The following is a 56,441-nucleotide window of genomic DNA, read 5'->3' as shown; positions in this document are numbered from 1 at the left end:
TATGGGCTCTTTGTTTCAAGTTCTCGGCCAACACCTTTTTTGCAGAAGGGGTAGCCAAACTAGCCAAACCTTTAGGGATAAGGTAATTTCTTCCATAACCGTTCTTCACTGTTACGATATCGTCCTTAAAACCCAAATCCTGTATATCTTCTTTTAGAATAAGTTCCATTCTTCAGTATTTTTTATTTCAACATATCGCCAACATACGGCATTAACGCTAGGTGACGTGCACGCTTTACAGCTTGAGCCACTTTTCTCTGATACTTTAATGAAGTTCCGGTAAGTCTTCTTGGAAGTAATTTACCTTGCTCGTTTACCAACTTCATCAAAAAATCTGGGTCTTTGTAATCAATATATTTGATTCCAGATTTTTTAAATCTGCAGTATTTCTTTTGCTTGTTGGTCTCAATGTTCAACGGGGTCAAATATCTGATTTCCCCATCTTTTTTTGATTTCGCTTGTTGTTCTATTGATGACATAACCCTATGCGTTTGCTTTTAATTTTGTTCTTCTCTTTTCTGCCCAAGCAATAGCATGCTTGTCCAACTTAACGGTCAAAAAACGCATAATACGTTCATCTCTTCTGAATTCTACCTCATAAGGTTCAATAACCTCACCTGGAACGGTAAATTCAAACAAGTGGTAAAATCCACTTTTTTTGTGCTGAATGGGATAGGCCAATTTTTTAAGTCCCCAATTCTCTTTGGAGACCATTTTGCCACCATTCTTAATCAAGAAATCTTCAAATTTCTTGACTGTTTCCTCTATCTGGGTTTCAGACAGAACGGGATTCAAAATGAAAACAGTTTCGTAATGGTTCATATATTGTTTATTTTTAAAGGAGCGCAAAATTAGCAATAAATATGAACCCTCGCAAGAAAAGGTAAAAATCTTCGTTTAAAGCTAAGAGTTATTAACAATAATGAACCTTTTAAACCTACGTATCGTATATGGTAATATACACAACAAAATAGACCATGTTTACATCTTTTGTTGTAGTTAAACGTCATTTTTGTGTAATTTGCCGATGATTTAAAACCCTACAAATCACCCCATTCTATGAAATTAAAAAGTATAATTGTAGACGACTCCTCAATGCAGCGCATGGCCGTTGCAAAATTAGTCAACAATCACCCTCATCTTGCCTTGGTAGCCGAGTACAGTAATGCTATTGAAGCCAAAAATGGACTTAAGAACCATGAAATCGATTTGATTTTCTTGGATGTTGAAATGCCAATCATTAGCGGCTTTGACCTTTTAGAGGCTCTTGACAACCCTCCACAAGTAATTTTGATTACCGGAAAGCCTGATTACGCGCTCAAGGCTTTTGATTATGATGTAACCGATTACTTGCACAAGCCTATTACTTTGGCCCGTTTTGAGGCCTCTGTAAAAAGAGCGGTTGCAAAATATGAGCAGATGAACAGGGTTGATGAAGATGAGGAGCACATTTTTGTAAAAAGTAACCTTAAAAAGCGTAAGGTTATCTTAAACGACATTAAATGGATTGAAGCTTTGGGAGATTACATCAAATTGGTGACCGACGAAGCTAATATTGTGATTCTTTCCACCATGAAAGCTTTTGAAAAGCAACTTCCAGCAGAGAAGTTTCTTAGAATCCATAAATCCTACATTGTGAATCTTGAGAAAATCGAAAAGTTCAACAGTAAAAATGTTGAGGTAAGCGGTAGACAAATTCCTTTGAGTAGAAATAAAAAGACTGAACTAGCAGAAGCGCTTGCCAATGTTTAACCATTATATGTGGTCTACATTATAGAGCAGTCTCACACTTTTATACTTGGAAATAGCATTAAAAGATTTTTCAATTCTTTTAATGCTATTTTTTATTTGGGCCATCGATTGCGTCCTCGGAACTTTGACCACAATATTCTTCAAGTACTCACGACGAATTCTCGCTACGGGCGGATATTCGGGTCCTAAGACTTGATGCTTCAAAACATTTCTGAGAGAACTTGCGAACCACTCCGCCGCTTCGTTGAGTTTGTTAAAATCCCTATCCTTTAGTGTAAGTTTAATAATTTTATTAATCGGTGGATATTTAAACTGCTCCCGCTCATACAGCTGTTCCCTGAACATTTTATTATAATCGTTCGTGGTTACTTGCTGTAAAATTTGATGGTAGGGATTATACGTCTGAATCAACACCTTGCCCCTTTTCTGGGTTCGACCAGCCCTTCCGGCGACTTGAGTGAGCATTTGAAAACTACGTTCATGGGCTCTATAATCCGGGAAATTTAACAATGAATCCGCATTCATAATACCCACAAGGCTCACATTTCTAAAATCCAATCCTTTGGTTACCATCTGCGTTCCCACCAAAATATCCATTTCTTGTTGCTCAAAGGCCGTTATTATTTTTTCATAGGCATATTTTCCACGTGTAGTATCCAAATCCATTCGTCCTACCCTTGCATCTGGGAACAACTCTTTCAGTTCTTCCTGAATTTGCTCCGTTCCAAATCCTTTTTTATCCAAAGTAAAGCTTCCACAAGCCGTACAACTGTTCTGTAAAGCCATATGATATCCGCAGTAATGACACCTTAGTTGGTTTCGATGTTGATGATAAGTGAGGCTTACATCGCAGTTAGGACATTGGGTAACGTTTCCACAGGTCGTACACTCAACAATAGGTGAAAATCCCCTTCGGTTTTGAAACAGAATAACCTGCTCCCCTTCTTCCAAGGTTTCCGTTATGGCATTGAAGAGTGTTTCTGAAAAATGACCCTTCATTCGTTTTTTCCGAGTGGCCTCTTTAATGTCCACAAGGTTGATGTCAGGAAGCAGTACGTTTCCATATCGAATTTTAATACTGGCATAACCGTATTTCCCTTTTCGGACATTATCCATACTTTCTATACTAGGGGTGGCCGAGCCCAAAAGGCAATCCGCTCCATGGTACGAAGCTAACACGACCGAAGCATCACGGGCATGGTATCTTGGAGCTGGGTCAAATTGTTTAAAAGAGCTTTCGTGCTCCTCATCCACAACCACCAATCCTAAATTGGAAAAAGGTAAAAACAAAGATGACCTGGCTCCAATAACGATTTGGGCTTTTTCAGCATTGTTCAGGACATTTTTCCAGGCTTCTACGCGTTCGTTTAAACTGTACTTTGAATGATAAACCGCTACTTTGTCACCGAAATATTGTCGAAGTCTATTAATGAGTTGGGAGGTAAGCGCTATTTCCGGCAATAGATAAAGTGCTTGCTTTCCCCTATTGAGGCATTCCTCTATCAATTTGATATACACTTCGGTTTTTCCAGAAGAGGTTACACCATGCAAAAGTGCTGTTCTTTTGTTTGCAAAACTTTGTTTTATAGCTTCAAATGCCTCCTTTTGATGCGAATTCAGCACAATCTTCTTTTCTTCTTGCGCAGCATCATATTGAACCCTATCCGTTTGGATAAAATATTCTTCCAAAACGGATTTATCTATCAATGCTTTGATGACCGCCCTAGAACTGCCACTTTCCTTTTCCAAATCAGCTATCAGAATTGGTTTTTTTGAGGTCGCCTGAATCTGAAACAACGACAACACCACTTGACTTTGCTTTGGCGCTCGGGAAAGACTGTTCAACAAATCCTCCAATCTGGATTCGTCATCAAACTCGGCAGAAAGTTTTACATACCGGACCAACTTGGGCTTGTATTGTTCGTAGAGCTCTTCTTTTTGGCAGACAACTCCTTTTTGAACAAGTCTATTGAGCAGCGGAAGTACATTTTTCTTATCCACGATATCGCTAACTTCCCCCACTTTTAACATGGATTGATGCTGTAACGCTTCATACACTAAAAACTCATCGTCTTTGAGTTCCAAGTCATTGATTTCTGTCTCTTTATTAGGCAAAATCAAGGTTTCACTTTCCAACAAAAAAGAACTGGGCAATGCACTGCGCACAACTTCGCCTAAAGTGCACATATAATATTGTGCTATCCATTCCCAATGTTGAAACTGAAATTGGTTTACAAGAGGGGTTTCGTCCAGAATCTGGTAAATCTCTTTTGCTTCATATGCTTCCGGCGCATTTTGATGGACGCCATATGCCAATGCCGTGTAGATTTTGGATTTCCCAAAGGGAATGGCCACCCGCATACCTTTTTGAATAAATCCGGCTTCTTTTTGTGAAATCTTATAGGTAAAGCGTCTTTCCAATGGAATAGGAAGCACCACATCTAAAAAGTACCCCATATCATCAATCCTCTTTTACCCTGTGCCAGGTTTGCGTCCGGTAGAAAAACGCTAGATATCCCCTTACTTTAAGTTTGCTTTTATCATCGGAATCCAACCAAAGCTTTCCGCGATAAACTGAACCATTTTCTGGGTCCAACAGGTAACTACCTTTGTACTCTCCTTTATCATTGGATTTAAAATTGCGCATTATCTGCATTCCCTTAACCGGCTTATCTTTTAGTTCTCCCTTACATTTTATACAGACTGCATCTTCCCTACCTTTTTCAAGGATCTTTATGATTTTAGCTTGAAGGTGACCATTTTCTTGATATACTTCCACTATCCCCTTTTCCATTCCGGTTTGATCATCAATCGTACGCCATTTGCCAAAAACGGACTGTGCCAAACACATATTTGTGCAACTAAAAACCAGTATAAATCCTAAATAGTTAAGCTTCCATCTTTCTTTCATGCTTCTTTTTTAAAGAATTCAAGGTAGCATTCAATTCAAATCCAAGCAAAAGGATATTCGAATTCAACCAAATAAACACCATTAAGATAAGTAATCCCCCCAAAGCTCCGTAGAATTCATTGTATCGAGCAAATTTTTCCACATAAACCCCAAAAAGATACGACGTCAACAAGAACAACAGTGTGGTCATTAACGCTCCAGCTGAAAAGAATCTTGCTTTTCTTCCTTCGGCCGTCCCAAAATAATAAAGGATTGCCGTAGTGAGATAGGATAATACGGTAAAGAAAAGTATTTTGGTTACTTGAATACCTATGGTATCTCCTTTTTCAATGTCATATCCCAGTGTTTTTCCAAAATATTCACTGGTATATTCCACCACATAGAATTCAAAATAGACAAAAGCTACGGCTCCAAGAATCAACAAAACCGACAAAATCAGCCCTACCATAAAGGCATAGGCATATTGTCGGAAAAAATTCCGTGTCAATTCAACATGGTAAGAGTTTTCAAAGCCACTGAAAATGGCATTTACCCCATTAGCTACCAAAAAAATGGAAACCAAAAAGGCGGACGACAATAGACCTCCTCTTTTTTGGTCTTTGATCTGTGTATAAATTACTTCAAAATAATCGCTGGTCGCCGTTGGTAAAAATGATTCTAGAAAAATCAGAAACTGTTTATCGAAATCCCCACCTTCCAAACTTATATAAGGAATCACGAAGGGCAAAAGTGTGACCAAAAAGATAATCAACGGGAAAAGCGCCATAAAAAGGCTGAAAGCAATAGAACTGGCCCTAGTGGAAAGCGTTCCTTTTACTATTCCAAGGACATACATCTCCAATAGATCATAAAAAGAAAAACCCTCAAAAGCTTTTAGTTGGATATTCTTGAGCAATCGGACAAGCCAGTTAACCACTGGTATTTTTTCCAATTGTTCTTCTATCGCAACAGACATTAAACCGCTTTTAAACTTAAATCCATATTATGGACAGAATGGGTCAAAGCGCCGGAGGAAATATAATCAACACCGCACTCCGCGTATTGGCGAATGGTATCTTCATTGATTCCACCCGAGGATTCGGTAAGGCATTTGTTCCCTATTATTTTTACAGCCTTTTTAGTATCAGCGTAGTCAAAGTTATCTAGCAGAATTCTGTAAACACCATCGGTTTTTAAAATTTCTTCTACCTCTTGCAAATTCCTGGCTTCTACAATAATTTTTAAATCACGATTTGTCTCTGTAAGGTATTGCTGTGTTTTTTGAATGGCTTTTGTAATTCCTCCCGCAAAATCGATATGGTTGTCCTTGAGCATGATCATATCATAAAGTGCAAACCTATGGTTTTCTCCTCCCCCAATCTTAACTGCCCATTTTTCCAAGGCGCGGATACCTGGGGTGGTCTTTCGGGTATCCAAAATGTTAGTCCCTGTTCCCTCTAATAATGTTACAAAATATTTCGTCTTTGTTGCTATGGCACTCATGCGCTGCATGGCATTCAACACCAAACGTTCGGCTTTCAATATGCTTTGGGAGCTCCCTTCAACATAAAATGCAATGTCGCCATATTTGACTTTTGAACCATCTGGAATGAGGACTTCAACCTCCATTCTGTCATCGACATAGGCAAATACTTGTTTCGCAAGTTCAATCCCTGCTAATATTCCCTCATCCTTGACCAAAAGTTTGGCCTTTCCCTTGGCCGAATCAGGAATACAGGCCAATGAACTATGGTCGCCGTCGCCTACATCCTCCCGAATAGCGTTGGCAATAATCAAATCGATTTCGTTTTGGAATTGATCTTCGGTAATCATCAAATTGGGGTTTTGACGAAAATACTAAAAACATTGTTCTCAAAATATGTTCAATTTCCATAGTTTCTTCCAAAAAATTATTTTTGGGCATGCAGATTACCCTAATCGCCATTGGCAAAACAGATAGTGTCGAACTTGCTAAGCTTATCTCCGTATATGAGAAGCGTCTTGCACATTATGTCAAATTTAGGTTTGACATAATTCCCGACATTAAAAACAGCAAAAACCTTTCGGAAAAGCAGCAAAAGGAAAAAGAAGGTGAATTGATTCTTAACCAAGTACAACCATCGGATATACTGTTACTCATGGACGAAAACGGCAAACAGTTTTCATCTATGGAATTCTCACAGTTTCTTCAGAAAAAAATGAATAGTGGCATTAAAAATCTTGTGCTCACAATTGGAGGTCCATATGGTTTTAGTGATGCCGTGTACCAAAGAAGTAACGGAAAAATTAGTTTATCCAAAATGACTTTTTCGCATCAAATGGTGCGTTTATTCTTGGTGGAACAGCTATATCGTGGCTTTACAATTTTACGGAATGAACCTTATCACCATAACTAATGACACTTCTTCGCATCATCAAACGATTTGATCAATTCTATTATTTCAAAAGCATGCAACTCCCTGTTGAAATTCTTATAAGTTTTTATCAAACTGGGGCAAAATGAGAAAAAATCGATAAATCTTTTCGTTCTGGGTAAGGGCTGCAACTCCTTATCAGAACCTTCACAAAAAAAATAATGTCCAAAACTCGTAAGTCCTTTATTAGTTCTCAAATGCGGCGAATAGAAGCGATAAATCCCTGAAACAGGCCCTCCGGGGTTAAGTCTTTTAAATTTTTCATAAACAACGATGTTCCCCACTTTGATTTCTTTGACAAGTTGGGGGAATTTTTCGCCAATGGATTTATAGACAAATTTATCCCGTGTTTTTATTGCTTTTTTAATCCGTTTGCCATTAATCTTGGTTTTGAAAAAATATTCTGTGTCGAAAATGATGGAATCCACGGCTATTTCATCATATCTAACAATATCTTTCCCATTTTTAAACCGTATCTTTTCTTTAAAATTAGGAGTGAATGTTTTCCCTTCTAGCGGAATTTTTGCCTGTCCCTCAATTATTTTTCCGTTTTTAAGGTAAATTTTCGCAGATTCGAAGTTGTCAAATTGAGCTCTGCCAGCTATGAAAACAAATAGAAAAATAACATTAAGGCTAACACTACTTTGCTTCGATAACTTTATCGGAATCACTCTTAATACTTTTATAGGAAACTAAGTTATACTTTTCCAGAAAATCTTCTACTTTCTTTATGACAATGTGATGGGGTCTCGGGTTTTCGGCCGTCTTTTCCAATGATTTTTCCATATCGTTGGAAACTTTTTTAAGATGGTCCAGTTCCTCCATTATAAACCCATAAATCTCACGCTGCCTCTCAGGGCTCTTTTCAACCTTTAAAACATATTGCAGATCGGAAATATTCTTTATGTGCGAACTAAATACCTGAGATTGATGCCAAGCAATTTCAGTAAGTTTCTTTTTTTGGTCTATAATTCTTGCAATGATTGGGTTGACTATAAAAAAGATTTCGAACAGTATGATGACAATTGAAAATATAGCCAGTTCTAATTCTATGATCATCATGGTCTTAATGTCCTTTTCAGCTTTTTTCTGAAATTGCATCACAATACCATCCATGATTTCTAAAAAACGATCTGTTCTATATCTGACATCGGTAAAAGATATGTTGGCATAGCTCTGATAATCTTTCAATTCGCTATACAACCATTCTACATGCGGTTCCAATCGATTAAATTCCTTTAAAATTTCGTCATCTGTTAGAGGCTCTATTTTTAGGCTCTCGTTACCACGCTGTAAAAATCCATTCATTTGGTACAACTTGGTCAACGCTAGTTTTAGCTCGGCATAATCACAATTATGATACCTACAGGAATATAATTCGCTTAAAACACGTTGGCTCAGCATACGCTGTTTCCCCGCTAAATTTACCATCATAGCAGCGTTTCGCTGTTTTCTCAGTGAATATTGGGTCATGGACTGGATAGTAATCGTAAGAGCAACGATTGAGATGACCAACAAATAATAAGCCCTGAATCCTTTTTGAAATGGTTTGAACTTTATAATCTTCATTGTATGCTACAGAAATAGTAAGAATTAGCTTACAATTTAGTTTAAAAAGCCGCTAGAAGAAGTATAAATGTTGTGAAACAAGTTTTTAAAAAGGTGAAAACGCTATTTAAATCAAAACGAGGGTGAGACCTTAATACAGTACCCTAAACTTGATGGTATTTTCTACGTTCTTTAGTGCCTTAACCACCTCTTTGTTGTACTCTTTGTCCAAATCCGTAATCACATAACCGACCTCACTATCTGTTGAAAGATATTGCCCCGTTATGTTCATCTCGTACTTGGCCAAAACTTCGTTGATTTTGGCCATAATGCCTGGAACATTTTTATGGATATGCAAAAATCTATGGGCATTGTTCTGTTTTGGCAAACGAATATTTGGGAAGTTGACCGCATCCACTGTATTTCCAGAATTGATGTAATCCATAATCTTGTTCGGTACAAAGTCCGCAATATCTCGTTGGGCCTCTTCGGTACTACCTCCAACATGAGGAGTTAGAATCACATTGGGAATACCTTGCAACGGGGTCTCAAAGTTACCATTACTTCTGGGTTCCGAAGGATATACATCAACAGCAGCACCACCAAGCTTCCCGCTTTTTAATGCCACTGTAAGGGCATCAATGTCTACAACGAATCCACGAGATAGATTTATCAGGATAGCGCCGTCCCTCATCTGATTGATTTCTCGCTCACCTATAAAGTTTCTATTGGCCTTGTTATCGTCGATATGTAATGTAACCACATCTGATACCGATAGAAGGTCTTCCAAGGAACTGCATTTCACAGCATTACCCAACGCCAATTGATCTGCCACATCATAGTAGTATACTCGCATACCCATTGCTTCCGCCAATACTGACATCTGCTTGCCAATGTTTCCATAACCTACTATTCCAAGGTTTTTTCCACGTACCTCTCTTGAATTTATTGCGGTCTTGTTCCACTCACCTTTGTGGATTTCAGCGCTACGTGTAAAAACATTTCGCATCAACATTATAGTTTGACCTATAGCCAGTTCCACAACAGATCGGGTATTGCTGTAAGGTGCATTAAATACAACAACTCCTTTTTTCTTCGCAGTTTCAAGGTCAATCTGAGTGGTTCCAATACAAAAAGCTCCTACGACCAACAACTTATTGGCAGCTTCCAGTACTTTCTTGGTAACTTGGGTTTTAGATCGTATTCCCAATACATGAACACCCTTGATTCGCTCTATAAGCTCTTCTTCTGGGATACTATGTTTGACCAGCTCAACGGAAAAACCGTCTTCGGACAAATTGTCGAACGCTGCCGGATGTACATTTTCCAACAGTAATATCTTGATTCTATTCTTCGGGTATGAAAGGTTTCTAGGCAAATCGTTCACAAATAAAAATTCATCCAAGTTAGGTGCTACATGGTCCGCATTGTTTGCAGCCTTTTCGCGATGTACATTTTCTGTATAGGCAAAAAACTTGTCGGCAATTCCAGCTTCACGCATTACATAATCGCTATAACCATCGCCTATCACCTGTACCTCGCCATCTAAATCAAGGTTCTTAAGGCATTCTATCTTTCCATTGTGTGAAGCCAGTACATTTGCTTCATCAAATCCAATAATATTACCATCATTATCAAATTTAAAGGTGTTGGCATATACCCGATCAGACGGAATGTTATATTCTTCAACTATAGGGTCTATGAATTCCTTGAAGCCACATGAAATTACATAAATATCGTCAGAAAATTTTTCAAAAAACTCTTTGTTAGAGGCAATTGACTTAGAAATCTTTTGACGCAATTCGTTAACCAATCCATCCAAATCATCCCTATGTGCATTCAAAAGGCGTATTCTTCTTTCCAAAGATTCCGTAAATGAAATATCGCCATCAATACCCAAATTGGTAATGTCCTGTATTTCCTGAATGATTTCTTTCCTGTTGGATTTGCCCTGAAGGGTCATCTCAGCTAAAACATCCAACGCTTCTACCCTTGTAAGGGTGCTATCAAAATCAAAAACGTACTTGCGTGCCACCTCTATCATGAATTGCTTCAAAAATTAAGGCGTAAAATTAAAAATTAATTCTATCCATAGAATCGGAAGCAATCAAAATGGCTCGATAAATGCGGATATATCAAAAATCAGGGGCAAAAAGTTTCAAATATTATTTTTTCAGGCCTTTTTTCATCTCAAAACCAGCGTCTAGTGGCTTTGCAATAGGCACTATATTGCTTTCCAAACATATTTGTCAACGCTTTTTCCTCTCTACTAATCTGAAAATGGTTCATATAGTACACAAATCCTGCCGCCAAAAGCGTATTGAATGCGTTCCCCAACTTTAACCCTAGAGCAAGTAAAATCAGAAGCATGCCCAAGTACATAGGGTTTCGGGAATATTTGAATATTCCAGTAGTTACCAATTTTGTAGTTTTTGACAAATCGAGGGGATTCGTGGTGGTTTTTGCCCTTCTAAATTGAAATATTCCTAAAAATATGACCAAAATTGCCAGCCCAAAAAGAAAAACGGCCAACTCTTTTCTCCCAAAAAAATCAAAGTCACCAACAGGAAGAAATGTTGCCAAAAGGTACATGAAAACACCAAAAACCAACATCACCAAGGGTGGTAAAATCTTCATTTGAATTCAATTTAGCTTAATATCGAAATTACTACTTTTAGCCCTTCCACTAAAAACTACAGTATTGGAAATTGTTTTTGCCACTCATAATACCAATAAACTGGAAGAAGTCAGAAAATTGCTTCCCAAAGAAATACAATTGTTGTCCCTTGCTAACATAGGATGTTCAGAAGATATTCCAGAAACTGGAAGCACATTAGAAGCAAATGCCAAAATCAAAGCAGATTACGTAACCCAAACCTATGGTTACAATTGTTTTTCCGATGACACCGGACTTCTTGTAGATGTTTTGGATGGAGCTCCCGGGGTCTATTCTGCCCGATACGCTGGCAATCAAAAGAATACGGAGGATAATATGGATTTGGTGTTGGCTCAACTTAAAAGCGGTAGTAACAGAAATGCGCATTTTAAAACAGTAATTCACCTGAATCTTCAAGGTCAGAGCTATGTCTTTGATGGCATTGTAAACGGTACTATAACTGAAACAAAAATGGGCTCAGGAGGTTTTGGCTATGACCCTATCTTTAAGCCTGAAGGTTTCCAACAAACCTTTGGGGAGCTTCCTTTAGAGACCAAAAACACTATTAGTCATAGAGCAAAGGCTGTACAAAAGCTAGTTGAATTTCTTAAAAACCAAACAACCTGATTGCAAATCTTTAAATAAGTGTACCTTTGCAGCTTTATTAACGCCGCCGGTATGGGCATGGTGTTGCGAGGGGCTCAAATGGGATGTATAAAATCGCTCTATGCAACACAACATATTTGCGATTTAAGGTATACACCACAATGACAAAATTTGAAACCCTGGGGTTGGACAAACCCCTATTGGATGCTATTGCCGATCTTGGATTTGAAACACCATCCGAAGTTCAGGAAAAATCCATTCCTATTTTATTACAAGAAGAAACCGATTTGGTCGCTTTGGCCCAAACCGGTACAGGAAAAACCGCTGCTTTCGGTTTTCCCATGATTCAAAAAATACATGCGGAAAGTAGGACCACTCAAGGATTAATCCTGTCCCCTACTCGAGAGCTTTGTCTTCAAATCACAAATGAATTGAAGCTTTACTCCAAATATGTAAAAGGATTGAGCACGGTAGCCATTTATGGAGGAGCAAGCATTACGGAACAAGCCAGGCAAATTAAGCGTGGCGCTCAAATAGTTGTTGCCACTCCCGGTCGGATGAAGGATATGATCGGAAGAGGAATGGTCGATATTTCTAAAATTGACTACTGCGTACTGGATGAAGCAGACGAGATGCTGAACATGGGCTTTTATGAGGATATCAAAGATATCCTGTCCAACACTCCAGAAGAAAAATTCACATGGTTGTTCTCTGCTACTATGCCAAAGGAAGTAGCATCCATTGCCAAGAAATTCATGCACAAGCCTCAGGAGATTACCGTCGGCACTAAAAATGCAGGAGCTTCTACGGTACAACACGAGTATTATCAGGTGGGTGGACGTGACCGCTATCCTGCACTAAAGCGATTGGCCGATGCCAACCCTGGCATCTTCTCTGTGGTTTTTTGTAGAACCAAAAGAGATACTCAGAGAGTAGCTGAAAAATTGATAGAGGACGGGTATAATGCAGGCGCTTTACATGGTGATTTAAGCCAAAATCAACGTGACCTGGTAATGAACGCTTTCCGAAAAAAGCAGGTTCAGATGTTGGTAGCTACAGATGTGGCCGCCCGCGGAATTGATGTGGATGACGTGACCCATGTAATCAACTACCAGTTACCTGATGAGATTGAAACCTATACCCACCGTAGTGGACGTACCGGTAGAGCAGGTAAATCTGGAATTTCAATGGTCATTGTCACAAGGTCTGAAGCCAGAAAAATTAAGGCCATTGAAAAGAAAATCCAGCAAGATTTTATTTCCAAAAAGATTCCTACCGGAATTGAAATATGTGAAATTCAACTTTATCATCTAGCCAGTAAAATCAAAGAAACAGAGATCAATTCGGAAATAGACAACTACCTTCCAGTCATCAATGACGTTCTGGATGGGCTGGACAGAGAGGAATTGATCAAAAAAATAGTCTCTGTTGAGTTTACCCGATTCTACAACTATTATAGCAAGACCCGTGACCTTAACTCATCCGAAGGTGGTCGGGAAAAAGGGGAAAGAAGTTCAAAAGGTGACGCTCCATCCAACGGCTCGGTACGCTATTTTATCAATGTGGGAGAACGAGATGGATACGATTGGATGTCACTGAAAGATTTTCTTCGCGAAACCCTTAATTTGGAAAAAGAGGACGTTTTTAATGTTGATACCAAGGATAGTTTTTCATTCTTCAATACAGACGCGCAACTTACCGAGTTCATTCTTCAGACCTTTACTGATTTTAAAGTAAATGGGCGTTTTATCAATGTTGAAGTTTCGAAAGATCCTGGCGGAGCACGAAAAGGTAGAAAACGAGATAGAAAAAGAGGTCACCGAAAAGGTAGGGATGGCGGCCACCGAAAAGGTGGCGACAGCAAATCCTTTAAAGGAGGCAAAAAAGGTGGCTCAGGCAAAAGGGGCGGTAAAAGAAGGTCAGGTTTTTATTAGTTAATTCTATATTAAATAGGAAGACTCTCATGTTTATTTTTGTTTGTTTAGTACTTTTATACCTACAAAGATTGCATGAGAGGAAAACTACTTTTACTATTTTCACTGGTTACAACTCTTGGTTTTGCCCAAAACACCAATGAGCCCCTAGCTGAAGGAGAACTTAATGGCGTGGTCATCAATGCCCAAACAGATTTTCCTTTAGAGAGTGTACATATCATTAACTTAAACAAAGTTGTTGGTACGATTACCAACCAAAAGGGAGAGTTTACCATAAACGCAGCAGTAAACGATACCTTATACCTTTCTTTCCTTGGTTTTAAATCCCAAAAAGTACGGGTCACCAATGATATGTTTAAATTTCAACCCACCGAGATAGCCCTTACAGAATTAGCATATGCTCTCGAGGAAGTTATTGTAAGACCTTATCAACTAACCGGTTATCTTGAAATTGATGTCAAAAATCTTCCCATCAACAATGCTTATCAGTATAGCATTTCTGGGCTTTCAAAAAGCTATGAGGCAGGTAACAAAAATCCCAGTGCGGTTACCAAAGTATTAGGCGCCATTTTAAATCCTGCAGACCTTCTGAGGAATCTTTTTGGAAAAAAACCGAGGCAGATGCGAAAATTGAGGCAAATGAAAGAAGATGACGATATCCGAAACTTATTGGCCTCTAAATTCGACCGCGAGACACTTACCGAACTGCTACAATTGGAAAAGGTAGATATTGAGGACATCCTAAACAACTGCAATTACTCAAAATCTTTTATAAGTACTGCCAATGATCTTCAAATTCTCGATGCGATATCAAGTTGCTACGAAGAATATAAAGTGCTTAACAGAAGATAACCCTAGGAGTTTTGCCCTAATCCAAACCACGTGTTACGCACGTAAATAAATTTTATATTTCGCTATTCATTTTATAGTTTTAGGCAAAATCCCAACAAATGAAAAAACTACTTGCTATCATGTCCCTATTGTCTTTTCTTTTGGGTTGCAAACAGATAAACAAAAAACCACAAGAAGATAAACAGGTAGTTGAAGAAGAAGTTCAGAAAAAGGAAATTCCATTTGTTTGGGAGGGAGCAAATATCTACTTCCTATTGACCGATCGTTTTAATCGAAGTAAACAAGAGGCCAAAACGCATTTTGACAGGAACGAAGAGACTGCTGTTCTACGGGGTTTTGAAGGAGGTGATTTAGTCGGAATTACTCAAAAAATAGAAGAAGGCTACTTTACCGATTTGGGCATCAATGCCATTTGGCTTACCCCAGTGGTGGAGCAAATACACGGTGCTACAGACGAAGGAACCGGAAACACTTATGGTTACCATGGCTATTGGGCCAAGGATTGGACAGCTATCGACCCAAATTTTGGTACTCGCAAAGACTTGGAGAAGTTGGTAAAGACTGCCCATTCCAAAGGAATTCGAATTTTGTTGGATGTGGTTTTGAATCATACAGGCCCTGTAACGGACGAAGACCCTGTTTGGCCTGAAAGCTGGGTCAGAACAGGCCCAAAATGTGAGTTTACCACTTATGAAAATACCACGGCTTGTACTTTAGTTGAAAATTTACCGGATATTTTAACCGAATCCGATGAACCGGTTGAGTTACCCGATATGCTATTGGCCAAATGGAAGGAAGAAGGTAGACTGAGTCAAGAATTGGATGAATTGCAATTGTTCTTTGAACGTACTGGATATCCCAGAGCACCTCGATATTATATTATCAAATGGTTGACCGACTACATCAACGATTTTGGTATAGATGGGTTTAGGGTAGATACTGTAAAGCATGTAAACGAAAATGCATGGTCAGATTTGTATGCAGAAGCTTCCTATGCCTTTGAGACATGGAAGAAAAAGAATCCAGAACAGATTTTGGACGACAACCCATTTTATATGGTCGGTGAGGTATACAACTATGGCATTTCAGGGGGGCGGAACTTTGATTTTGGAGATAAGAAAGTTGATTTCTTTGATCATGGTTTCAAAAGCCTTATCAACTTTGACCTTAAAACAGATGCGCAAAAAGAATATGAGACCATTTTTAAAAAGTATAGCAAACTACTGAGCTCAAAGCTCAAAGACAAAAGCGTATTGAACTACCTCACCTCACATGATGACGGAAACCCTTTTGATAAAGAGCGTAAAAGACCATTTTATTCAGCAAATGTACTATTACTAACCCCTGGAGCCTCACAAGTATATTATGGTGATGAAACCGCAAGGAGTTTGATTATTGAAGGTGCCGAGGGAGATGCCACGCTGCGTTCTTTTATGAACTGGGAAGAGTTGGATAGTTTGCCGCAGACCAAAAAAATACACGAACATTGGCAAAAACTAGGTCAATTCCGTAGAAATCATCCAGCCATTGGAGCAGGTCGTCACAAAAGATTGGCCAAATCGCCTTATGTTTTCTCAAGAACCTATATGGATGGGGATTACAAAGATAAAGTTGTGGTAGGATTGGATTTACCTAAAGGTAAAAAGTCCCTTTGGGTAAAGGGGTTCTTTGGTGATGGCACTAAATTATATGATACCTATTCCGAAACCGAGGTAATGGTTAAGAATGGTAAGGTTGTTTTAGAAAATGACTACGACATTGCTTTATTGGAACTAGCCGAGTAATCAATCATTCCCTTGAATGCAATGCGATTCGATTACCTTCCGAGTCTGAAAATACTCCCATATATCCAACTTCTGGACTTATCTGTGTTTTAGGTCTTAGTATTTTTCCTCCAGCATCTTCAACCCTGCCCAATTCATTTTGCACATCTGATAGGCTTCTACTTGGAAGCCAACGAACACTGTATTTTTCTTTGCTATACCTATCCAAGCAGATACCAAAGGACGGTTGGCAACTTGTCTAGTCCAAATTTCTCATTAAAATTTATGGAAAATCCATAGAATTTTTAAGGTTTTCCTGCAATCCCGTTTGAACGCAAGTGGTTATTTTAGCAGCTAGTCCCTCGATAATTATTAACTGCTAAATCTTAATTTACTACTTATGAAAAAACATTCTTTTCTAAAATTTACCTTATCCTTTTTTGTTTTACTGGTGTTCTTCTATTCCTGTGAAAAAGAAGAAGCTGCGGAATTAGAAATCACCCAAGAGACTGAAGTTGTTCAGCCTACTGAGCAAGAAATTATCAGCAGCAAGTTTAGTCTTGACGGTTTCGATGAATCCTCTGGCATTGCAAAGAACAGCCTAAAAATCCTTTGGAATGAACATAAAAAGGTAACCTTGGAAGAGAGGGAATGGCACGAGTACAAGGTTGTGGAATCGGTGAAAATTGATTTGGAAAAAGGGGAGATAACCGATATTGCCTATAGCCTATTGGCGACCATGATAGACGATAATCCTGCCTACTGGTTGTTGCGGATGGACTCCAGAAATGGCGAGGCTTACAGTTCCTACTTCGATTTGGAGAAAGGTGGTTTTACAGGTATGATATATTTATATAACCTGAAAGGTGAAATGAGTATGGTAAGGTACTACCAGAAAGGGAATGGGTTCCACGGCATAACAAAAGTAGGAAATCCCGTTGCTCTACCCGCACCAAGTGCTTCACGCTGTGATTTCAAGGTTACATCAAGCAACTGTGCTGGTACAAGTGACTGTGGCCTGTTGCAGAGCACTGGTGGCTCTGGTTGTGGCAACGGAGGTGGCAAAGGTGGTTATCGAAGGGTTAGGATACCTGGTGACATAATAGATAGGTACAATGACCATAATAATGACGGAAAAGGACAGCCCAATGAATATAGCCATACTATATTTATGCCAGACAGATACAAATGGGTCTGGGTTTCCAACACCAGTTCGGGTCATGTTCCACAAAGGGGACAACAATACCAAGGTATACGGAGTGATGGCTCCATTAGAAATATTCCAAGGCCCTCTGTTTCACCAGATAGGGTTATAAAACATCCAAGTCTGATAAAATATCCTTGTGTTGGAAGAATCGTTGGGGAATTGGCAAGGGGCGACTTTAAACGCTTAAGATTGAACAAACTGGGGCAACTAGAGGGAGGAAAACATTTATCTAAGACAATTCTTGACCTTTTTCAAAACAACTCAAAATACCATTTAAGTATTAAAGTTGGTACATTGAGCAATGCCAATGGTTCCACTAAAATTGTACGTAATACACCATCCAAGGGACAGATTACATTTGAAATCACATTAGATAAAAGGTTTGTCCAAAATGGAACAAAGCTTGTAATTGCCAGAACATTAATCCATGAATCATTGCATGCTTATTTGAGCTATCAATATCAAAACATGTCAACTTCATCTTTTTCTTCTCTATTAAGGCATTATTTAAGTCAAAATGGATATAATAACAATGCAGCCCAACATAGGTTGATGACTGAATATGGGGATGCTATTGGTCATTCATTAAGTGTTTGGGACAATAATAAATTGAGCATGCAATATTATAAGGATTTGGGATGGTCTGGCGATATGCTGCAAACCAGGGAATTCAATAAACTAAGTACCTCAAGGAAAACTGCAATAAGAAATGCAAATATTGCTGAAGGGAGTGCGGCTCAATCAGCTACCAATAAAGCAAAAGGGAAAAAATGTAAATAAATCCAGTTATGAAATATAATTTTCTAATATCATTATTTGTATTGTCATTGTTGGGCTGTAAAAGTGGGTTTGATGTTTCTCATGAGAAAAGTGAGATTGATTATCAGGTAATTAATGCATTTACTTCTTTAAGAAAAATAAATGCTCTAAAAAAAGATACTTTTAAGCCTAATGACTCTTTGTTGCTAAAACTGGTGGAATCGGATGGCTTAAATCTATTTCATTACAACCTAACCGAAAATCGGAAAAATATCGATTTTAAAGAACTTTTCTCAGAACAGGATTTTAATCTAATAAAAAAAGGATTTGAACAATTGGAAATAAGAAAACTAGATAAGAAAAAGATGTTGAAAGGTGTTAGGGCAATAAAAAAGATTGATGACGATAGAGAAGCAAGAATGATTACGACACCCGTCATTGTTCCAGATAAAAATTATGCATTTATTTATTCTGAAAGCCTGTCAGATGGTGATTTGTTCTGCATGAAAAAAGAAAATGGTAAATGGATTCCTTTTGTTTCTTTTCCACTATGGACTTCTGATTAAATTTTAGGATATACATGAATTTTAGAATCGGTATAATTGTCCTAATTGCTGTTTTGTGTCATTTATCTTGCTTTTCCCAACAAAAAGAGGACGAAATTGCGATTATAACAAAAATAGCCAAACGGAGTAAAAATCATTTTATCTATCCAAAGACAATATCTTTAGGCTCGGAATTTGGCGACCTGTCCCATTTGGAGAATGTGGAATCTTGGAATGATGGAAATAATGACGTTTCAAATTTTGCCATAGGACGTACGGTTGATTTTGACACCATTTTTTCAAAGGAGAATCTTAAATCCATAGTAAGGGAAGTTAAGTCATGCGAAAAGGTTAAATTGAGAAAAATTGTCTCAAAATCCCTATTGAAAAGGAGTGCTGATATAGCTATATCAAATCCAGTATTTGTTAATGGCATCAATAATATACTGTATGCAATTATTTATACCGAATATTCTGGAGTGTCTGGTGACGGTTCGGGGAGATTTACAATATACCAAAAGAAAGGAGATGAATGGGTAGAGTTTTTTTGGTTATCACTTTGGATAAGCTGACCAACCTCTGTACCTGTACAGCTTGAAACTTTTTGTCCCTACTGGTAAGGAACCCGTTATCGTTCAATTGTTGGGCTACCTGTGATAGCTCAGACCCTGCTTCAAAAGCAGTTCGATATGGGCTTTGGCTTTCCTGTTGAATAAGGGCCATTGGCTCCGGGTTTTTCTTCTGCCCAAGGAAACCAACCCATTAAAGTACCTGCAAAATCCTGTACCTGGATTTCAATTTGAAAAACTTCATTGTAAAAAGCTTTGGCACGGTCCATATCCATTACTGGAATCTCAAACCAGCCTACCATGTTCTGTTCCATAATACATGTATTTGTCATTCCCGCGAAGGCGGAAATCCAGTTGTTGCTCCCCTAAGGTTCCCTCAAGGGCAATCAAACAATTATTTCTCTAACAGTGATTTTAAGCTTGCCAATCCTTCTTCAAAATCGCCACCAACAGCTTTATCCATATTCATAAACAACATAAAAATACTGGTCGGAAATTTATTCTTTCCAGAGAAACCCCAAGTTACCTTAGTGTTACCCGAACCGGCATCCTCAGTAACCAAATAAGCATCTGAGGTAGACTTCCATGGTTTCAAAAAGCGTAGTTCAGATTCAATACGCTCTCCATCTACTATTTTTGTGATTTCCTGTTCTCCTTCTCCCACTTCTTTATTTCCATTCCAATAACTTGTAGCACCAACCTCCCCATCGGTTCCTGTAAACTTCTTTTCCATATTAGGGTCTTTCTTGCCCCATGGCGACCATGCATCCTGATTTTTCAAGAACCTTAAATTTTCAAAAACCTCACTCTTAGGTTTTGAAATTTCAATGGAACGAGACACGTTGTAACTTTTTGGCGCGATTACGGCCAAAATCAATAAAATAATTCCTGCTAAAATGTAAAGTAGTACAGTCATTTGTTTTTAAAAATTGGTTGTCTTCTAAAAATACGAAAAACTTCATTTTAAAAGGTATCTGTCGATAATCCCTTCCACATTTTTGATGGACTTTTTGGTCCAGTCTAAACGTTTTTCCAAAATTTCACTATAGGATAGTCCCCAATCCAAATTTGATTCTCGCAGCTTTTGGGTAAGTTGCTGAATCATTATAGCGGCAGAAACCGAAATATTAAGGCTTTCAGAAAACCCTACCATGGGTATTTTTAAGAAACCATCCGCTTTTTGCATCACTTCTTCACTCAGACCCTCCTTTTCTGTTCCAAAAAAAAGTGCCGTTTTGGATGCTATCTCAAAATCAGCCAGAAATGTTGAATCGTTATGGGGAGTAGTGGCTATTATTTGATAACCCATATCCTGTAACGTGTCAATACATTCCGTTGTGGTTTGATAGCGGTTAACATCTACCCACTGTTCTGCTCCCATTGCAATGTTCTTATCCAAGCGTTGGCCAAACCGGTCCTCTATCACATGAACTTCTTGAATGCCAAAGGCATCACAACTTCGAATCACAGCGCTGGTATTATGTAGTTGAAAAACATCTTCAATCGCTACGGTAAGGTACTTTGTGCGACTTTGGAGTACTTGTATAAAACGTTGTTTTCTCTCCTCAGTCAAAAACCTCTCCAGATATGTCAACAAATCAACATTAAACATAACCACCAAAATAACGAAAATTGAATTTCTTATTTTTAGCACTTATGAGCAAAAAACAAAAAATAGTAGTACTTACCGGAGCGGTGAATCCGTTTATGTGAAAGTAAAAAATCACTCTGATTTATAAGCAGTTGGAATCATACTAAAACAAAAATAGTATGAAAACAAATGCAAACAAGGTCGGACAATTTTCAGGAAGTTATTGGCTAAACGTATTAAAGAAAACTTCCAAAGTATTAATCTTAACTGCAATACTTTCTGGTACGGTAGGTTGCGAAAAAGAAGAAGATTATTACTGCGAACTGGTACGATACCAGTATCAGGATGGACAAAGGATTGAAGTATCAAGAAAAGATTGGAACGCTTCAAGTACTGCAAGTGTAGAATACGGGCAGGGTGTATTCCATTACCGTGATTTGGATGGTGACGGTGAACTGGAAACTTACAGGGATTACATTGAGTGCAACGGGGAAGTCACGCCCTTGGAAGATGATATACCAGTTGTATTAGGGGCAATCGAAACGGATAAGGTTGAATTGGCTTATGGGGACAACGCTTGCAGCTCCACCAAATTCGTATTCTTTATACCGAAGGGAGAGACATTCGAGACTACTACAAAACTCTTTAGCAAGTATGATGGAACGGTCTATACTTTGCCCTTCGATTACTCTAACGGAGCAGTAGTTAGGCGTTGGGACGGCAAAAAGTTCTATTCAACGGAAATCTGTAAGTAATTAAATGTTAAATTTAGATATTTGCCTATATGCTAAAAAGATACAAGGATATATTGTTTTGGCTATTTATAGTCATTATGATAGGATTGATACTCTTTGGGATTTATTACTTGGTCATTGAGTACCCATATTAAACAGGAGAGAAATATGATTGATAGGGAAACCATCATGGAGTTTTTGGAAGTTTCGTTCGTGGATGATTATAAGGTCACTATAAATGAGCAGTTTACTTTTTTGGATGAACAGGGTAATCCTGTCCCCGATTCGCCTTTGTTTGATGTAGATGCCGTAATTAACTGTTCAGACCCAAGGACGGCAAAGAGGCTAATAGAAATCGTATTGATAGATAAAACCTTGAAGAAAGAGAAGTTGGAGCTACTAAGCGAGATGGTACTATCTTCTGGATATAAAGCAAAGAATGTCTTTATCTATAACATTGATTCTGAAAAAGACGGTTATAAGTTCCTTGAAGCTTCGATTGAACGCTGGGGAAAGGATGGATGCCTTAATGAAAGTATCTTTAGATATGTGGTCGCTGCAAATGGAGTGTCCGCAACCTTCCAGATTATTGACCAATAAGTACCTGATTTAAAGACAAAAATTAAGCCCCTTAATTGGGGCTTTATACTTTAGTCCATCATTATATGTAGCAAAAAAAGTTGTTATGTTACATGGTCATACAAAAAAAAATATATTGCATTAGTGATTATTTGAAAAACAGGCATAATTTTCTTTGAAACTTCTGGAAAGAATCTACTTAACCTATCCCAAATAGTCAGGAGGCATGTAACAATAGTCAATATAGCTGCCAATTCAAACATATAATAAAGGTACAAAAAATCAGTTTCCTTTAAATAAATGTACCTCTGATTTTCTTCTGTTAATCAATCCCTGAACAATTTTCCCCTTGTGACGCACCCACCGCATAAACTGCTTTTCTATTTCCCCGTAGTTGTTCGGGTTGTTGTTGATTACCTTTAATAATGTGGAGCGTTTGAAGTTGTGACTGCCAACATTATACGAAAGCGATACCAATGCATCGAACTGGTTCTGGTTCAATTGTACCTTGACATATCTGTTTACTGCATATTCAAACTTTGATACGACTACCTTTAAAAGTTCCTCGGCTTCTATTGGTTTTATCAAATCCCCTTTCTGAACTGGCGAACCGTCTTTATAAAACGTATTGCCGTAACCGATAGTCCAACGGTCTGTTGGCAATGGTCTATAAGCTTTTAGCCTTAACTGCTCCCATTGTTTGATATGTTCCAATCCTGATTTACTTGTTTGCATTTAGTAGGTTTTGTAACGGTTTGGGAAGAAGGGGCTTCAATCGCTTTAACAAGTTCATTCCAGTAACGGCTTCCATGTTCTCAAAGATTGACCAAACTTCTATTGCAGCAGGTAACAGTACGGACAGTTCGGTTATTGAAAATGTCTTGCCCAACAATGCTATTGGCGTAGAACCAAGTACCAAGGCTTCAAAGACCAGTACAACCAGAATACCTATTCCATATTCATAGGTCTTTCGCCAAGTCTGCCTTAACGCATAGCTTTTGATGCTTTTCCAGAACAGTTTTTTAAATGGGTTGAATGGTACTTTATCCTTGTGTAGGTTCTTCTTTATCCCTGTCAACAAATCAATGGTGATAAGGATGAAAAGACCTATCAAGGCAGCTTTGATTGATATAAGCATTGATATTAAAGGGGTAATTGCCAAAAAGGTTTTCTTGGCTAAGGTTAAGTTTTGGAAGAAATGGGCAAAAGATTTCATTGGATTAGAATAGTTTTATGGAAGCCCCTACAACAACGGCTTTTTCGTTTAAGTTGTATCCTGCATTGTAAAGCATTTTAGGCGTTTTTAAGGTTAGTTTTGGTGTGGTCTGGATTGATGGTGTCAATTGTACATCCAATCCCGTGTAAAGGCTGTATTTAGGTCTTTTGGTCTTTACTTCTATCTGCTGTGGAAAGATGGTATAATCGACCTTTTGTGATTTCAAAGTACCGATTACATTTGATTCAACAACAATCTGTTGTGTGGAATCCATGAAGGTTTCCTTGTAGGTTCGCTCCGTGATTGCTTCCTTGTATTTTTCCAACCTTGAAACCGAATCTTTTAAGCTTTGATACTCCTGTAAAAGTTGTTCGTTTACTGGATTGGGTACTGCAACAATCTTTGTTGTACCTTCTTTGTAAATGGTATCATACTTAACTACTGGCTCAGGCTCGACAACTTCAAACTGTCCTTTCTTTTCAGGTACGGTTATGGTAACGGTCTCCTGTTTCCTAAAGACTAGGATTGCCAATAGGATGGCTATAATTCCGTATGGTAGATATTTCTTTAACAAAATGATGTAGATGTAAATGATGAACCATTCCAGTACCTAGCCCTTGTACCATCGCTGTACCATCTGGAAGGGGCAAAAACGGTGGCTTCAAAGTTTGACCAGATTTTAGTTGTGTTAGCCCATGTTTTTCCGTACTCAATAAAGAATACGAATTGTGTAGCGTTACATGCTGATGAAGCACTGGACGTGCTATAACCTACGGTTTGTTGTTTAGTTCCAAACCCCCTGAAATGGTCATAGTTCCTGAAATTAAGCAATTGGTTCTTAGACCCTTTATAGGCAGAATCAAAACTTGCATCATTGGATTCAGCAAAGCATTCCAACAAATCATCTTGACTGTTGGGAAGTTCATCTATCACATCTTGAAGGGTGAAATTTGTTGTATTGGGTACTGCCATTATAAAAGTTCCTTTATGAGTAAATCCAATTTCGTTTTTAATTGTTGTACCTCATTTTCGAGATTTTCAATTTGATTGTCCTTTTCAGCCATTTTAGCTATCAACAGGTCTGTATATTTGACGGATAACATTCCGTGGTCATCTTCTACAACAAACTCTGGATGTTTTTCTTGAAGTTCTTGGGCAATAACCCCAATCTGTTTTTTGTCACCCTCAATCCAATCAAAGGTTTTCCATTTTACTGATATTGGCTTTGGATAATAATCTTCAATGTTTTCTTTTAATCTTTGGTCAGAAGAAAGTATAAAGTTGGTTGCCTGTACTGTACCGTTTGCCTGTATGGTATATGTGGTGCTTACGGAAGATGTATCAGTTTCACTATAACCAAATCTTGCATGGTTGGCAACTGTTAGATAACCATTGGTAGAAAGAGCCATTGCCCCTTGATTCACACCGTGGGCATCATCCCCCCACCAAAACCCCCTATCGCTGTCATTGTTCATTTGGAATGTCATTGCATAATCGCTAAGGCTTCCGAATGTGACACCCGATTGCATTCCGATTGTATAAAGGTTAGAGTTCCAAACTCTAATTTTATCACGAGAGGAAGTTGTGTTATGGTTTATAACAGAACCTGACCCTTGTAATGAAAGGTCATCTCCACTACCCAATGTTACCCCACCGTTTGCTGTAATCAGCCCAGATACGGTCAAATTGCCTAAATTGGACAACCTCATTCTTTCCGTTGGTGTACCGTTCAAGATATGATGCCATACCATGTTAGATGAACCTGCACCGTTCTCCACACCGATTCGATACCCATTAGTACCTGCATCGTTAAGAAAATCTATTTGACAATCTTCCCTACCATCATCATCAATATTACCCGTGTCACCGTTTAGTATAAGTTTTGCAGGTGAAGAATTGCCGTTGATTTTAATATCTCCGTTATGGACGTGTATATTACCACCGTAGAAATCAGATGTGCCATAACTTCTAATTATAGTATTACTAAATCCAGAAGATGCCATATTGATAACACCACCTGAATTGTTAGATTCCAATCTAGCGTATTTTTCAGATGACTTATAGGCTTCAAACATGGCATTGGAAGCAGTTGAAAGTAGTCTTAATGTACTTGTTGAAACAGCATCTAATCTCAATTCCCAATCAGAAGCATCTGCATCGCTTCTGTGGAAATCGATATATCTTCCAATATCCATCGTACCTATAGTACTTACTATGGGAATTACATCCCACCTATTACCAGAAACTGTTGTTTGCCTACCATCCAATAAATCTGCATCAAGCCCACTTCCAGAACCATCATTACCTTCATGCCAAACTCGCCATTGGTTATTAATCCTTACACCGTTGACAGTATCATAGGTGTTTGAAAGACTTAGATAGTTATTTGTTGAATCCCCAAAACCAATCCATCCCCTTTCCGAATTGCCACTATCTTTTAAAGAAATATATCCTGTGTGGGCATTTCCCGTACTATTTGTATCCCTTAATGATAGTATAGGCGTGGTTGTTTGAATAGCTATCCTACTATTAAAAAACTGCTCCGAAGATGTATCTTTTCTTGCATAATTAGAACCATCCACACCATCTAATAGGTCTGAATCTGCTGCTTTTGCAGATATGCCCAAGTACCTAGAATCAAACCCTGTGTAGCTTGAAAGGTTGGTTATGTCGGATGTTGTATGAGTATGGGCAGAAGGTGTAAACGTTGTTGGTTTTCCCGTTATCTCTATCCAATCGTGTGTATGGCTCAAAGGAGCGTAAAAGGCTGAATAATCCCCTGATAATGCTGTTATAACTCCTGTTCTTCCAAAGACCGAATCAACAGGAGCTTGACCCCCTCCAACTTGAACGTAAGTTGAACCTGACCAACGATAGGTAAAGTTGGTATCAATAGCTAGGTAAATCTTTCCAGATTCACCAGTTGCAGGGAAAGAAGCCAAATCTGCAAATTCCAGAACGTCATCAATACCATCGGGAAGATATTGCGTTGGTATTTGACCACTTCCATTTAAAGGTACATATCCGTTTGCCTGTCCCTTTTCGCTCAACAATTGATATGGGCTTAAATCTTGGTCGCCCGTGTTCGCACCGCTAAGATTGTTCAGGTCGGTTATATGTTGGGAAGTTATGTTCGCTGCCTGTGAAGCTGTAAATATTGGGTCGGTCTCGGAAGTCAAGTACCCTTCTGTTGAATGGTCGCCCCATCCAAAAGCTGTCTCCCAATTGTTCTTATTGGTCAACAGGTCATCAATAATAGTTTTGGTATAGTACCTAGAATCGAATCCAGTAAATGAGTTTAATAGATTGTACCTACTTACTTTCTTCGATGTACCTTGTGGTGAACTGGTAGTATCTGAAACGTCCACAACATGAAGTAAATCTGTGTCCTGTACTGCTGTTAAGGTTGATTTGTCCGTTAATCTTGGCATAGTTAATTGAATAAGAAAAATTCGCCATCCTGAAACTGGACAGCTTGATAATCCTGAAATTGATAGTATTCTGTTGTTGGGTCTGAAACGTCAATAAACCCGTTTGTGAAAGGGTCTGAAACAAAGGGTACGGATAAGGTTTCCTTTCCCTTTAGGGTCATACGATAGCCATTAAATGAACTCCTGCTATCTCCCGTCTCAATGGTAAGTCCCTCGCTTTCCAATCCGTTTTCCAGACCAAGGATGAACCAATTGCCGTTCCTGTCCTGAACCAACGCCCGTAACTCGATATAGTTAAGGGTCATCATCTGTAAAGTGGTCTGTACATCAAGCTTCCTGAACTCAACAGTTAAAGTCTGGTCGTAACCGTCACCATTTCTTGATTGTGAAAAGGTGTTGTTTCCAGTCAGTTCAAAAAGGTGGACAAAAGTTGTTGGAATAGATGTAATTACATTACCGTTAAATCCAAAGGCATTGCGCCTATAAGGGGTGAACTGTGCTAGATAAAGCTTCTGTAAGCCCCCAATCGAATCTTTACAACCATCCTTTCTACCTCTTGATATACTGCTTGCCATTTTAGGTTAAGTTTTTTGGTTACAAAAAATGCAACCTCATTAGCCGTTAGGCGTTAATCTAGTTTCCAACCACCGTACAAATCGCTTGTATCTGGTTGTAGGTCATAATTATTGTCTTGTGCCTGTCTGTATTCAGGTAAATTTTTATCGCAAAGGAATCTTTCCAACCTATTGATATAGGTATCCGCTTTGTCCCTCTGGTTCTGAACCAAAAAATCAACTTCCGTCTTGCTTACTGGTTCTGAATTTTCTGGATTGTTCTTGAAGATTCCACCATTTGCAACATTGTACGAAGCTGTCAAAATGTATTCTGCTGCAACTGAATGGTAAAGGATTGGTTTAATGTATTCTTCGTGAATGGTCTTGTAGTCACCAGTCAGGGTATTGGCTGCGTAATCGGCAAGAACCTTATCGTAAAGCTTAGTTCCTAAAATTGGCTCGACAACAAATACTTGCGCTTCTCTAATTACATGGAGGTACTTGTTAACGTCTATGTTTGCGCCTAGTGGCGTATTCTTTGTTATGTCAATTGCTTTTATCAATAATACTGTTGGCATAGCTTAGTTTAATTTCCAATGGTTATTTGATGGGGATGCAGATTGCGCTACTTCTTTTTCATTCTGTGGTAGCCTTGCCAAGTCCCTTTTTTCTGGGTCTAGGTCAAGTATCATTCTCTGGGCTTCATTTACCGAAATCTGTTTGTTGTTGGTCTTTAGATATACCCTTCTTTCCCAGAAGTGTTTGCAGTTCACGCCAAGTTTTAAATCATGGGAACAGCCTTTGTATCTCCATATTGAATAAGTATCTGCCCCACCTGCTCCAAGACCTGCATTGATGACCAATTGCCCTGCTTGCTCAATATCTTCCTTACGGTACACTTTACCTGCCTGTACCATCTTTCTACAAAATTCCCTACTGTTATCACTAACAGATTGCGGTGCATATACATACCTGACCTTAAAGAGAACATTATCCTGATTAGAAGCATTACTTGGTGAGCTTTGCACGGCATCTGCCAAATGTGCCTCAAATTCCAATTTAGGTTCAACATTGACTGGTTGGGAAGCTATAAGGGTGTATCCCTCCAAATCCGATTCATCCTGTCCCATAGCAATTAGGGCGTTAGCAGTAAAATTGTCTTGCTCTTGATGCTTTGACATTTCCACGGCTTCCCCCTCATCTTGTTTTGTACCATCTTCTTTTACAAAGCTGATATTCTGCTCAAATTCAAGTTCAGTTTGGATTCCGTTTACTTTTAAGATTTCGTGAAAACCGTCAAGGATAATTTCTTGTATAGGGTTGATTTCCATTGCATACAACAACTTTGTAGCTGTTTCGAGTTCTTCGGCATTGTTCCCAAGTCCTGTATTGTCCTTGATACCAAAAAGCATAGGGCTTGTTACCCTATGACCCAACATTATCTGCGTTCTTGCCTCATTGGTACAGAACTCCCATTGTTTATGACTGGTATTTGTCGGGAAAGCTTCTACCGTGGTCTGCGCTTCCTTATTATCGTTAAAGCTTATGATTACCTTACCTGCATTTGCTGAACCAGTTACGCTATTCTTGATGGTTCTTTCCACCTTATCCCTAAGTTCCTTGGTAGGTACTCCGTTGTTGTAGTTGATTACGAAACCTGCTGAAAGACCATTTTGGATATGGTTCACAAAATAGTTTCCAATTTCATCTTCCATTTTGGAATAGTTCAAGGATGCTATATAATCTGGAAGGGCATAGTATAGGTTATCGACCTTATCAAGTTCTATTTCAAGGATTTCAATTTCTTCCCTGCTTGTTCCGAATGCAGGGTACGCAATAGGTTCGATTTTGTTTGACTGTTTCCAATCCTGACAATGCCAATAATGGGTAATGTCCCCATCTTCGTTAAGTTTATTTGGTGCTACGGATTGCCTTGGTATATGAAAAGCACCCGTGACCTTTCTAAGTGTACCTTTCCCTTTGGAATAGATTACCTGTATTGTGGCAGACCCGAAAAGCTTTAAATCCTTGGTGATTTTCCTAACGTCCTTTTTCGGGAACAATCTTTTTATAGTGTCCTGTAATTCTGGATTCTCGGTAACAAGTCCCTTCCCGTAGATAAGTTTGGCATACCTATCAATGATTGCCATGTTGGTGGTACTGGTTTTGTACCTATCCAATAGGTCATCAAAGAATTGGTTGTTTTTCCCAAACAGTACCCAATCCTTGCCAACTGTCTCTTTGACCTCTGGCATTTCATAACTCGACAATTCAATGAATGCTATTGAATGTTCCTTTGGTGCTTGGTTCTGTGTACGCTTTCTGGCGTTTTTGATTGTAGAATTTGCCATTATATAGTAAGTAGGTCTTGATTAAGATTGTAGTTCTGTGACTCTTGGGCTGTAATGAAGATTTTCCCACGGTACATTAGGTTATCGGAAGTGTCCGTTACCTCAAAGGTGTAGTTGTCGCCCTCTGAAAAATCATGGGTCAATTGAACCGTCATAAAACCATTGCTATAAGTGGCAGCTAGTTCCAAATCGGTATGTACCTCCGTGAATTCATTGACCAAGGAAATCTTGACCGTATCGGCTTGAAACCTTGGGATGAAAATCAGTTCTTGGGCTGTATCTATGGGTTGTAGGACATTCATATTGGAATAACAAAATGGAAGGTTATTTGGAAGAAAATAAAAACCCCATAACAGGACGTTACGGGGCTAAAACATGGAAAGAAAGAGTTGTTTTATGCTGAAATATTGCTTGAAGAAACAAGTGCTTCCAATGCTGTTATGGTAGCTGCATCCAACCAAGGGGCTGCGCTTCCCTCCTGTGCCTCAAAGGTCAAGTTATAACCGTTGAAATCGGATTTTGCACCACCTGTGTTTATGTCACTTCCAGTTAGGTCATTACCCTCCGTAATACCTGCAACAAAATAGTTGTCCATTCTATCACGGATTACCAAGATTGGACGACCCTTAGCCATTAAATCAACCTCCAAAGAAGTGTCCTTATCAAGCTTTTTAAGTGCCAATGTCGTGGTCTGGGTGTTGACGGTCGTACCTGTGTTCCTATCGGATACGGGCGACTGTACAAAACTGTTCCCATCTGCTCTAAGTTCGTATTTGAATGCCTCCGTAATACCTGCATTGATTGCAGTAGCTTCACCGCTTGCAACGGTAAAGGCATCTTCTATATAATTGATGAAGTAGGCTGCTTTAACCCCTCCCAAGGTGTCCTTGCAAGGTTCAGTCCTACCTTTTGTAATGCTACATGCCATTTGATTGTCTTGTGTTAAAAAGAAAAGGTGGATAGGGCAAGCCCTTCCACCCTCTTTGTTTGGTTAGTTTATTGATTTGGTTTAGGCAGCTACGTAGTAAACTACTTCTTCACTGTGACCGTAACCAGTACCACCACCGAATACGATTTTGGTTCTTACGTTACCGTCCAATAGAGTAGCATCTGTATCAACAGCACTTACTTCGTTTTCTGGGTTCTGAGCATCGGATACAGCCCATACGTTAGCAGCTTGGTAAGCTATGACGGTGTTGTCCGCCAAGTGTGGTACTTCCTCAATCATGTACCTTCCGAACTTCATTGACTTTTCGTCACCGTCCGCCAATTGCGTAATACCTTGGCTAATCAAAAGTTGCTCGTAGGCTAAGGCAACATTGGAAGAAACAACGATTTTAAGGTCTTTTTTCTTTCTAACGGTACTTGGGATAGCAGCTACCACTTTTTCAAGTTCAGCTACAACATTGGTTTTTGTGATAGCAGCACCTAAAGCGGTTGGCTTGACTACATTTGCATCAGCATCCAACAACGGAACAAGTCCACCGAATTCACCTGCTGTTGCAGAAGTCCCAACCCAAATATCCTTGTCGAATTTCTCGGCTGCTTTCTCCATTCTTTCTTCCATAATGGCTTCAAGAATGTCGTCAAACTCATTATGGGCAGAAATGAAAGTTTCTTTACAGACTTCCCTTTGCGCCATGATTCTTTTTACGGTAACTGAATTACCATCCAAGGTAATTGTACCTTCTGGATTCCATCCGCAAGATGCGTTTGAGAATTCCCCTGAATCGCTCAAAGAAGGGATGTTGAATTTATACCTTACGTTAGGTGCGAAAGAAACCAATCCTTTTCTGATGGTTTCCGCTTCGTGAAGTGCAACCCTTACGATAGTACCTGCCTCACCTTGGTATGTTTGGTTGTTTGTGTTTGTAGTTGGCATTGTTTTAGTAGGTTAAGTATTGTTATTTTCTGTTTGATTTGATTGCTTCCTTCAAGGATTTGGGAGTACTTGAAAGTTTGGTTTCTGTTGGTTTGATTGGCTTGGTTGCAGGAGTTTCAGAAAGTTGGGTTTTCAACTGCTCAATTTCTTGGTCTTTCTCTTGCAATTGGTTTCTAAGGGTCACTACTTCATCTTTTACTTCTTTTGAAAGTTTGGCAAGTGCTTCCTCAATTTCTTCCATTGAAGCATCTTCGTCAACCTCAACAGAGATTTCAGAAACGACACCATCGGCAACGGTTACTTTTCTACCGTCCTCCAATTCGTGTTCTCCATCTGGTGCAGGTGTACTACCTTCTTCACCTACGATGAAAAGTGCAGTACCTACTTCGATTTTTTCACCCTCAAACTCGACAACTGTACCATCTTTCAATTTGTCCTGTGACAATTCAACAGTAGTGGTTTCAGTTTCTTGGGTTTCTTCTTTTTGTGAGGAAAAAAGGGCTTTGATTTCTTTAAACCCTTCTTTGATTACCTCTAGGGTAGTTTTGCTTTCGCTCATTTGTTCTTTGTTTAGTTCTAGTTTGTTCAATGAGAATAGCCCATCAATGGAAAAGCCTTTGATTTTGCCAGTTTTTACATAATCATCCCATAAGTCTTGATTGTCAACTTTCATCATGGCTACCCATGAGCCTTTAGGGGCTTCCAGACCGTAGGTATTGGACTTGTCATTTTTAACATCTTCGACAATCCATGATTCGACTACGGAAACACCTGATAACTGTACCTCGTGTTCTATTGAACTGTTGCCGTTGTAGTGGTTTTTGATGAAAGAATGGGCAGCTAACTTGATGGTATCTTCTGGAAAGGTTATATAGAACTCTTTACCGTCTTGATTCCTGTAAATGGGTTTATTCGGGATGAGTGCCACCCCTAACAATATGCGCTGTTCTGCGTTGACCTCTGCTAATTTTACCTGTACCTGTTCATCCTTTTTCAAGGCAACGAACATGGATTCCATTGCAGGGTCCTGTACAACGGAAAGGGCGTAAATGCCTTTGTCTTTGTTTGGGTCAAATATTACTTCATAAATAGGGTACTCCATACATAAGGAACAGAAAACCCCTAAAAGTGGGGACTGCCTTATCCAAGGGTTGCCGTAGCTTCGATATTCCTGTCCAGTTCTTGATTTGTGGATACATCTTTTGAAACAACATAGGCTTTAATCGGTTGACCATTCTGTTGGTTCAGGGATTGGGCAACTTGGTTTAGCCCACCTTGTCCGATTAGGTTGAATGAAGGTGCTGTTGGGGCATTTGTACCACCTCCACCAGTAGGGTTGTCCCTTTCAAGACCTCCACCGCCACCACCTAACTTTGATATGGCTTTTGAAGCTGATAGTACGGATGATGCAATGGAAAGACCTGCCGAAGCTGTATTTATTGCAATCCAAGGTTGTCCCCCTGTAAGTGGAGAAGCTGCCAACGCTTTTGCATTTGCTATACCTGTATTTGATATTATTTTGGCTACCGATGCGATTTGCTCGACAACAATACCCGTTATCGCAAGGGCTTTGTTTTCTTCTCCCAATTGTTGAAGGAATTGACCAAATTGGATAGCAAGATTGGCTTGGGCATTTAGGATTTGTGCCTTTGCTTCTTTTTCAGCCAAGGCATTGGCAATCCTTTCTTCGGATTGTTCCTTTTCCAGTTCGGTTTGTAACTTGTCATAGTACTGACGAACCTCTGATTTTTGTTGCTCCGTTGCATTGAGTGCGTCCAGTTCAGCCAATTTACGTTGTTCTTCCAAGTCAAGTTTGGCTTGCTCGTCCTCAGCATCCAAATCCTCAATCTTTTGCTTGAACTCATCCCTGATTGCTTGGATGTCCTCCAATCTTTTAAGTTCAATCTCCTTTTCCTTGGCTGCTTTATCTTCCAAACGTTTTCTTTCCGCTTCATCTGCTGCCAACTGCTGTGCCGTCAATGCGGAAATCTGGGCAGTAAGAGCTTTTTTAAGTGTAAGGGACTTGGTTTCCAATTGGATAACATTTGCCTTTAACTGTGCTTCTTCCTTCAAATCCTCTTTTGTGGATTTTGATAAAGCATTTTCGGCTACTTTGGCATTGTACAACAATTGTGCTGTCTGGATTTCCCTAGCTGTTATAGCTTGTTCAATTGCTGCTGCTTGTTCTAGGAACTTTATACGTTCTTGGGTATTGAATTTCTCCCTGTTGGCTGCTTTATCTCGGAAATTAGCCACATCCCTATCAGCTTTGGCACGTGCTACAATTAATGCCCTTTCCTGTTTCTCGGCTGCTGCTCTTTGGTCGGCTATTTTCTGGGCTTTCTTGGCATCTTCGGCAACTTCCCTACCAAATTCCTTTACTTTTTCAATGGCTGCGTTAAAACCGTTTACAATTTCTTGGTTACGGGCTTTGATGACCTCCGTAGCTTTGATTACTTCTTCCTGTACCTCTTTCAGTTCGGTCTTTAATTGCTCGGCTTCTTCGGCATCTCCCGTAAACTCGTTCCACTTGACACGCATCTTTAAGATACCTGCCTCAACACCACCAGATAGGATAGTCCATGCAGAAGAAAATCGGTCAATCATTTGCTTTTTGATGAACTGGTAACCTTGGTTAAGATTGTTCTTGAAGTTATCCCATGCTTTACCAGGGTTTTCTATTGCAGAAATAGCTTTCTCACCAAAATCGCTGATAATGTCGGTAACGTTACCTAAAACACTACCAATGATACCCATGAGTTTAGCGAACTTGTTTTGTCCTTCCTCCGAAGATTTAAAAGCTGTAATTATACTACCAATAATGGTAGCCAAAAGACCTATCCCAGATGCAGCTATTGCAACACCAATACCCTTGAAGCCTTTGGAAACACCGCCCAAAGTACCTTTGAAGGATTTGAACTTTGATATAGCCCCACCAGTCAGCTTGTCGAGTACCCCAAAAGAACCTTCAAGATTACCTTTTATGTCCTTGGAAGCCTTATTGGTCTCTTTGGAAAGGTCTTTTACGTTCTTTTGTGCCTGTTGGGTCTTTACGTCAATATTTATCGTTTTCTTGATTGCCAAAATATGTGTCTTTTTGCTTGGTTAAGTGCTTGGGTCATTGATTTGGGAATGGCATTTCTGCCCTTGGCTATCTCGATTTCCTCGGATATGCCGTAGAAGTCTTGGGATTGTAGTATTTCAAGTAGAAGTTTCAGCATTATGCACAATTTTGGGTTTCAATAAAACTTGTACCATTCCATCTTCTTACAACAACACCATTGGAGTACCATCCAAGGGTTGCCAGTTCTCCGTCCGAATCCTTATAAAGCTGTGTTGCAGATGCAAAGCTTTCTCCCTGTGGTATTGCATAAGGACGGGTACTAAATGGAACACTCGAACCAAATTCAAGACAACAATCTTGGGCATCTATTACATCATAGGAAAGCATTACGGTATCGGTCAACAATGGATTATCAGATACAAACTGATATATGTCGTTCAACAAATCCAATTGTACTGTACCTGTGGTCAAATTGATTTCCATATTATTGATGATGTACCTAGTGTCCTTAATCAAAAGTCTATCGTTCAGCTTCAATGTCGAAATCAAGTGTTGGGGCAACTTAGCGGTATAACTGTACTTTCTTCGTTTTTGGGAAAATATGTCCGTAACATAATCTTCATAATAAAGCTTGTACAGGCTGTTTTCAATTAGGGTACTATCGTACTCGTCCAGTTCTGTATTAAAGACGGTACTATACTCCTTTGTAGTAAAGTCATTTACATGGGATGGCAAAAATGCCGTAGTGCTTCCCTGTAGTGAATTACTGCTTGTCCGTATGCCTACCGAATTACTAAGCGTAGTCCTTATTGCATAAAACAATAAAGGCTTGGGATTCTTCGGTGATTGGTCTGAACCGATTGCAGTACCATATTGGATATTGGTAAGGTTTCCAGTAGATATATCTGGTAGCCTCTCAAAGACCATGTTACCGAAACCTACTTCAACATTCAAGGGCTTTCCGTCCAGTTTGTTCCCGTTGGCATCTTTTAAAACCGTTTCAAGGTTTCCGTACTGGTAGCCGTTGATTTGGCTGAACTTATCTATCAATATTGTATCATCTTCCTTGAACTTGAAATTAACTTCTGATAGGGTATTTCCCTTGGCTACATCTGATTTTGATATATCGACATATCTTGTAATATCAACAATGCTTCCTTCATCGTACCAGTTGTCCAATGTGTTCACATAAAATGAGGTACTTGAAGTAGGTACAATCACCAAATTGTACATTTTTATCAAACCAGTAAAAAAGTCCTTGACCTTCATAGGGGAAAAGACCTTGGAAATTGAAATATCGCTTGTAGACGAAACCGAAGAAGCGGACAATACTTCTTCCTCAATAGTCACCCAAGTTCCAGACCATTGTTGTTTTCTAATGGTCAATTGTACATCATAGACCATGAAATCTTTGGATTGAAGGTAAAATGAGTACCTTCTGGTGAATGTCCCATCCTCTATGATTCTTGGGATAAATGTTGAATAGGTCGAAGTACCTGTTAGGTTCTCGTTCATCAAATTCAAAGTACCATTTTCGGTATCTTGTCTGAAAGTGCTGTACTCAACATTGTTGTAACTGGATTGTGGCGTAACAATCAACTGTCCTGTAACCCTTTGTGTACCATTGGGTATTCCAGAAAAAGCCGATGAACTCACTAAAGTGGTTTCGTAATAGTCGTCCGTTAGGTTAAAGATGTTATCGCCCGAAACATGGGTAGTAAAATTGATTTTGTTAACGGAAGATTCCTTTACCAATTTGCCTTTACTGTTGGATAACCATAAGTACAAATCATCCAACGGTGCTGTACCAAAGAAATCGTTTGAAAATGTTATGCCATAGGTACTTTGTATCTTATCAAGTATAGCCCTTGCTCTAATTGCTGGTTTGAGTTCCGTCCAGTCAATACCATGCTGTGGCTGTCCATCGTCAAAATGATAAGCAATGTTCAACAAATGTTCAGTATCGGTACTATCACTTGTGCTATCCGTAAAATACCATTGTCTGGTTGCTGAAATGAATGGATAAATTATGTCACGATTATTAAGTCCATTAATCATCCCATTGACAACATTTAAAGAATCATAAGTATGGTCATACTCCGAAAAGTCCAAATCGCTTAATTGGTCATCACCGAACAAATCAGATATGTTTACCAAGTTTCCGAAAAAGGTAATCTTGTAGTTGACTGGTCTGTTGTTCTTTTTGGAAACACTTTCCAATCTAATTTTACCTTCCCTGAAAGGTAGTTTTGAAATCTCTATATGGGATGCCTTTTTGGTTCTGGCATCGAATCCACCATCAATGTCAGCATTGTAAAAATGTTTGAAAATCCTGTTGTTGTTCTGGGTAGCAGGTACTGTGAAGCTTTGGGAGAAATCTGTAAATACCTTGCTGATGTTAGAAAGATTTTGCACCGAAGAATTTACCGTAATGTTTTCATCCTTAAACAAATCAAGACGTTGCCCTTCAATGTATATGTCAATGCTTTTGTTTGCCATTAGATGTTGTTGATTAAATCAAAGCTGTACTTGAATTCGATTTCGTGATTTATTAATTTATCTATGATTCTGCTCTTCCAAGAATATGAGGAAGTCTCGACATTGACAGGGATAGGATTGCCACCATTGACCAAGAAAACATGTTCTGATAATAGAAGCTGTCTTACTGTCTCGTTGTAGCTTTCTGGCAAGAATCCAGAACTTAGTTTTAGGCTCTCCCTGCCATTCTTATTGTAATCCTGATAAGTATGTTTGAACTCGTCATAATTCCCATTTTTAACGAAGTTGTTTTTAAAGCTTTCCTTGGTAATGGACACAGATTCTTTCTTGGTCTTATAGAAAGTGAATATTTCCCATGCCCCGTACTTGTTATGAAAGATTACATCTACTGGGGTATGCTTGCATTCTTCCTGTTTTTGAAGTGTAATTGTATTACCTCCTATTTGAACAATTACCGTGTCATTAAACTGGTTAAGATTGAACCAGACATATTTTAGTTTACTTGTAATATTGGTGCTAGGTGTCTGGCTGTATGGTGTGCCATCAACAATAACATTGGAATAAGTCCCGTCATTGATGAACGGAATGCAAAAGAACCCATTGGCATTTACATAGTAGTAATCATTAGCCAATAGGATTTTATTATCTGGTATGTCTGGGTTTATTCTTTCTTGGAAATACCCGTAACCATCTAATACCAGTTGCTGAAATACTTGTGTGTCACCTGCTGAGCCAATGTAATCCAAGGAATAGTTTAGACTAAGTATGTTGGCAGGGTCTGAATTTAATATGCCGAATGTTGGCGAAAACGGTGGTACATACTCAAACTTATCCCTCAACATATTGGAAATCTCAAAATCCAGATAAGTTGTACCTGCTTGCGGTCTATTCTTGGTTATGGTATAGTCAAGATTTGATAGACTGTTATCTGCTGTGCCAGTCTGTACCTTTAGATTCAAGGTTACTGCTGTTGTAGTCCCTAGGGTTACAGGGGCAGAAATATAGTATGGTGAACGGGTCAAAATCATTTTAAAGTCTGTTTTAAAAACTGTTCTGTATCGAGTGCAAATGCTGCAATTACTTCTTCGGGAAGCTGCTTGAAGTGTTTTTCAAAGGGTTTGGAGAAGAACAGGTTAGATTTAATTCCCTCAAAGAAAATTTTACGGCTAATCAGGAACTGTATGGACTTTCTGGACAAGAATCTTCCTTTGGCATCTTTTGGGGCTATGCCTTTTCTAACAATCCATTTATCGAGTGCCTTTAATGGTGGTCTTTTGTCCTTGTAACTGAAAGGTGAACCATGATTTTTCAGAAAGCCATTTACCCCCTTGTCTTGGTACTCCAAATAATCCTCACCTAAAAAGGAAAGACCAAATGATTTTTTTGAAACCGTCAAATCATAGTCGATTGACTTGGCAAGTTTTCCAGAAGTACTTTTCTTTTGTCTTTTTAACTCCTTCTTGGATTCCCTGACAACCTCTTTACCAAATCTGGTAAGTACCTCTTTTGTTCTTTCTGGGACTACCGTTAGCATACTGATATTTCGGTATTAGGTGTCTCCAATTCAAGTGTCATTTGCCATCCATCCAACAAGTTTTCATGTTGGTATATCCTTGGTTCTGGTGTGGGTTCATTGACTATGGTAACATCATCGCCAAACTTTGTAATCGACTTGTACAACCTGTTCAAAATGGCTAGGGTCGTGTTTAAATTGTCCTGTTTGTTATCATTCCCGACAAATTTGTCAGTCCTTGGGTTTTGGTTGATGTCCCTGATGTCCAAAGCGGTTATCGTAAAGGTGAACGTTATAGTTTGTAAGCCTATCACGGCACTTTCACATAGGATGTCCACGATTGGGTATATGTTCTTTTTGTCCAAATCAAAACTTTCCTCGTCCACGTTGGTAATCGTCTGTACCAATGGGTCAGCTTCCAGTTTGGTTTTAAGTAGGTCTAATACTTGGTAGTAGTTTTTCATCTTCTTTGGGACTGTTTGAATAATTGGGCTTCTGCCTTGGCTTTATCGGCTAGGAAACAAAGGTGAAGGAGGGCTGAATGAAGTTTTTTCCTAGTGATTTCCTTAATTCTGGTAAAATCTCCGTTAGTGAGTGTGATAATGGAGGTGTACCAACCCCATTTTGCTGCGAAATTGTCGTTAATCTCTCCTGAATTTCCTTCGTTTTCGCTGCTTTTAGTGAAGATTTCAGCGTATAGTTCAGTAAGTCGTTGCTTAAAATCCAAAAAAAAAGCATGGAAGAAATGACCGCATCAAGTGGCATACCTGCCAAATCGGGGTTTTCTTCTGCTCTATAGCGTTTTATCTTGTACTTGCTTCCTTTTTCTTTAATGATTGGACGGTACAAAACAGACATTGAAGCCACCATTTTTGACCAATCACCAAGGGAATTGTCCAAATCGATGTACTCCCCAAGGCTCATTTTGCCCAAATCGGGTATAAAACCATACTGAACACCGTTCAACTCAAACTTTTGCACCAATTTTGGTTCTTGTTCAAGGGTCTGGGCTATTGTGTTGGTAATCTCATTGAAATCACCCAACGAAATCTGGTCAATATCTTTAAGAGGTACATTACAGAAGATTTGTACCATTTTTTGACGGATGAAGGTTTCATCTTCATTGCCCTCGACAACTCGAAGGAATTTTTGGTACTGTTCAAGGGTAATGTCCTTTAAATCGGTAGGTACGGTTATGGTCTGTTTCATAACCGAATAACAAAATGGGGAAGTATTTGGAAGAAAATTAGACTACGGAAATATGGTACTGCCCGTAGTTTGGTTGTAGTTCAAAGTAAAATCTTAACATAAAACTATCCAGTATATCAGGAGACCTGTTAATTAACTTTTTGATTTCAGATTTACCCATAAATTTTACCTTTTGGGTGTCCAGAATCCTGTCAAACTTGACTTGTTGAAGTTCTTCGATAAGATTTTCTTGTAATTCGTGTGGTAAGTCTGCTGCAACACGGTTTTCATTAACCATTTGCATCATTTTATATAGGCATTCATCTTTAAGACTGGCAAAATTTTGATGTTGACCACCTCTTTTTGTTGGTCTTGCATTATTGATGAATCCCCTACAATTAAGGGCATCAACAAAGAAGCCACCAATACCGTTCTCATCTGCAATTGTATTGGTACTGTTGATGTTATATTTTGTTCTTAGTGTCTGAATTTTGGACACCTGTTCTTGTAGCGTACCTTTTTCAATCACCAAGGAATCAATGACCCTTAGTCCACTCCAAACAAGTGCAATTGTTCTGTCCGCACCTGCCCTAGCCACGTCTATGGTTAAATATTTTATACCATCTTCAACATAATTAGTAAAAAGCTTTTGGATGCTTTCATCTGCAATAAGTTGGCTTGTATTATCTGCTGCGATACCCAAGAATAGTTCTTGGAACTCTGCTTTGGAATAGTCTTTTTTAGCCTGTTCGATGGTCTCCATTGTCAAAAGACCTGCCTTAACGCCATCGTAACAATCAATTTTAAAGTACTCGTAGTTAGGTTCATCTTCTGATTTAGCCCTTTCGATTATTTCATTTACCCATCCGTGCGGTACATAGTTCCCTATCAGAATGGCAGGGGCTTGTGTATAGATAAGGGTACTACGTATAGCGTTCCATGCACTTTTCTTGGAAACTCTTGAAAATTCATCAAAAACCAAGGCTTGGGTATCAAAACCGTACAAACTTTGTTCGTTATCTGCTGAAAGAAACCTGATTACCGCACCGTTAGGGCAAGTAATGGTCAATTGGGTTTCATTGCACTTGTAGGCTTTCGACCCTGCAAGTCCGTATTCGTGTTTATACCTGTCGAAAGCGTTTTTAGCAGTCGAGTAAACAGGGGCTAACCAGAAATAGTTATCACCTGCTTTGGCTTCTGGTCTATGTGCCATCATAAAGAGCCACCACATACCCAAAAAAGTCTTTCCTATCTTGGTACTGGCAATTACTACACGGAATTGGGCTTTGGAATCAATTATGTCTTGTTGGTAGTAGGTAAGTTCAGGTGATTCAATTTCAACCTGCATTATTTAATGCTGATTTTTACCTTTTCTTCGGTCTTGACTTCCTGCTTTTCAGCCAATCCAAGGATTCTTGTAATAATGTTCTTTTCAAAAATATGTGTTGCCCCACCATTAAACTGGTCGGCTTGGCATTCTGCAACAATTTTTTGGGCGATGTCGTCAAATTCTTCGTACATACCCTTCGTATTATAGATATAATCCTTTACGTGTCGAATAATATTCTTTTCGGATAAGTACCCCCTAAACCCCATTATGGACAATGGGATTTCCCTTTTCAGTTCAACTACCTTATCCAATTTCGGATTATAGTGTTCAACTATTTTAGGATTTTCCTTGACCCACTTTTTGTACTCTTCAAAATATTGGTATAGTTTCTTTGGGGTAAGTATTTTTTTACTGCCCCTCCATTGACCTGTTTTTGGGTCTCTTATAGGTTCGTTCAGCATGATAGGTTAAGTTTGGGTTAGTTTTGGTAGGTATTGTATGCATTGTCGAGCATCGAGATATACTTCGTCCATACTCCTGAATTACAGCGTGAACATGGAGCAACTGCCATATTTAGAATGTCTCGTAAAAGCTTAACAATAGTTTTTTGTTGGTCTGGTGTAACTTTTCTGGTTTCTTTAATCGCTTCGGAAGTCTCGCCCCACAATCGGTACTGTTCCTCTGTAAAACAATTGGGCTTCATACGGGGAAAGAGTTTGTTTAGCACCTCTTTTCTTTTGGTGCATCCACAATCCCGTCCGTCCGTAAAGAACTCGACAACTTTTTTGATTCCAGTTGCCTCCGTAATCTTTTCGATGTCATCACCCAAGCCTTTGGAAATCTTTTTAGGCTTGTAATTGTTGTTCAAATTTCCTTGGGTAGTAAATTGTTGGTCTCCGATTTGGTACAGACCGTCACCGATTACTTGTACCTCTGTTCCTTCTTCATATTCAAAGGTTTCAAGAATTGCTTTGATGTTCTTTTCGTTATTGGTCGGATGTTTCGCCATTATGCTATGTTTTGGTATTGGGCTTTCAGTTTGTCCAAAGCCCTGTTCTTGTACATTCTTAATCTGTCCCTGCAAACTCCCGTCTCTTCTTGGATTTGCCTTTGTGTCTTTTCTTGGTGCTGTAACAGAACTTCCCTTTCTAGGTACGGGACTTTTTTTAAGCGTTTTTGCAGGGTCTTTATGGATTTTTCATCGTCTGTACCCTCTTCAAAATAATCTTGCTGCCAGTCGTCTTTCTGGCTCATTTGCCAGTCCTCAAAATCTTCATAATGAAATTCGTAACGCTTCTTTTTGTGGTCGTTATAGACCATATATTTCAAGAGACGGAAGCAATAACCAACGGTAATCGACTTCAAGGGCTTTAGCTTCTCGTTGGTCAGCCTATCATGTAGTTTCAGGTACATATCCTGAACCAAATCCTTTGACCTCTGTTCGTTGTCATTGGTCAGGAAATTTGCCATCTCGATAAACTTGTCGTGTTTTTTGGCAATAGCCGATAGGTTAGGCTTCATTGGCATAACAATTTTTGATTGATTTTGGAAGAATAAGACCCCAAGGCATTTACACCGTTAGGATACCTTGGGGAATGGTTATGGAAGAAGAATTTTAATTCAGAATGAAATTATCGGCTTTGATAATTGTTGTACCGTTTTCAGTAGTCCGAAAGCATTTTTTGATTTCTTGTAGTTCTTGTTTGAGTTCTTGGAAAGCATTAAGGATTTTGGTTAATTCGTATTTGGTCATGGAGTATTGATTTGGGTTTAGTTCAGTCCTGCCATTTGCAGCAGGGTATGTAATTCGTCTTTTGTTCTGAATCTTTCTTTGCGTGTACCTTCAATCGGCTTGCCTTTAAATGCAATGGAAGTGGTACAGTCTGGATGCACGACAATAGAACATCCTATAATGTTCTTAATGGTTGTCAGAAAGCGTTTGAAGTTCTGTTGGAATGAAAGTAAGTTCAGCACCTGTTCGTTGTTCTCAAAGCTTTCTAGCTTGTCAATGGGTCTTATTTGGGTCATTTAAAATTGTATTTTACGTTTTCTTCGGTGTCTCTTGTTCTTGGGTGTGGTATCTTCTTTCAGGACATATTTTTGGTATAACCTATTTCTCGATTTAGCCACGATATGCCCATTTTTTCTTAGTATCACATTTTTTCCATCTTGGACAAGGTTACGGGGTTCTTTTTTGGAAACCACCACATTTTCATCAAGTAGGTTACCATCTTCATCATAGTACCTAATTATTGCTTTTCTAATACTGCCCTTTCTCCTGACCTCTTTATTTTCGTTCATTTCAAAAAGGGGAAAATCAGGTGAGAGACTGTACCATTTGTCACTCATGCCAATACTTTTTTTGTTTCTGTCGCTGTCCAACCCTTGCACATCTTGCCGTGCTTTGTCATATAGCACATTATGGAATAGCTCAACCCATATTTTTTTCTCATATACTTGGTGGATTTGTCATACTCAACAGTACCGTCCGTATGGCGAAAGGTATAGGTCTTTGGCAAGTTGTCGGGGTCTGTTGTCCATCCTCCCGTAGTCTTTAGGTTTTGCTTATGATACTCACATATATTGGCTCTCTTGATACCAGTAAGCAATGAAAATTCACCATCGGTAACATTCTGTACAACCTTACCGTTCCAATGATACCATGTACGCTTAATTGGCATTGCGCTCTTGTCAATGTACCATCCGAACATACTACGGCTAGTTTCATTTACCAGTACATTGAAATTGATTTCCTTACCGTACCTTTTTCGCATCTCGGCACACGATTTGTTTTCTTCTATACGTCCGTCAATATGATAGAAAGTGTAGGTTTTTGGGAAATCCTCCATACTCATTGCCCATTTCTTTCCAATGGTCTTTCTGCTGTATTTATCGTTGACCAACTTGTTCACTTTCTTGACATCTAAATTGTGGGCTTTTCTAAAATCACATTGTGTACCTGTAAAGGTGCTGCCATCGATATTGTAAAAAGTGTATATCGTCTTGTCGGCTGCTGGGTGGTCGTTGCCCTCTACAAATTCAAGACCTCCCAATCGTAAATTGTACCCATTGTGAAAAGTGTCCAGTTCTGCTATCCAATGAATTTCCCTGGCATACATTTCATTTTCTCGTACAGTTTCCAGTATCCTGAACTCCCAACACTCTATAGGTGTGGTCTTGGTATCTTCCAAGATTTGTTTGTTACGGTGGTTTCCATTGGCAATACTTGTTAAATGGTGCTTTTTTCTTTCTTCAAAATCTGTGGTACATCCGATATATCCTTTTTCCTTTTCGGTGTTCCACAATAAATAAATCTTTGCTTCTTCCATGTTATTAAGATTTGGGGTTATTTAATTAAGCTGCTGTGTTTATTACATACTCTGTTTTGATTCTGCCATTAAAGCGCATTCTATCGAAGTGTTTCCTGATGGTCTTTTCTACCACATCGTGGTACTTATGGTGGTAACTGATGCTATCATGCTTGGTAAAGCAAATCACGTCCTGTCCGATAAGGTCATAGTAAATACCATCAATGAACAGTTTGGATTCCAACTTTTGGAGTTCCACCGCTACGGCTTCCTTACCTTTTTCCTGTTTCTGTTCCCTGATGTAATCATAGACCGCAGGGAACTGTTCCATAAACTCGGCTAGGATAGTGTTGTTCTTCGGTGCTTTTTCAGGGGACTTGCCAAAAAGAACCTTGAACATCAGTTTTTTTGTGGCTGCCCTGTCATCTCCAAAATCATCATAAAATTTTCCGCTTTCCGTCAATTCTATAAAATTGCTTACACCCTCTCCTTCAACTTCTTTGGTCTTTAGGATATGACCCAACAAAGTAGGCTGACTGTTCATTAAATCGCTCTCCCCGTAACCGTTGGTCAAAAGAATGATGTCGTAAAGGGGTTTGGCTAGGTTCGTAAAGTTTGTATCCAAACGGTTGTTGGTCTCATTACGCTTTGCATAAAGGGTCTTTACGGTCAAATTATCGACTGCTTGCTTCCAAGATTTCCCAACATAGTCCTTCTGTCTTGCAACAAAGAAGTCTAGGTCGGCAATGATTATACCGTAACCTGTATCTATCAAAGTCTTTCCATTAGACCTAGCTTCGTCTAAAGCTTGTTTTTTGGTCAGTACCCCGATTTTATCATATTGACCATCATCCCACAATTCCCTGACCGTTACTTCCTTGTACGGGAATTTTACCTCATTATCTATTTTATAATGTTGAACCGTAATAAATTCAACCTCTTTTTCAATACGCCTATAAAGCTTGGGGAATGGAATGGTAAGGGTGCGGAAGTTATTTGTAAAGGTTTCAAGTTCGGCAACATCTTGGGGCTTCTCCCCCCTTACCTTATAATGGAACGGTACTTTAGTCCAATCACCCTGTAACCATTTTGAACTGATACGATAGCCCAAGGAAACGCCCTTGCCCGTATCTTCATCACAATCAATAATGTGGTTATGTCCCAACCAATCTATGACCTTGTACGGCTCTTTACCCAATGACTTTTCTAAGTATTGCTTGGAAAGCTTTTTATAACTGTAAAAACCGTCCTCTTTCTCCTTACGGTTACTTTGGATAATGTACAGGGCTTTGAGCAACTTACATCGGTCAATGGGTTGCACGGCATTTGTCGGGTCGATGAGTTTCTTCCCCTTACGTTGACAGCCATTAAGGTAGTCCACCAACTTGTTGGGCAATAGAATATTTCTATAAACGGGATTACTTGCCATACGGTCATAGTTTATACCGATGGCATTTGGAAAGAAATAATTACCTTTGTGGTCTCACTTACAAAAAGAATTATTCTTATCCCTGCCTTTTCGGTGGGGTTTCTTTTATCCTATAAAATGTGTTTCGGGAAATCTTCGACTTGGGACAAGAAGTGCATTTCAACGATTACAAAATTACAAATAATATCCGAGAATTCAAAATATATCTACTGATAGTTTATTTCATCGATTAGCCCTTGTTATCATTGACTTCACAGAGGTTGAACCTATGTATTATAGGTCTATTTCGGCTAATCGAATGTTAAAATATAGTGCATTTCAACGAATATATTTGTTTATTTGTATTTTTTAACAGTACAAATATAATCTAAACTGGCATACAAAGCAATTCGGTCACATCAGAAATGACCAAAACGGAACGGCAGTAGGAAAATCGACAAAAAAAAACCCTATATACTCTCTTCTAACCTTATATCTATCTACTCTACCATATCAATCAATAACAAATAATAATCTATTTAATCTCTTGTGTAGTGGTGACCTTTTTTTTGTTAAGTACCTGATTATCAGACCTAACTTTTTTGATGCCTTTGGTGTGAATATTAGGGGGACATGTTCCTTTCAACGATGAAACCACATCAAAATATGTCGTTCATCGAAATGTTTTAAAAAACTTTCACATATAAAAGTTTTATTTATACATTTGCCCTGTAACATTCAAACAAAAATGAGCGAACAGGAACTACATGCAATATTGGTAACGGTCATCAAGTCAGAAATGAAGGTGCAGGGGATGAAGCAGAAGGAAGTTGCCGTGCAGGTTGGGGTAAGTGAATCCACACTTATCAGGAACCTAAAGGGCAAATCCGATTGGTCGGTACTTACTTTGTTGAGATTGATAGAACTGATTGGGGCTGAAAACTTCATAGGTACGTTTACCGATTACCTTGACAAATCAAATACACTTGTTGAGTACCTTCCTTTCTTGAAAGCAGGGGGTGTTACTTGTGCAATTCTGGTGGAGAACGGAAAGCACGTTTTGGCAACAGTTGCGGTCAGCAAAGAAGAAAGTACCATTTACCACATACTTTCAAAAGACGTTATAACGTTCTATGAAGGGACTTTGAAAGATTTGGTACACGAACATACCAAAACAAAGAAAATCAACCTTACAAAAGACCTTAACGTCTATAATATGCACTTGGGTATGGCAGGTGCGCAAGGTGGGGCTATGCCCAGATTGACAATAAAAAGAATAACAGAAATAAAAGGTACAACCCTCTAGTACCGTTTTTTAGAGGGGTCTCAAAATCTTAAAACAATGGAAAGAAATCTTAGCAAAGCCGAAAAGGAACATATCAAAAAAGAATCCGAAAGAATCTACAACCACGTAAAGAAGTTCTTTGATAAGCACGATGGCGAAGTGGAAGGTTACACAATTGATAATGCCCCAACATTGGTTGGGATGTACCTCAAAGTTGACCGTAACTTCAAAACTGAATACAGTGGTACAATCTATAAAGCCTTTTTGGACAAAGAGTACATCACAAAAAAACTTACGAAGGATTTTAAAGAAAGGGATTATGTCATTGAATGCCTACATAAACTTTACGATGAAACGTCATTTACCACTAGGGATAAACATTGGGTAAGGTCAAGATTGGACGATAAGTTCAATATCAAAGATGCGGAGCTGACCAATATCCTTCCACAATTCGTAAAAGAAAAGGAAATTGAAGTGGAAGCACGGAAGGAAAAAGAACGTGAAGAAAAGAAGCGTTTTGAATCAAAAGCAGAAAGTTATAGAACCGCTTTGGAAATTGCCAAAACTGAAAACGATGCCGAACTTGTCGAGTTGCTCCAAGAAAGAGTAAATCAAATCCTTAAAATCGAGTTAGAAGAAGTTTTCAAAAGTGGATGGGAATTTGAAATTAATCTTCTGGATTTTTTCAATACTGATAAAGAGGGACTTATTAATATACTCTACAAAGCTAAATTGAGTGATTTAAAAGAGGATAAGGTGATTCAGGAAGCTGTCCATGTCGAACCAGAAGAAACGCCAGTTGAAGCCGTTGTTGAAGTACCTGTTAAAGAAGAAAAAGTTGCGCAAGTTGTCAAGAAGCCCACAAAAAAAAAGAAAAACACGATAAAAAGAAACGGTACAAAAGTAAAGCAGGTCATTGAAGCTGCCCTAAAACAAAAACCAAAGGAAGAATGGTACAACAATGGTAAGATTGTAAAGTCAAAAGTTTATAGGGATTTGGCAGAAGGTGAAAACTTCAAAGCCCAGAACGTAAAGAAAGCCATTGAAAGACACTACCAAGAACCTTTCAATAAGTGGGCAGAACGAAGTCCAATCAAAACGGATTGACCAGTTATTTGAAAAAACAGGCATGAAAAAGGGCTGCATACAGAAGAACAGCCCTTTTGCCCTAATTGGTTTTACTCAGAATATATCACAAGTTATTGTTAGCTCTCCTTTAGTGGCTTCAAAAGGAACAAAGCCAAAACTAACTGGAATTTGCCCATAATAATCCATATCGAATTTCTTGTCAATTTCTCCTTCTAAAATCAACTCAGAGCCATCAAACAGAACTTTGACCTTCCCATTGACACTTCCCTTGACAACCAAAACTTTGTTGGTGTATCCAGTAATTGTATTGGATTTTGGATGGATGGTATCTATAACCTGTTTAGTAACATCTTTTATATCAATACTTCTTTCTTGCTTTGAACATGATAGTATTGAGATTCCTAAAAAAAATATCAGAATAAATTTATTATACTTCATGGGTCTATCTATTTGTTGCGACTAAACTTGAAGAATGTGTAGCTCTGCAATTTGAATCTAAATTGTTAAGTAAACGTAACCTTCCTTGCTTTCGTGCATCTCTAACAGCAATCCCTATTTCCGAAGCACTTTTATTCCTGTTTTCTTCAAAAATCTGTCTCCCAACGTGGTTGTTGAACAAATCCATATCTCTTTCCTTTCGCTGATGAGGATAGATAAATGCCTTTTCCTCATGGGCAGTGGTCAACCTTTGAGTAAGATATGAACCTAGCTTTTGAGATGCGTAAGCATTCCAAAGTGCATGTCGATAAGCATCCGCAACCCCATTGTACAAATCACATCGGTCTTTCGCTATTGACCTAGATACGTTCTGTGCCTGAAAAGCTGCTTTAAGATAGTGTCCTTGCTGAACAGCAGTCAATGTATCAAATATCCTCAATTCCGCTTCGGACATTCGCCCTCTATAGTCTTGGGCAAATCTTTGAAATGCTTTTTCCCGTGCGACAAGAAACATAAACACTGTTTGATTATTGAGCAAAAAATAAGGTATATGTCCATTCTCAATAACTGTAATAGTAATACCTGATTCTTCTGTATGATTGTTGTAATATGCTGTTAAATTTGTTCCTCCGCAGGTAAACTCTGGACATATACTTGTGGTGGTGGTCGATGCCCTCCCAGTTTTTTCTGTGGTGTGCCGTTCACGAAGTCCCAAAAACACTGCTCCATTTCTGTCGGTTATATAATAGTATTTTCCTTCCTTTGTCTTTCCATTATGCTGGGACACTTCTATGGCATGGACAAAGTAAGTGAATGGTTCTCCATTTATTTCAATATTGTAAGCTGAACTCGCAACACCAGGAAGATTTGTTTCCACTTTGGCAACCGTTATCATAGCTCCATTACTATCCTCTATTAAAACCTGTTCAATGGATGAGATATCAATATCTAGGTCAAGCCCACCTTTTCCACTGCGGTTTTCATAATCTTGATTTATTTCCTTAAAGGTGCTAATTGAGTTCTCCAAATCCACAGATTCAATTTCAGGGTCGAGAGTAGTCAACGAACCCTCAATTGAAAGAACTTCTAAATTATCAAGATTCGAAGCCTCGTTGGTAACATCTAAAGTATCTTGCTTATCGCAACTTGAAAGAATCAACATAGATGTTAAAAGAGTACCCGCAAAGAGTTTTTTGATTTGCATTTAATAAAATTTAAAGGTTAAGAATTATTTATTTCACTATGTAAAATTGTAAAAAAAGACGTTCATGTAAAAGTAAAAAATAACATTTTTTGTAGGATTTTGATTATCAAATAATTACTTGGTTTTAGAGCGTAAGTTTTAATCTGACTGGGAAATATTCCGCAAACCTATAACTAACAAAAGACTAGCTGACCAACTTCTGAACCTGTACAGCCTGAAACTTCTTTCCCCCTACTACTTGGTAAGGAATCCGTTATCGTTTTAATTTTTGGGCTATCTTGCCTATAGAAAATGTTTTGGATTGTGATAAAATTATGGGAGGGGCTTACCCTAACTGGTATTGTAGCTTTTATTATAGCAATTTGGCGATTTGCCCTCTTCTTAAAGGACAGGAGAGAAAAGAAGTTAAAAGAAATGCCTTTGGACGGAGTAAGCTATGAAAGCCTATTTGAAGAGTATAACGATTTGACACCTCTTCAAAAAAAGAAATTTACATCCAGCTATAAAGGGGTTAAAGTCGAATGGCATGTGACCTTCCATACCATAACAAGGACATACCGAATGGGTAGGTTGGTAAGAGTCATGAGTCAGCACGGTTTATTAAACTATGTCATATTCAAAGTCGATTTGAAAAAATTCCCAATAATCAAAAGTGCAAAGGAAGGTGATGCATTTATTGTAACAGGATTGGTTGATAAGGTGGAAGCCCGTACGGTAAATCTTAAACTCATTGATATTAAGAAAAACAAGTCGTTTATGTTTTAACACTTCCCAATCCAAAGACGATAAAAAAGCCTGATTTTGATGATTTCCGCCTATCAATCTGAAAGCCTGTTAACACTTTTTAACAAACATCTTTAAGTTTTAACGATTGCCCCTATTCTACTGGTATTGAAAATCAACTGGTTAAGTTTCTATTTTACATAAACATATTTATAATACAGGGTCTAAAACGTTAACATTTGGGGTCGGTTTCCTCGTGTGTATGTGTGGAACGTTGAATGGGGCTATTTGGTTTATCAATTTCCCCTTCCCCAACGATATAGAACGATGAAGAAAGTTTTTTAATCCATTGATTTTGTTGTGGTTGTGAATCGCTTGGATAAATAGGTCTTTCCTTGTACTTATATAGCCCGTATTGATATAGTCCCCTTATATGTAGTTATGGTATAGGTAGTGGATACTTATTTTATCTTTTATTGGGGTCTCTTGACAAATAGCGCAACTTTTTTCTTTGTTGTACCTAGTTATGTTTGTATAGAGGATTCTTTATTGATTGGGTATATGTTTTTTTGGAATCCTGCGCCCCCTCTGAAATTACAAGGTATATTCCTGCAACCTTTTTTCAATTGCCTTTAAAGTTACGTCCCTGCTTTTTTCGACCCTCTTTAGGTTCATGTATTCAGTACCCCGATGCTTGGCGTTGACGATTTGGATGTTCTTGTCGTCCATTAGGTACAATTCGGGTTCTATGGGCAATCTGTAATGTACTTCGATTTCGTTTACCCTAGCTTCCTTGTTTATGGTGACGATGATGTTCTTGATATACTGACGGATGTTCTTCTGCCTTTCCTCAAAGGGTATTTTCTTTGCATATTCCCCCCGAATGATTTGTTGAAACTTATCCTTTATGGGGTCTTTTCCGTCAATCACCGTGTAAGGTAGTTCATCTGGTTCTATATAATGCTCGTAGAATGGTTCTACTACGTTCTTTTGGATGTTTTCGATTATGTGCTTGTCCCCACTCAACGAATTAAGGCTTTCATTGATGTTGCCTTTCTTGATTTCCAAATCGGTCAGTTGTTCGTTCAACCTTTTGAACTGTCTTTGGTGTCTTTCCTTGGTATATGTGCCATCAGCCAAAAAATCGTCAATCCTGTCTTGGTTGGATTCTACTTTGCCAATTTCGGCTTCGATAGTGTCAAGGCTTTTCTTTAGTTCAGCCCTCTTTTCTTCATAGTCCCCTGAAAAGGATTCTTTGACCGTATCGTACAGCTTTCCGTAGATAAGATGGGTTAGGAAACCATCAAGAACCCTAATAGGTATGTACTTCTGTTCACAGGTGTTTTCTTTGTAGCGTTTAGAGGCACAGGCATAGTAGTTTTCAAGTTTGTGGGAGCGACCCGTTAAGGACTTTCCGCAGCCACATTGAAGTAATGGGGTCAGAAGGTATTTATGTTCGGTATTCTTGCCCCTAAGACTTCCTTTGTTGCGATTGATGAAGGACTTATTGGCTTTTTCCCACTCAACTGGCGGTATGATTATCGGGGCGGGGTAGATTTCATCGTGCCACTTTCTTTCACCTTTGTAGATTGGGTTTCTTAGGATTTGTAGGATTGTCCCGTTAGTCCAAGTTGAATCTGATTTGTTCGACACCCTTGTTTCGTCCCTGCCATTGTGAATGTATTTTTTAGTACCCTCCATTTTGTTGTATCGTGTCGGAACTTCGTTATCAATAAGGTAGTTTCTGATTTCTACCGATGTTTTGCCCTCGTTGATGGCTTTGAATATGTACCTGACAATTTTGGCTTCTTCATCATGTATAACAAGGTTCTTTTCTTTGTCCTTGGTGTAGCCATAGGGCTGAACCCCTCCGTTTACCTTTCCCTGCGACACCTTCAACCTCAATTTGTCCTGAATCTTCAAGGAAGTTAGGTCAACAAAGAATTCATCCGTGGCAGATATGATATTAAATAGTAGTTTGTCCTGTGGGTTGTTCCAGTCAAATTTCCCTGACTTAAAGTACAGTTCGATGTTCTTCTTTTTGACAACCGTTAGAAACTGGAACTTGGTATCATCGTTTCTATATAACCTAGATGAATCATAGGCATATACTGCTTTAATCTTACTGTCCTTATCGTTGATGTCTTGAAGCATCCTTACGAATTCTGGTCGCTTCTTTAGTTCCAATGCACCTGAACCAATTCCCTCGTTATAGATTTCATAGGGTACTCCCAACTTATCAGCCATTTCAATACCAAAAAGTTGTTGTTCCTCCAAAGATGAGGTATTTCTATCCTTGTTTTCCTGTGATTTCCTTGTGTAAATTGCTAACATATCATTACTTTACTTTCAATACTAAAGGGATGAGACCATTTAATATTAGGAGATATATTTGGTAAAGTTAATTAAATTTTTTAATTTTGTTACACACAAATGATCCCTCTGCGGGAATGAGCGCTGAAAGTGGGTTAAGAACCTTTAGGGATGCCAATGGACTGTGGGAAGGCCATGATGTTATGCAAGTAGCTTCTCCTGAAGGTTTCGCCAAGAATCCCGAGTTGGTACTTGAATTTTATAACCAGCGTAGAAGACAATTGCTGGAAGTCGCTCCAAATGAGGGGCATAAAGCCTTGGTGCATCTTGAAAAACATTTTGATGTAAGCATCGTTACCCAAAATGTGGACAATTTACATGAACAGGCAGGCAGCTCGCATGTGGTTCATTTGCACGGGGAATTGTTCAAAATTCGAAGTACAGTCAATGAAAGTTATGTGTTGGAATGGAAAAAAGATTTGGTCTTGGGAGATTTGGATGAGGAAGGAAACCAGATGCGTCCCCATATAGTTTGGTTTGGTGAAATGGTGCCTATGCTCGAAGCTGCCATTGACATTACACGGCAAGCTGATATCCTAATTATTATCGGTACATCAATGCAAGTATACCCTGCAGCCAGTTTAATCAATTTTGCGGCTCACGGAACACCAATTTATTTTATCGACCCGAGGCCAAATATTGCCTCTTCAGAACATAGAAATTTAGAAGTTATAGCCACCACTGCCACTGAAGGGGTGCCGAAATTAGTGTCTCGGTTGCTAAAACAATATAATACCTGATTTGTGACAGAAAATCAATTGCATTTTACCTTAAACTCAAATCGACTTTCAAAAGCACAAATCAATCAATTGGTGGATGAGTTGGTCAATTATCCTGAATTGATAGAAAACTTGCTACAAGAAGTATTTGATGAAGACAAAAAAGATTCGTTCAATGCCAGTTGGACGTTTGACCACTTGATGCGGAAAAAATTAGTTTACCTATTGCCCCATTTCGAGTCTTTTACTCGAGGTCTAGCAGGATTGACATCCGAATCCACCATAAGGCCCATGGCTCATGTATGCGAAATGTCTATGGAAGCCTACTTTAAAACAAAAGACCCCGTTTTTGTCCAAAACATAACTCCAGAACAGTTAGAACGCATACTGACCATATGTTTCGACTGGTTTATTGGGGAACACAAGGTAGCACCTAAAGTATTTTCCATGAGCAGCTTATATTATCTTGGATTCAAATTTGATTGGGTACACCCTGAGCTCAAAATGATTTTGGAACAACAGGCACATGAAGGAACGGCCGCTTATAAGTCAAGGGCTTCAAAAACCTTATCAAAGTTGAGGAAACTGGGCTTTTAAACTCCTTAACTTATAAGTATCTTTGCGCTTTCTTAAAAACCGGGCAATGTCTTTAAACCAACTTAATGCCATCTCTCCTATCGATGGTAGATATCGAAACAAAACAGAAGCTTTAGGAGGTTACTTTTCAGAAGAAGCACTGATAAAGTATCGTGTACAGGTAGAAATCGAATATTTTATTGCCCTTTGCGAGATTCCGCTTCCACAGTTAACCGATTTTGACACTACCCTATTTTCAGAGCTTCAGAAAATCTACCAGGATTTTTCAGCGGAAGATGCCACTGCCATCAAAGACATTGAAAAAACAACCAATCATGATGTAAAGGCTGTCGAATATTTCATCAAACAAAAGTTTGATGCACTTGGTTTACAAAAATATAAGGAGTTTATCCATTTTGGGTTGACCTCCCAAGACATTAACAATACTGCTATTCCCTTGTCGATTAAGGAGGCCATGAACGATGTTTATGTTCCACTTTATTTTGAAGTTTTTGAAAAGCTCAAGGCTCTAGCTTCGGAATGGGCAGAAATTCCCATGTTGGCGAGAACTCATGGTCAACCCGCATCCCCTACTCGATTGGGTAAGGAAATCGATGTTTTTGTGGAACGGTTAAAAGAACAGTTCAATTTATTGAATGATATTCCTAGTGCAGCCAAATTTGGAGGAGCTACTGGAAACTACAACGCACACAAGGTAGCTTATCCTAATATCGATTGGAAAGCCTTTGGGCAGCAATTTGTGCAAGAGAAATTGGGGCTATACCACTCCTTCCCTACCACACAGATTGAACATTACGATCATATGGCCGCCTTGTTCGACTGCTTGAAGCGTATCAATACCATTTATATTGATTTGAACCGGGATATCTGGACCTATATTTCCATGGATTATTTCAAACAGAAAATCAAAAAAGGGGAAGTTGGTTCTTCAGCCATGCCGCACAAGGTAAATCCCATCGATTTTGAGAATTCTGAAGGAAATTTAGGCTTGGCCAATGCCATTTTTGAACATCTATCGGCAAAATTACCGGTTTCAAGGTTGCAGCGCGACCTAACGGACAGCACTGTCCTTAGAAATGTTGGTGTTCCTTTTGCGCATACGCAAGTGGCCTTTTTATCTACCCTTAAAGGATTGAACAAATTGGTACTGAATGCGGAAAAGTTTGAACAAGATCTAGAAGATAATTGGGCCGTAGTGGCAGAAGCCATTCAGACCATATTACGACGTGAAGGTTATCCCAATCCATACGAAGCCCTAAAGGGCTTGACCCGAACCAATGAAAAAATCACTCAAAAATCCATTGCTGATTTTATTGACACCCTTGAGGTCACGGATGCGATAAAAGGGGAGCTTAAAAAAATAACCCCAGCAAATTATACTGGGGTGTAGCGGTAGACATTTCAAATAATTTTTTCCAAGTTTTTTGATTATACTTATCGGTCCGGCTATGAGTAGTTACATGGTTTAACACTTAATTTTGCAAGTACACACCAAACTGAAAATCCTCGCGTATTTTCAGAAATAGGCGAGAGAATAAGGAAATTATTTATATCCAATGTTGGTAGTAGTTAATATTTTAAATAACTTTTGTTTTCACCCCATCTATTTTCTTCATAGATCAAAGCTCCTTTGTCATTGTACTTAAGATTTATCAATATTTTTCCATTGATATCAGTTGAGAATAAATTCCCATCATTATCATAGGTATAGTAAAAGGTTTTGTCAGGATAACTATATTCATGTGTAATAGTTAAGACTTAATCTGACAATCTTAATAAATTAGTTTAACCCTTAAATTAGATTTGTCAGATGAGTACAGAAGAAAAGATCATCAAACCAAAGTTAGGATTATTAGAACTTGCCAAACAA

At 38.8% G+C, this 56,441-nt stretch carries 63 protein-coding genes (1 of these 63 running past the window's edge); 17 read left to right on the top strand and 46 right to left on the bottom strand.

The genetic code is table 11. The features are described from left to right. The 3 genes in view from rplI to rpsF are tightly spaced (at most 13 nt apart) and all read right to left on the bottom strand, a layout consistent with a single transcriptional unit that may run on beyond the window. Positions 1 to 169, bottom strand: partial view of a 50S ribosomal protein L9 gene (gene rplI, locus E4661_RS04140; protein WP_136465559.1) — the beginning only. It extends 284 nt beyond the left edge of the window; the window shows 169 of its 453 coding nt (coding positions 1–169); it begins with the start codon at positions 167 to 169; its stop codon lies beyond the left edge, outside the window. A gap of 13 nt (positions 170 to 182) precedes the next feature. Further along, positions 183 to 479 carry a 30S ribosomal protein S18 gene (gene rpsR / locus E4661_RS04135; RefSeq protein WP_054557866.1) on the bottom strand — a complete coding sequence of 99 codons (297 nt, stop codon included), beginning with the start codon at positions 477 to 479 and terminating at the stop codon, positions 183 to 185. Positions 480 to 483: 4 nt separating this feature from the next. After that, on the bottom strand, positions 484 to 822 hold the full coding sequence (gene rpsF, locus E4661_RS04130; RefSeq protein ID WP_136465558.1) for a 30S ribosomal protein S6: 339 nt from the start codon (positions 820 to 822) through the stop codon (positions 484 to 486). Positions 823 to 1,059: 237 nt separating this feature from the next. Here rpsF and E4661_RS04125 point away from each other — a divergent pair, with 237 nt between their 5' ends. Then, complete coding sequence (locus E4661_RS04125) at positions 1,060 to 1,752, top strand: LytR/AlgR family response regulator transcription factor (RefSeq protein ID WP_136465557.1); 693 nt, start codon at positions 1,060 to 1,062, stop codon at positions 1,750 to 1,752. Between the two features lie 3 nt (positions 1,753 to 1,755). Here E4661_RS04125 and priA read toward each other — a convergent pair whose 3' ends face one another. Genes priA through nadC form a run of 4 tightly spaced genes read right to left on the bottom strand, consistent with a single transcriptional unit; the run spans position 1,756 to position 6,475 of the window. After that, the gene (gene priA, locus E4661_RS04120; protein ID WP_136465556.1) at positions 1,756 to 4,209 is read right to left on the bottom strand and encodes a replication restart helicase PriA; all 2,454 of its coding nucleotides are present in this window, start codon (positions 4,207 to 4,209) and stop codon (positions 1,756 to 1,758) included. A gap of 4 nt (positions 4,210 to 4,213) precedes the next feature. Beyond that, on the bottom strand, positions 4,214 to 4,663 hold the full coding sequence (locus tag E4661_RS04115; RefSeq protein WP_136465555.1) for a DUF2147 domain-containing protein: 450 nt from the start codon (positions 4,661 to 4,663) through the stop codon (positions 4,214 to 4,216). Next, a complete protein-coding gene (locus E4661_RS04110; RefSeq protein ID WP_136465554.1) occupies positions 4,641 to 5,618 on the bottom strand; it encodes a YihY/virulence factor BrkB family protein in 978 nt (325 codons plus the stop codon). The genes E4661_RS04115 and E4661_RS04110 overlap by 23 nt, the downstream gene beginning before the upstream one ends. Then, entirely contained in the window at positions 5,618 to 6,475 is an 858-nt protein-coding gene (nadC, locus tag E4661_RS04105; protein ID WP_136465553.1) for a carboxylating nicotinate-nucleotide diphosphorylase, read from the bottom strand. Before nadC ends, E4661_RS04110 begins: the two co-directional genes overlap by 1 nt. A gap of 89 nt (positions 6,476 to 6,564) precedes the next feature. On the opposite strand from nadC, the gene rlmH reads away from it, so the two are divergent. Next, complete coding sequence (gene rlmH / locus E4661_RS04100; protein WP_136465552.1) at positions 6,565 to 7,038, top strand: 23S rRNA (pseudouridine(1915)-N(3))-methyltransferase RlmH; 474 nt, start codon at positions 6,565 to 6,567, stop codon at positions 7,036 to 7,038. Here the strand turns inward: rlmH and E4661_RS04095 are convergent. The 4 genes from E4661_RS04095 to E4661_RS04080 form a co-directional block, all read right to left on the bottom strand. Then, on the bottom strand, positions 7,035 to 7,727 hold the full coding sequence (locus E4661_RS04095; protein ID WP_136465551.1) for a hypothetical protein: 693 nt from the start codon (positions 7,725 to 7,727) through the stop codon (positions 7,035 to 7,037). The genes rlmH and E4661_RS04095 overlap by 4 nt on opposite strands. Beyond that, positions 7,696 to 8,625, bottom strand: a complete 930-nt coding sequence (locus E4661_RS04090) for a type IV pili methyl-accepting chemotaxis transducer N-terminal domain-containing protein (protein WP_136465550.1) — start codon at positions 8,623 to 8,625, stop codon at positions 7,696 to 7,698. Before E4661_RS04090 ends, E4661_RS04095 begins: the two co-directional genes overlap by 32 nt. Positions 8,626 to 8,755: 130 nt before the next feature. After that, the gene (gene serA / locus E4661_RS04085; RefSeq protein ID WP_136465549.1) at positions 8,756 to 10,648 is read right to left on the bottom strand and encodes a phosphoglycerate dehydrogenase; all 1,893 of its coding nucleotides are present in this window, start codon (positions 10,646 to 10,648) and stop codon (positions 8,756 to 8,758) included. A 146-nt stretch (positions 10,649 to 10,794) separates the two neighbouring features. Further along, positions 10,795 to 11,241, bottom strand: coding sequence for a methyltransferase family protein (locus E4661_RS04080; protein WP_313779138.1), 447 nt, complete (start codon positions 11,239 to 11,241; stop codon positions 10,795 to 10,797). A 64-nt stretch (positions 11,242 to 11,305) separates the two neighbouring features. Between E4661_RS04080 and E4661_RS04075 the strand changes: the two genes are divergently transcribed. The 4 genes from E4661_RS04075 to E4661_RS04060 all read left to right on the top strand — a co-directional run bounded on the left by E4661_RS04075 (position 11,306) and on the right by E4661_RS04060 (position 16,436). Continuing rightward, complete coding sequence (locus tag E4661_RS04075) at positions 11,306 to 11,887, top strand: non-canonical purine NTP diphosphatase (protein WP_136465547.1); 582 nt, start codon at positions 11,306 to 11,308, stop codon at positions 11,885 to 11,887. Positions 11,888 to 12,027: 140 nt separating this feature from the next. Beyond that, positions 12,028 to 13,800 carry a DEAD/DEAH box helicase gene (locus E4661_RS04070; RefSeq protein WP_136465546.1) on the top strand — a complete coding sequence of 591 codons (1,773 nt, stop codon included), beginning with the start codon at positions 12,028 to 12,030 and terminating at the stop codon, positions 13,798 to 13,800. 75 nt (positions 13,801 to 13,875) lie between these two features. Next, a complete protein-coding gene (locus E4661_RS04065; RefSeq protein WP_136465545.1) occupies positions 13,876 to 14,652 on the top strand; it encodes a carboxypeptidase-like regulatory domain-containing protein in 777 nt (258 codons plus the stop codon). A gap of 98 nt (positions 14,653 to 14,750) precedes the next feature. Next, on the top strand, positions 14,751 to 16,436 hold the full coding sequence (locus tag E4661_RS04060; RefSeq protein WP_136465544.1) for an alpha-amylase family glycosyl hydrolase: 1,686 nt from the start codon (positions 14,751 to 14,753) through the stop codon (positions 16,434 to 16,436). A 4-nt stretch (positions 16,437 to 16,440) separates the two neighbouring features. Here the strand turns inward: E4661_RS04060 and E4661_RS04055 are convergent, their stop codons facing one another. Continuing rightward, positions 16,441 to 16,644 carry a VOC family protein gene (locus E4661_RS04055; protein WP_240751406.1) on the bottom strand — a complete coding sequence of 68 codons (204 nt, stop codon included), beginning with the start codon at positions 16,642 to 16,644 and terminating at the stop codon, positions 16,441 to 16,443. A 171-nt stretch (positions 16,645 to 16,815) separates the two neighbouring features. On the opposite strand from E4661_RS04055, the gene E4661_RS04050 reads away from it, so the two are divergent. From E4661_RS04050 to E4661_RS04040, 3 genes are read left to right on the top strand one after another with little or no spacing between them, the layout of a single operon-like run. Then, positions 16,816 to 18,402 carry a hypothetical protein gene (locus E4661_RS04050; protein ID WP_136465543.1) on the top strand — a complete coding sequence of 529 codons (1,587 nt, stop codon included), beginning with the start codon at positions 16,816 to 16,818 and terminating at the stop codon, positions 18,400 to 18,402. 8 nt (positions 18,403 to 18,410) lie between these two features. After that, positions 18,411 to 18,947: a hypothetical protein gene (locus tag E4661_RS04045; protein ID WP_136465542.1), complete on the top strand. Its 537-nt coding sequence runs from the start codon at positions 18,411 to 18,413 to the stop codon at positions 18,945 to 18,947. A 14-nt stretch (positions 18,948 to 18,961) separates the two neighbouring features. Next, entirely contained in the window at positions 18,962 to 19,498 is a 537-nt protein-coding gene (locus tag E4661_RS04040) for a hypothetical protein (RefSeq protein ID WP_136465541.1), read from the top strand. 101 nt (positions 19,499 to 19,599) lie between these two features. Here E4661_RS04040 and E4661_RS04035 read toward each other — a convergent pair whose 3' ends face one another. The 3 genes from E4661_RS04035 to E4661_RS04025 all read right to left on the bottom strand — a co-directional run bounded on the left by E4661_RS04035 (position 19,600) and on the right by E4661_RS04025 (position 21,107). Further along, positions 19,600 to 19,809 carry a VOC family protein gene (locus E4661_RS04035; protein WP_205728921.1) on the bottom strand — a complete coding sequence of 70 codons (210 nt, stop codon included), beginning with the start codon at positions 19,807 to 19,809 and terminating at the stop codon, positions 19,600 to 19,602. Positions 19,810 to 19,889: 80 nt separating this feature from the next. Continuing rightward, entirely contained in the window at positions 19,890 to 20,411 is a 522-nt protein-coding gene (locus tag E4661_RS04030) for an SRPBCC family protein (protein WP_136465540.1), read from the bottom strand. A gap of 42 nt (positions 20,412 to 20,453) precedes the next feature. Beyond that, a complete protein-coding gene (locus E4661_RS04025; protein ID WP_136465539.1) occupies positions 20,454 to 21,107 on the bottom strand; it encodes a TrmH family RNA methyltransferase in 654 nt (217 codons plus the stop codon). Between the two features lie 158 nt (positions 21,108 to 21,265). Here E4661_RS04025 and E4661_RS04020 point away from each other — a divergent pair, with 158 nt between their 5' ends. Continuing rightward, on the top strand, positions 21,266 to 21,841 hold the full coding sequence (locus E4661_RS04020; protein ID WP_136465538.1) for a hypothetical protein: 576 nt from the start codon (positions 21,266 to 21,268) through the stop codon (positions 21,839 to 21,841). Between the two features lie 147 nt (positions 21,842 to 21,988). Continuing rightward, entirely contained in the window at positions 21,989 to 22,420 is a 432-nt protein-coding gene (locus E4661_RS04015; protein WP_136465537.1) for a hypothetical protein, read from the top strand. Between the two features lie 261 nt (positions 22,421 to 22,681). On the opposite strand, the gene E4661_RS04010 is transcribed toward E4661_RS04015, so the two are convergent. From E4661_RS04010 to E4661_RS03885, 28 genes are all read right to left on the bottom strand, one after another. Continuing rightward, positions 22,682 to 23,134 (bottom strand): lysozyme, encoded by a 453-nt coding sequence (locus tag E4661_RS04010; RefSeq protein ID WP_136465536.1) that lies wholly within the window; start codon positions 23,132 to 23,134, stop codon positions 22,682 to 22,684. Continuing rightward, positions 23,121 to 23,615, bottom strand: coding sequence for a phage holin family protein (locus E4661_RS04005; RefSeq protein ID WP_136465535.1), 495 nt, complete (start codon positions 23,613 to 23,615; stop codon positions 23,121 to 23,123). Before E4661_RS04005 ends, E4661_RS04010 begins: the two co-directional genes overlap by 14 nt. A 4-nt stretch (positions 23,616 to 23,619) precedes the next feature. Then, entirely contained in the window at positions 23,620 to 24,189 is a 570-nt protein-coding gene (locus E4661_RS04000) for a hypothetical protein (protein ID WP_136465534.1), read from the bottom strand. Then, positions 24,183 to 24,587, bottom strand: coding sequence for a hypothetical protein (locus E4661_RS03995; RefSeq protein WP_136465533.1), 405 nt, complete (start codon positions 24,585 to 24,587; stop codon positions 24,183 to 24,185). The genes E4661_RS04000 and E4661_RS03995 overlap by 7 nt, the downstream gene beginning before the upstream one ends. Beyond that, entirely contained in the window at positions 24,587 to 27,046 is a 2,460-nt protein-coding gene (locus E4661_RS03990; RefSeq protein WP_136465532.1) for a tail fiber domain-containing protein, read from the bottom strand. The genes E4661_RS03995 and E4661_RS03990 overlap by 1 nt, the downstream gene beginning before the upstream one ends. 2 nt (positions 27,047 to 27,048) lie before the next feature. Beyond that, the gene (locus E4661_RS03985; protein ID WP_136465531.1) at positions 27,049 to 27,621 is read right to left on the bottom strand and encodes a hypothetical protein; all 573 of its coding nucleotides are present in this window, start codon (positions 27,619 to 27,621) and stop codon (positions 27,049 to 27,051) included. A 53-nt stretch (positions 27,622 to 27,674) separates the two neighbouring features. Beyond that, positions 27,675 to 28,178 carry a DUF6712 family protein gene (locus E4661_RS03980; protein WP_136465530.1) on the bottom strand — a complete coding sequence of 168 codons (504 nt, stop codon included), beginning with the start codon at positions 28,176 to 28,178 and terminating at the stop codon, positions 27,675 to 27,677. Between the two features lie 3 nt (positions 28,179 to 28,181). Continuing rightward, positions 28,182 to 29,951 carry a hypothetical protein gene (locus E4661_RS03975; protein WP_136465529.1) on the bottom strand — a complete coding sequence of 590 codons (1,770 nt, stop codon included), beginning with the start codon at positions 29,949 to 29,951 and terminating at the stop codon, positions 28,182 to 28,184. After that, positions 29,951 to 30,253 (bottom strand): hypothetical protein, encoded by a 303-nt coding sequence (locus E4661_RS03970; RefSeq protein WP_136465528.1) that lies wholly within the window; start codon positions 30,251 to 30,253, stop codon positions 29,951 to 29,953. Before E4661_RS03970 ends, E4661_RS03975 begins: the two co-directional genes overlap by 1 nt. A gap of 92 nt (positions 30,254 to 30,345) precedes the next feature. Beyond that, the gene (locus E4661_RS03965; RefSeq protein ID WP_136465527.1) at positions 30,346 to 30,879 is read right to left on the bottom strand and encodes a hypothetical protein; all 534 of its coding nucleotides are present in this window, start codon (positions 30,877 to 30,879) and stop codon (positions 30,346 to 30,348) included. An 81-nt stretch (positions 30,880 to 30,960) separates the two neighbouring features. Next, on the bottom strand, positions 30,961 to 31,833 hold the full coding sequence (locus E4661_RS03960) for a hypothetical protein (RefSeq protein WP_136465526.1): 873 nt from the start codon (positions 31,831 to 31,833) through the stop codon (positions 30,961 to 30,963). A 22-nt stretch (positions 31,834 to 31,855) separates the two neighbouring features. Further along, positions 31,856 to 32,935, bottom strand: coding sequence for an XkdF-like putative serine protease domain-containing protein (locus E4661_RS03955; protein ID WP_136465525.1), 1,080 nt, complete (start codon positions 32,933 to 32,935; stop codon positions 31,856 to 31,858). 38 nt (positions 32,936 to 32,973) lie between these two features. Continuing rightward, positions 32,974 to 34,917, bottom strand: a complete 1,944-nt coding sequence (locus tag E4661_RS03950) for a coiled-coil domain-containing protein (protein WP_136465524.1) — start codon at positions 34,915 to 34,917, stop codon at positions 32,974 to 32,976. Next, positions 34,896 to 35,054: a hypothetical protein gene (locus E4661_RS19025; protein WP_168796324.1), complete on the bottom strand. Its 159-nt coding sequence runs from the start codon at positions 35,052 to 35,054 to the stop codon at positions 34,896 to 34,898. The genes E4661_RS03950 and E4661_RS19025 overlap by 22 nt, the downstream gene beginning before the upstream one ends. Further along, entirely contained in the window at positions 35,054 to 37,396 is a 2,343-nt protein-coding gene (locus E4661_RS03945; protein WP_136465523.1) for a hypothetical protein, read from the bottom strand. The genes E4661_RS19025 and E4661_RS03945 overlap by 1 nt, the downstream gene beginning before the upstream one ends. Next, the gene (locus tag E4661_RS03940; protein ID WP_136465522.1) at positions 37,396 to 38,424 is read right to left on the bottom strand and encodes a hypothetical protein; all 1,029 of its coding nucleotides are present in this window, start codon (positions 38,422 to 38,424) and stop codon (positions 37,396 to 37,398) included. The genes E4661_RS03945 and E4661_RS03940 overlap by 1 nt, the downstream gene beginning before the upstream one ends. After that, positions 38,421 to 38,930, bottom strand: a complete 510-nt coding sequence (locus E4661_RS03935; RefSeq protein WP_136465521.1) for a hypothetical protein — start codon at positions 38,928 to 38,930, stop codon at positions 38,421 to 38,423. The genes E4661_RS03940 and E4661_RS03935 overlap by 4 nt, the downstream gene beginning before the upstream one ends. Further along, entirely contained in the window at positions 38,924 to 39,373 is a 450-nt protein-coding gene (locus tag E4661_RS03930; RefSeq protein WP_136465520.1) for a hypothetical protein, read from the bottom strand. The genes E4661_RS03935 and E4661_RS03930 overlap by 7 nt, the downstream gene beginning before the upstream one ends. A gap of 49 nt (positions 39,374 to 39,422) precedes the next feature. Then, positions 39,423 to 40,118 carry a hypothetical protein gene (locus tag E4661_RS03925; RefSeq protein WP_136465519.1) on the bottom strand — a complete coding sequence of 232 codons (696 nt, stop codon included), beginning with the start codon at positions 40,116 to 40,118 and terminating at the stop codon, positions 39,423 to 39,425. A gap of 37 nt (positions 40,119 to 40,155) precedes the next feature. Next, the gene (locus E4661_RS03920; protein ID WP_136465518.1) at positions 40,156 to 41,445 is read right to left on the bottom strand and encodes a terminase large subunit domain-containing protein; all 1,290 of its coding nucleotides are present in this window, start codon (positions 41,443 to 41,445) and stop codon (positions 40,156 to 40,158) included. After that, positions 41,445 to 41,888 carry a terminase small subunit gene (locus E4661_RS03915; protein WP_136465517.1) on the bottom strand — a complete coding sequence of 148 codons (444 nt, stop codon included), beginning with the start codon at positions 41,886 to 41,888 and terminating at the stop codon, positions 41,445 to 41,447. The genes E4661_RS03920 and E4661_RS03915 overlap by 1 nt, the downstream gene beginning before the upstream one ends. A gap of 17 nt (positions 41,889 to 41,905) precedes the next feature. Next, positions 41,906 to 42,436, bottom strand: a complete 531-nt coding sequence (locus E4661_RS03910) for a hypothetical protein (RefSeq protein WP_136465516.1) — start codon at positions 42,434 to 42,436, stop codon at positions 41,906 to 41,908. Beyond that, positions 42,436 to 42,948 carry a sigma-70 family RNA polymerase sigma factor gene (locus tag E4661_RS03905; RefSeq protein WP_136465515.1) on the bottom strand — a complete coding sequence of 171 codons (513 nt, stop codon included), beginning with the start codon at positions 42,946 to 42,948 and terminating at the stop codon, positions 42,436 to 42,438. The genes E4661_RS03910 and E4661_RS03905 overlap by 1 nt, the downstream gene beginning before the upstream one ends. A 94-nt stretch (positions 42,949 to 43,042) precedes the next feature. Continuing rightward, on the bottom strand, positions 43,043 to 43,180 hold the full coding sequence (locus tag E4661_RS19020) for a hypothetical protein (protein WP_168796323.1): 138 nt from the start codon (positions 43,178 to 43,180) through the stop codon (positions 43,043 to 43,045). Positions 43,181 to 43,197: 17 nt separating this feature from the next. Next, entirely contained in the window at positions 43,198 to 43,455 is a 258-nt protein-coding gene (locus E4661_RS03900) for a hypothetical protein (RefSeq protein WP_136465514.1), read from the bottom strand. After that, positions 43,456 to 43,776: a hypothetical protein gene (locus E4661_RS03895; RefSeq protein ID WP_136465513.1), complete on the bottom strand. Its 321-nt coding sequence runs from the start codon at positions 43,774 to 43,776 to the stop codon at positions 43,456 to 43,458. Beyond that, positions 43,773 to 44,756, bottom strand: coding sequence for a GIY-YIG nuclease family protein (locus tag E4661_RS03890; protein WP_136465512.1), 984 nt, complete (start codon positions 44,754 to 44,756; stop codon positions 43,773 to 43,775). The genes E4661_RS03895 and E4661_RS03890 overlap by 4 nt, the downstream gene beginning before the upstream one ends. Before the next feature lie 25 nt (positions 44,757 to 44,781). Beyond that, positions 44,782 to 46,164, bottom strand: a complete 1,383-nt coding sequence (locus tag E4661_RS03885; protein WP_136465511.1) for a hypothetical protein — start codon at positions 46,162 to 46,164, stop codon at positions 44,782 to 44,784. A 727-nt stretch (positions 46,165 to 46,891) separates the two neighbouring features. Here E4661_RS03885 and E4661_RS03880 point away from each other — a divergent pair. Together E4661_RS03880 and E4661_RS03875 are read left to right on the top strand one after the other, a co-directional pair. Next, positions 46,892 to 47,449, top strand: a complete 558-nt coding sequence (locus E4661_RS03880) for a helix-turn-helix domain-containing protein (RefSeq protein ID WP_136465510.1) — start codon at positions 46,892 to 46,894, stop codon at positions 47,447 to 47,449. Between the two features lie 36 nt (positions 47,450 to 47,485). After that, the gene (locus E4661_RS03875) at positions 47,486 to 48,535 is read left to right on the top strand and encodes a hypothetical protein (protein WP_136465509.1); all 1,050 of its coding nucleotides are present in this window, start codon (positions 47,486 to 47,488) and stop codon (positions 48,533 to 48,535) included. Positions 48,536 to 48,610: 75 nt separating this feature from the next. Here E4661_RS03875 and E4661_RS03870 read toward each other — a convergent pair whose 3' ends face one another. Both E4661_RS03870 and E4661_RS03865 read right to left on the bottom strand, forming a co-directional pair. Next, entirely contained in the window at positions 48,611 to 48,955 is a 345-nt protein-coding gene (locus E4661_RS03870) for a hypothetical protein (RefSeq protein WP_136465508.1), read from the bottom strand. A 4-nt stretch (positions 48,956 to 48,959) separates the two neighbouring features. Further along, positions 48,960 to 50,159, bottom strand: a complete 1,200-nt coding sequence (locus E4661_RS03865) for a DUF6973 domain-containing protein (RefSeq protein WP_136465507.1) — start codon at positions 50,157 to 50,159, stop codon at positions 48,960 to 48,962. Positions 50,160 to 50,462: 303 nt separating this feature from the next. Here E4661_RS03865 and E4661_RS03860 point away from each other — a divergent pair, with 303 nt between their 5' ends. Next, positions 50,463 to 50,924 carry a hypothetical protein gene (locus E4661_RS03860; protein WP_136465506.1) on the top strand — a complete coding sequence of 154 codons (462 nt, stop codon included), beginning with the start codon at positions 50,463 to 50,465 and terminating at the stop codon, positions 50,922 to 50,924. Positions 50,925 to 51,476: 552 nt separating this feature from the next. Here the strand turns inward: E4661_RS03860 and E4661_RS03855 are convergent. After that, positions 51,477 to 53,216: a recombinase family protein gene (locus E4661_RS03855; protein ID WP_136465505.1), complete on the bottom strand. Its 1,740-nt coding sequence runs from the start codon at positions 53,214 to 53,216 to the stop codon at positions 51,477 to 51,479. Positions 53,217 to 53,332: 116 nt separating this feature from the next. On the opposite strand from E4661_RS03855, the gene E4661_RS03850 reads away from it, so the two are divergent. Genes E4661_RS03850 through purB form a run of 3 tightly spaced genes read left to right on the top strand, consistent with a single transcriptional unit; the run spans position 53,333 to position 55,961 of the window. Continuing rightward, positions 53,333 to 53,995 (top strand): SIR2 family NAD-dependent protein deacylase, encoded by a 663-nt coding sequence (locus tag E4661_RS03850; RefSeq protein ID WP_136465775.1) that lies wholly within the window; start codon positions 53,333 to 53,335, stop codon positions 53,993 to 53,995. A gap of 3 nt (positions 53,996 to 53,998) precedes the next feature. Continuing rightward, the gene (locus E4661_RS03845) at positions 53,999 to 54,571 is read left to right on the top strand and encodes an adenylosuccinate lyase (protein ID WP_136465504.1); all 573 of its coding nucleotides are present in this window, start codon (positions 53,999 to 54,001) and stop codon (positions 54,569 to 54,571) included. Positions 54,572 to 54,617: 46 nt separating this feature from the next. Continuing rightward, the gene (gene purB, locus E4661_RS03840; protein ID WP_136465503.1) at positions 54,618 to 55,961 is read left to right on the top strand and encodes an adenylosuccinate lyase; all 1,344 of its coding nucleotides are present in this window, start codon (positions 54,618 to 54,620) and stop codon (positions 55,959 to 55,961) included. The last annotated feature ends 480 nt before the right edge of the window (positions 55,962 to 56,441 follow it).

The organism is Flagellimonas onchidii (assembly GCF_004804315.1).
Taxonomy (GTDB): Bacteria; Bacteroidota; Bacteroidia; order Flavobacteriales; family Flavobacteriaceae; genus Flagellimonas; species Flagellimonas onchidii.
The sequence above is the reverse complement of the archived record's forward strand: the minus strand, read 5'-3'. Positions and strand labels throughout refer to the sequence as shown.

Bases quoted from the DNA above. Each gene is read 5' to 3' on its own strand.
- rpsR (WP_054557866.1), bottom strand. From the start codon at position 479: ATGTCATCAATAGAACAACAAGCGAAATCAAAAAAAGATGGGGAAATC.
- rpsF (WP_136465558.1), bottom strand. From the start codon at position 822: ATGAACCATTACGAAACTGTTTTCATTTTGAATCCCGTTCTGTCTGAA.
- E4661_RS04125 (WP_136465557.1), top strand. From the start codon at position 1,060: ATGAAATTAAAAAGTATAATTGTAGACGACTCCTCAATGCAGCGCATG.
- priA (WP_136465556.1), bottom strand. From the start codon at position 4,209: ATGGGGTACTTTTTAGATGTGGTGCTTCCTATTCCATTGGAAAGACGC.
- E4661_RS04115 (WP_136465555.1), bottom strand. From the start codon at position 4,663: ATGAAAGAAAGATGGAAGCTTAACTATTTAGGATTTATACTGGTTTTT.
- E4661_RS04110 (WP_136465554.1), bottom strand. From the start codon at position 5,618: ATGTCTGTTGCGATAGAAGAACAATTGGAAAAAATACCAGTGGTTAAC.
- nadC (WP_136465553.1), bottom strand. From the start codon at position 6,475: ATGATTACCGAAGATCAATTCCAAAACGAAATCGATTTGATTATTGCC.
- rlmH (WP_136465552.1), top strand. From the start codon at position 6,565: ATGCAGATTACCCTAATCGCCATTGGCAAAACAGATAGTGTCGAACTT.
- E4661_RS04090 (WP_136465550.1), bottom strand. From the start codon at position 8,625: ATGAAGATTATAAAGTTCAAACCATTTCAAAAAGGATTCAGGGCTTAT.
- serA (WP_136465549.1), bottom strand. From the start codon at position 10,648: ATGATAGAGGTGGCACGCAAGTACGTTTTTGATTTTGATAGCACCCTT.
- E4661_RS04080 (WP_313779138.1), bottom strand. From the start codon at position 11,241: ATGAAGATTTTACCACCCTTGGTGATGTTGGTTTTTGGTGTTTTCATG.
- E4661_RS04070 (WP_136465546.1), top strand. From the start codon at position 12,028: ATGACAAAATTTGAAACCCTGGGGTTGGACAAACCCCTATTGGATGCT.
- E4661_RS04065 (WP_136465545.1), top strand. From the start codon at position 13,876: ATGAGAGGAAAACTACTTTTACTATTTTCACTGGTTACAACTCTTGGT.
- E4661_RS04060 (WP_136465544.1), top strand. From the start codon at position 14,751: ATGAAAAAACTACTTGCTATCATGTCCCTATTGTCTTTTCTTTTGGGT.
- E4661_RS04050 (WP_136465543.1), top strand. From the start codon at position 16,816: ATGAAAAAACATTCTTTTCTAAAATTTACCTTATCCTTTTTTGTTTTA.
- E4661_RS04045 (WP_136465542.1), top strand. From the start codon at position 18,411: ATGAAATATAATTTTCTAATATCATTATTTGTATTGTCATTGTTGGGC.
- E4661_RS04040 (WP_136465541.1), top strand. From the start codon at position 18,962: ATGAATTTTAGAATCGGTATAATTGTCCTAATTGCTGTTTTGTGTCAT.
- E4661_RS04035 (WP_205728921.1), bottom strand. From the start codon at position 19,809: ATGGAACAGAACATGGTAGGCTGGTTTGAGATTCCAGTAATGGATATG.
- E4661_RS04030 (WP_136465540.1), bottom strand. From the start codon at position 20,411: ATGACTGTACTACTTTACATTTTAGCAGGAATTATTTTATTGATTTTG.
- E4661_RS04025 (WP_136465539.1), bottom strand. From the start codon at position 21,107: ATGTTTAATGTTGATTTGTTGACATATCTGGAGAGGTTTTTGACTGAG.
- E4661_RS04020 (WP_136465538.1), top strand. From the start codon at position 21,266: ATGAAAACAAATGCAAACAAGGTCGGACAATTTTCAGGAAGTTATTGG.
- E4661_RS04015 (WP_136465537.1), top strand. From the start codon at position 21,989: ATGATTGATAGGGAAACCATCATGGAGTTTTTGGAAGTTTCGTTCGTG.
- E4661_RS04010 (WP_136465536.1), bottom strand. From the start codon at position 23,134: ATGCAAACAAGTAAATCAGGATTGGAACATATCAAACAATGGGAGCAG.
- E4661_RS04005 (WP_136465535.1), bottom strand. From the start codon at position 23,615: ATGAAATCTTTTGCCCATTTCTTCCAAAACTTAACCTTAGCCAAGAAA.
- E4661_RS03995 (WP_136465533.1), bottom strand. From the start codon at position 24,587: ATGGCAGTACCCAATACAACAAATTTCACCCTTCAAGATGTGATAGAT.
- E4661_RS03990 (WP_136465532.1), bottom strand. From the start codon at position 27,046: ATGCCAAGATTAACGGACAAATCAACCTTAACAGCAGTACAGGACACA.
- E4661_RS03985 (WP_136465531.1), bottom strand. From the start codon at position 27,621: ATGGCAAGCAGTATATCAAGAGGTAGAAAGGATGGTTGTAAAGATTCG.
- E4661_RS03980 (WP_136465530.1), bottom strand. From the start codon at position 28,178: ATGCCAACAGTATTATTGATAAAAGCAATTGACATAACAAAGAATACG.
- E4661_RS03975 (WP_136465529.1), bottom strand. From the start codon at position 29,951: ATGGCAAATTCTACAATCAAAAACGCCAGAAAGCGTACACAGAACCAA.
- E4661_RS03970 (WP_136465528.1), bottom strand. From the start codon at position 30,253: ATGAATGTCCTACAACCCATAGATACAGCCCAAGAACTGATTTTCATC.
- E4661_RS03965 (WP_136465527.1), bottom strand. From the start codon at position 30,879: ATGGCATGTAGCATTACAAAAGGTAGGACTGAACCTTGCAAGGACACC.
- E4661_RS03960 (WP_136465526.1), bottom strand. From the start codon at position 31,833: ATGCCAACTACAAACACAAACAACCAAACATACCAAGGTGAGGCAGGT.
- E4661_RS03955 (WP_136465525.1), bottom strand. From the start codon at position 32,935: ATGGAGTACCCTATTTATGAAGTAATATTTGACCCAAACAAAGACAAA.
- E4661_RS19025 (WP_168796324.1), bottom strand. From the start codon at position 35,054: ATGCTGAAACTTCTACTTGAAATACTACAATCCCAAGACTTCTACGGC.
- E4661_RS03945 (WP_136465523.1), bottom strand. From the start codon at position 37,396: ATGGCAAACAAAAGCATTGACATATACATTGAAGGGCAACGTCTTGAT.
- E4661_RS03940 (WP_136465522.1), bottom strand. From the start codon at position 38,424: ATGATTTTGACCCGTTCACCATACTATATTTCTGCCCCTGTAACCCTA.
- E4661_RS03935 (WP_136465521.1), bottom strand. From the start codon at position 38,930: ATGCTAACGGTAGTCCCAGAAAGAACAAAAGAGGTACTTACCAGATTT.
- E4661_RS03930 (WP_136465520.1), bottom strand. From the start codon at position 39,373: ATGAAAAACTACTACCAAGTATTAGACCTACTTAAAACCAAACTGGAA.
- E4661_RS03925 (WP_136465519.1), bottom strand. From the start codon at position 40,118: ATGAAACAGACCATAACCGTACCTACCGATTTAAAGGACATTACCCTT.
- E4661_RS03920 (WP_136465518.1), bottom strand. From the start codon at position 41,445: ATGCAGGTTGAAATTGAATCACCTGAACTTACCTACTACCAACAAGAC.
- E4661_RS03915 (WP_136465517.1), bottom strand. From the start codon at position 41,888: ATGCTGAACGAACCTATAAGAGACCCAAAAACAGGTCAATGGAGGGGC.
- E4661_RS03910 (WP_136465516.1), bottom strand. From the start codon at position 42,436: ATGGCGAAACATCCGACCAATAACGAAAAGAACATCAAAGCAATTCTT.
- E4661_RS03905 (WP_136465515.1), bottom strand. From the start codon at position 42,948: ATGAAGCCTAACCTATCGGCTATTGCCAAAAAACACGACAAGTTTATC.
- E4661_RS19020 (WP_168796323.1), bottom strand. From the start codon at position 43,180: ATGACCAAATACGAATTAACCAAAATCCTTAATGCTTTCCAAGAACTC.
- E4661_RS03900 (WP_136465514.1), bottom strand. From the start codon at position 43,455: ATGACCCAAATAAGACCCATTGACAAGCTAGAAAGCTTTGAGAACAAC.
- E4661_RS03895 (WP_136465513.1), bottom strand. From the start codon at position 43,776: ATGAGTGACAAATGGTACAGTCTCTCACCTGATTTTCCCCTTTTTGAA.
- E4661_RS03890 (WP_136465512.1), bottom strand. From the start codon at position 44,756: ATGGAAGAAGCAAAGATTTATTTATTGTGGAACACCGAAAAGGAAAAA.
- E4661_RS03885 (WP_136465511.1), bottom strand. From the start codon at position 46,164: ATGGCAAGTAATCCCGTTTATAGAAATATTCTATTGCCCAACAAGTTG.
- E4661_RS03880 (WP_136465510.1), top strand. From the start codon at position 46,892: ATGAGCGAACAGGAACTACATGCAATATTGGTAACGGTCATCAAGTCA.
- E4661_RS03875 (WP_136465509.1), top strand. From the start codon at position 47,486: ATGGAAAGAAATCTTAGCAAAGCCGAAAAGGAACATATCAAAAAAGAA.
- E4661_RS03870 (WP_136465508.1), bottom strand. From the start codon at position 48,955: ATGAAGTATAATAAATTTATTCTGATATTTTTTTTAGGAATCTCAATA.
- E4661_RS03865 (WP_136465507.1), bottom strand. From the start codon at position 50,159: ATGCAAATCAAAAAACTCTTTGCGGGTACTCTTTTAACATCTATGTTG.
- E4661_RS03855 (WP_136465505.1), bottom strand. From the start codon at position 53,216: ATGTTAGCAATTTACACAAGGAAATCACAGGAAAACAAGGATAGAAAT.
- E4661_RS03850 (WP_136465775.1), top strand. From the start codon at position 53,333: ATGAGCGCTGAAAGTGGGTTAAGAACCTTTAGGGATGCCAATGGACTG.
- purB (WP_136465503.1), top strand. From the start codon at position 54,618: ATGTCTTTAAACCAACTTAATGCCATCTCTCCTATCGATGGTAGATAT.